Here is a 57,671-nt window from a genome sequence, read left to right as displayed (position 1 = left end):
TCCCGTGCCTGGACTCAAGGGAAACCACGTGCGGGTGCACCGGGTTCAGCTCCGAGGCGTCCTCAATCAGGACGAGCCGATCATGTGGGCTGCTCAAGCCGAGCATCGTGGACAGCAATGTGGTCTTTCCGGAACCGGTGGCACCACTGATCAGGAAGCTCAGCCTGCGATCAACCATTGCCTGCAGCACCTGCTGGACCGGTGCCCCGAACATGCCTCCCGCACGCAACTCGTCGATCGAGAAAACCTCCTCGCGCCGAATCCGAACGGACAACAAAGTTCCGGCAGTGGAAATCGGAGGCAACACTGCGTGCACCCGGTATCCGCCGTCCAGGCGGACATCGACGCACGGCGAGCTGTCGTCCAAACGGCGTCCACCGGCCGCCACGAGCCGGGAGGCCAAGGCACGGATTTGAGGTTCGCCGTCGAAGTGCACCTGCGCCCGCTCCAGCCCCTTGCCGCGGTCGAACCACACCGAGTCCGGGCCATTCACGAAGATGTCCGTCACTGAGGCATCGCGGGCGAGCTGTTGGAGAGGTCCAAGTCCGCTCAGTTCGGCGCTGATGGATTCGACGGCGGCGAGCGCCCCCGCGGTCCCGAGTAGCCTGCCCGTGGCATGGACGGCCGCTGCCACGCGTGACGGAGTCACTGGACCGGCGTCGGCCATGACGGTTTCCCGGACGCTTTCAAGGAGTGCGGCGTCGAGGAGACGCGTGTTGCGACGGCGCTCGCCGTTTGGAAACCCAGGGGCACTCATACTGCGCCGTCGTCGAGTAGTTGAAGTACGGATTCCGCAAAGCGACGCACGGCCTTGCGCTTGCCGAATTCCAGAAGGCGTCCGAGCTCAGCGGCCGCGGCGGTGCCGCGGAGCTCGGGGAGCAAGCCATGAAGGGGCAGTCCCAGTGACTCGGCTATGAGCGGTCCGTCCAGGGCAGCACCGGCATTTCCACGGACCACCAAGGCTGTGTCCACCGGCGGCAGCTCCTGGAGAAGCCTGGCCGCGGCGACGGCTGCGCGGAGTTGGGCCGGTGCCAGGAGAAGAATCCTGTCGCAGTCCCAGGCAAAGCTGCCAAGCGATTCCGTTCCGCGGCCGATGTCGACAATGATCAGCTCATATCCCCGCCTCGCCGCATCAAGGACGGCCGCGACGGCCCCGGGCTCCACGTCCAGAGGGCGGTCGCGGCTGCCCGGCCAGGACAGGAAGGAGAATCCTCCGGCGATCGGCAATGAGTCGCTTAGCTGCCCGGTACCGATGCTGCCGCTGGCATCGGCGAGATCGGGCCAGCGCAGTCCTGGCGCATCTTCAGCTGCCAGGCAAAGCTCAAGGCCTCCTCCGCGCGAATCGCCATCAACCAGCAGCGTCCGGATTCCGTGGACGGCCGCTTCCTGCACCAGCCAGACCGCAGCCGTGGACGCACCCGCACCGCCGCATCCTCCTGTCACGCCGAGCACCAGCCCTCCGGGGTCTGGATCATCCGAGCTACCGAGGTGCTCCGCCAGCCAGGCTGCGGCTTCCGGCAACACGGCCACACGTTCGGCCCCCAGGGCCGCTCCCAAATGCCACAACGAGTCCCCTTCACCGTTGAGGCCCAGCAAGACGGAAGGTGCACGACGACGGGGCGGAAGGTCGCGGATATCGCTGCCAAGAAGCACCATCCTCGCCGTATCCCACATGGGGAAGGCTGCCGATAGATCCATCGTTGTCCGGAGACTGGCACCGACAGCGGCCGCGATCCTTTCGGTTTCGGCTTGTAGCCGGACGTTCCCCGTCACCAGAAGGACATCGCCGGAACTGGCGGGAAGCCACGGCTCCCCGGAGTCCCGATCTGGCTTCGTCCCGGACCGTGGACCGGATCTTCCGGGAAGGGGGTGGCCACGTTGAAGTACCGTCGAACCGCGCGCGCCGTCAGCGGCAGCCCGGCTTCCGCCGGGTCTGTGGTTCCGCTCAAGATGTTGCCCGCTCATGAAGCCACTCTTTCCGTTTCACCGCGGGCATTGAAGGCCCGTATCGGCGTATGTGGACAAAGCAGCCACAACGACCCCTGTGGGGGACGGGTCCGCGTGCGGACTGCATCGCCCCGGACCCGGCGCCCGCGGACTGCATCGCCCCGGACGCTGCACCCCGGACAGCATCGCCCCCAAACACTGCACCAGGCCACAAGCTTGCGGACGGCAACTGTCCGCAAAGTGCAAGGTTCCACGGAATCACAGGGCAGAATTGTCAGCATGTACCTGCTGCTCGCCGCCCATCCAGACGGCGCAGCCATTCAGGAAATCAACGCTGCCGGAGTAGCCGTGGCGGAGCCGCGCGCGGTCCGAAAGGCGGATCTCGCCGTCGTCGTCAGCGGGTTGGAGAAGAGCCGTCCGCGCTGGGTCTGGAACCGGACGCAGGATTGGTACCCGGCGATGCTCCAGGCCGGGGTGGAACTGGAGCGTTGCCACGACCTCACACTCTGCCGCGCCATTCTGGTGCATTCTGAGTTCACGGCCCACACGGACTATGCCCGCAGCGCGGAGAAGCTCACGCAAGACGACGACGTGCCGGGTCCGCCGCGGGTCCTCCAGCCTCCCCCGCCGCCCGCCGAGCAGGACGCCCTGTTCGAGGACTTGGTCCCGCGCAGCACCCAGCCAACCCTGGACGAGATCCGGGCCGAATTCGCGGCCCAGCAACATGCGCTCGGCCAGGCTTCCAAGGAAGAAGGCCGGCAGCACCGACTGAAACTGCTGCTGGCTGCGGAATCCGCCGGTGCCATGATCGCCGCCGAAATGCAGTTCACAGGTGTGCCGTGGCAGGAGGCGCTGCACGAAGAAATCCTGGAAGGCCACTTGGGTCCCCGCCCACCCGCCGGCCATCGGCCGGCCAGGCTCGAAGCTCTCTGCAACGAGCTTCGCGGGATTCTCCACTCTCCGAAGCTGAATCCGGATTCACCCCAGGACCTCATGCGTGCACTCCATCGGAACGGGATCGAAGTAAAAACCACCCGCCAGTGGGAACTCAAGGAATCAAAGCATCCTGCCATCGAGCCACTGCTGGAGTACAAGAAGCTCTCCCGTTTGTTCGCTGCCAACGGCTGGTCGTGGCTGGACGCGTGGGTGAGCGACGGGCGGTTCCGCCCCGAGTACGTGGTGGGAGGCGTGGTTTCCGGTCGTTGGGCGTCCAGGGGAGGCGGGGCGTTGCAGATCCCCCGCCAGATCCGGGGCGCGGTGCATGCCGACCCGGGGCACAAATTGATCGTCGCGGACGCCTCCCAGCTCGAACCCCGGGTTCTGGTGGCGCTCGCGCAGGACTCGAAGATGGCCGAGGCTGCCCGGGACAAGGACTTGTACGCCGGTATCGCCGCGCAGGGTTTCGGCGGCGACCGTTCGAAGGCCAAGATCGCCCTGCTGGGCGCAATTTACGGTGCCACCACGGGCGAATCCGGGCGCCTCATGCCACAGTTGACCCGGACCTATCCCCGGGCAGTCGGCTTCGTGGAACAGGCAGCCCGCGACGGCGAAGGCGGCCGCACCGTGACCTCAAGGTTGGGGCGCAGCAGCCCGCCGCCGTCGGAACGCTGGATCCGCAGCCAACAATCCACGACGGCGGAAGAGCAGCGGCGTGCGGACAGCATCGCCCGCTCGCGGGGCCGTTTCACGCGGAACTTCGTGGTGCAGGGTTCCGCGGCGGACTGGGCGTCGTGCTGGCTTGCCGAACTTCGACGGCGGTTGCGCACCGCGCGTGCCGACGGCCTGCCTGCCGGGGAACTCGTGTTCTTCCTGCACGACGAAGTCATGGTCCACGCGCCTGCAGAGTCGGTGGAAGCGTGCATCAAGGCCATCGAAGAGGCCGCAGCCGCAGCGAAGGAACTGCTGTTCGGGCGGGTTCCGGTGGAATTTCCGGTGAGCGTCGCCGTCGTCGATTCCTACGACAAAGCGAAGTAATCGGCGCTATTGCCCCGCGCCCGACAGCAGAGGACGATTGCCCCGTGGGACACAAAGGCCACGCACCGCTGGCTGCATACATCGCCTTCCAACTGACCGCTCTGGAAGGACAATTGCCGCTGGTTGCAGCGGCCGATCCGGAAGCCGTACACAACGCCAGGCTCGCCCTTCGCCGGCTCCGTTCAGTGCTTAGCTGTTATCGCGGCATGATTCCCAAACTCCCCCGGACCGCCCGCGAGGAAGTCAGTTGGCTCGCAACTTCGCTCGGCGAGTCCAGGGACGCTTATGTCCTGGCGCAAAGGATACGGCTGTCCCTGGACACCAAGGACTCGTGGAAAAACCCCGGGACCGTGCGCCAGGCCGTGGAGGAACTGGAAGCGTCCAGCGCCCGGCTGGCCGCTGCCCTGGGTGGGCACAAGCGCAGCAAACGCACGGTGCGGGCCGCAAGGGCAGCCCTGTTGGAAGTGCCCACCGCAAGGGAATACAAGCACCCGACGGCGGACCTCGCGGAGCGCCTCCAAGGCCGGTGGGAGCGGTTGCAGCACAGCCTCGCGGAGCAGGCAGGCAGCAACGACCCGGAGGTCCGTAACGCCGCACTCCACCAGGCGCGCAAAGACGTCAAGTGCCTCCGTTACTCAGTGGAGGCAGTTGCGGACGCCTTCAGCCATCACGCTTCGGGCGTGATCCAACCGGCGATCGCCCTGCAGCGGTTGTTGGGTGAGCAACATGACGCTGTCGTGGCCGGCGAATGGATCAGGGAACTGGCGAAAAACCCCGGCGTCGACGCGGAAGATGCCCAGAGGCTGGAATCGATGGAGGTCCGGCGGCGACTCAGCGCGGAGGAAGAGTTCCGGATGGCAATCGCCGAATATCCGGTGCCGGCACCACGGCGCGCACTGATCTTTTGAAGCCCGGAACCATAACCGCCGGCGGCCCCGAAAGCGAGTCATATGGCGGAAACGAACCCGGCATGACCCGGGCAAGTAATGTACCCCAAAGTAACTTCAGCACGCCCCTTCCTTCTCGATAGTCTCGTCTTGTGGCGTTCGACGTGAGGGGCGCCACAGTGCAAAGACGCACTCACTGCGCAAGTCACTGTGCGGGCAGTATCCAAGGGGGAACAGCAAAATGGCTGGACGATTCGAAATTCTCAAAGACGGCGAAGACGGCTACCGGTTTCGGTTGACGGCCGCCGATGGAACCTTGGTGGCGGAATCGCCACGGTTCAAACACCTGAAAGCCGTAGTGGACGGCATCAACGCCGTGCGCGAAAATGCCGCCACGGGCATCGTCGTGGATCGCTCAAAAACCGTCCGGCGCGCGGCATAGCCGGAGCCAGTGGCGGGCGAGCGGTCTGCCTGCGCAAGGCACATTGCTAGAGGCTAGATCTCGATCTCAAGCACGCGCTCCGTGTCCCACGGAACCGTCCAGCCCAAAGCGTCGAACAAACCGCTGAGCACCATCCCGGTGAAACCCCAGACCACGAGCCCGTTGACTTGGAAGACCGGGCTCGAGAAAGTCCGGCCGAGCCTCGTGAGCGTCCCGGTGTATCGATTGTCGGGATCCAGGAGATCACGCACCGGTACGCGAAACACCTGGGCGGATTCGGCGTAGTCCACCACCCTCACGGGCGACGGCGACGCCCACCACGCCAAGACCGGCGTGACCACAAAATTGCTGCGGATCAGGCCGAGTTCCGGCATGACACCCAGCACCTGGACGCCACCGCTGTCCAGGCCTGTCTCCTCCACCGCTTCCCGGAGGGCTGCCGCGACGGCTGACTCATCCCCGGGATCGATGCTGCCGCCTGGGAACGCCACCTGCCCGGGATGGTCGTCCAGGGTGTGGGCGCGCTCCAGCAGCAAGACGTCCAAGTCCGCGGGGGCCACTGGTTTCCCGGATTGGGCGGGGACGTCGTCCAAGACGCCGAAGAGCATGAGCACGGCCGCTTTCCGTGCCTTGTCCGGATCGACGGTTGCAGCGGCAATCCGTGGATCAGGGCCGGGATGGAGGCCCGAATCGATCCTGGTGATGAGGCTGACGAGATCCTCGAGCGCCGTCATGCCGGCCTCCTTTGCGATTCCATGCGAATCTCCGCCGCGCGGTGGGTCTCGGCAAGCAACTGTGCGAGAAGCGCTTCGTTGCCGGGCGCCAGTTCGTATTTGAGCAACTTGGCTGCTTTGACGGGATCCTTTTCGCCTTCACCGTAACTCGGGCACCAGTTGGCCACTGCACACGCTCCGCACGCCGGCCTGCGCGCGTGGCAAACCCTGCGGCCGTGGAAAACAACGCGGTGGGACAGCATGGTCCAGTCCTTGGGCTCGAACAGCTCGGCGACATCGAACTCGATCTTCACCGGGTCCTCGGACGTCGTCCAGCCAAACCTGCGCGCGAGCCTGCCAAAATGCGTGTCCACGGTGATTCCCGGGACACCGAACGCGTTGCCAAGTACCACATTCGCCGTTTTGCGCCCGACGCCGGGCAGTGTCACCAGGTCTTCCAGCCGGCCGGGAACCTCGCCGTCGAACTCGTCCACCAAACGCGTGCTGAGCGCCAGGACGTTCTTTGCCTTGGCACGGAAGAAGCCGGTGGGCTGCAGGATCGCCTCCAGCTCGGCAAGCTCGGCCTCGGCCATGCTCCGGGCATCCGGATAGCGTGCGAACAGGATCTTGGTGACCTGGTTGACCAGCACATCGGTGGTCTGGGCTGACAGCACCGTGGCCACGACCAACTCGAACGGGTTCCGGAAATCAAGCTCAGCGTGGGCGTAGGGATAGAGCTCAGCAAGCGCCTTGTTGATTTTGCGCGCACGCCGCTTCAAAGCCAGCGGGGTTTCGACGACGGTGTCCACGGCGGGCCGGGCTAGCCGCGTTCGATGTGGCTGAGATCGCGCAGGACGCCCACACTGCCGTCAGTATCCTGCACGAGGAATTCCGCGCCGCGGTCTTCGAGGGCCAGGACCCACGCGCCCGGTTCGATGGTGAAGGCGGGAGCCCCTGTGTGCTCGTCGACAACGACGCGGGGATGGGCCACGGCGAACCAGAATGCCTCGTACCCGGAGGCGTGGCCGGATTCGTCCGTTCGCGTGGCTGGATCGACGGTGGCGCCGATTGGCTCGTGAACCCGGGGCTGATCGACCGTGCCGATGTGCTGGGTGGCCGGTCCTGCGCCGGAGTCCGGACCGCCGACAATGGGCGTAGCCATGGTGGCAGTAGGCAGGTGCTTGGGCTCCTCGGGCGTCGGCGCGTGCACCTCCCGCCCGCGGTCGGCAACTGCAGCCTCGGCGGGTACGACGGCGGCCGGCCCGGCAGGCGCGACGGCTGCGGCTTCGGTGGCTGCGGGTTCAGGGACAGGTTCGTTGGTGGCCGCAGCGGCCGTTTCCGGGGCAGCGACAGGCGCGGCAGCGGCGGGTTCAGCGGGTGCCGGCGCGGCAGCGGCGGGGATCTCCTCTGCTGCCAAGCTGGCCGGTGCCGTGCTGGCAGGCTCCGGCTTGGGCTTGGCCGGCTTCGGCACCGCAGGCTTGCGGGTTGGAACGGTCGATTCCCGGGCCACAACGTGAGCTGGCTGTTCTGCACGGTCCTGGAAATCGTCGCGGAGGAACGGCAAGTGGGGAGCCAGGACCGTCGCGGCCAGAAGACCTAGAGAGCCGATAAGTCCGACGAGCACGAAGACGGTAAACGCGCCTGCTGCGGACAGGAAGAACAGGGTCAGGGCGAACGACGCCACGACGGAAGCGAACTGGTCAGTCGAAAGGGAACCGATCCTCACGATGTTCCCCGGCTGCAGGCGCCGGGCAACGAACAAGGCGGTAACGACGAGGGGAAGAATGATCCCGAGTGCCAGGAAGAAAAGGTTGTCGAGGTTCCACAAGTTATAACGCCCGCCAAACATCGGCAGGAGGGACCCCACAAACATCACCAAGGTGGAGCCGAAAACGGTCAGGTCCCGGATAGTGAACGGACCCAGCACGGCCTGGTACTTCGGGGAGGTCACGCTGCCGGGCTCTGGCGCCCCGGATCCAGCTGCTGCTTCGGGGGCCGACCCGGGCGCGAGCGCACCGTATTTCGGACCTTGGCTCGTCTGGTTCATGTGCAAATCTCCTTAGTACGGCGGTGTTCCGGACGCCGCCGCCCAAGGCTGCACCCAGTAATTTCCGGGCCGGACCGGGCGGCAAGTTCTCGCGTCTCGAGACCTCTTCAGCCTATGCCACGCATCTGACAGTCCACTAGTTGGCATCGGCGCGGAGGCAGGCACGCCACGCCGTAATATTCCCCGCCTTGGGAGCCAAGCGAAAGCCTTCAGCACCGTTCGGCGCGAATCACCGGCCGCTCACGGTCCGGATTGTGACCGCAGACACTTGTTGTCGGCTCAAAACGCTAAGGTGGGTTCCGGAAAAGCTCTTTGCGGAATCCCGTGAGGCGCCGCAGCCCAACGCCGTGCACGATTGGCGCGTGGGGCGGCCCCGACACAGGACAACCGCGCGGCAGAGATCGATGAATGATGAGGTTCACATGTCCCAGGACGCCAATGGATCGACGACCACCGCTGCACCCGGATCCGACGGGGCAGGCAACGGCGACGCCCTCGAAAACCTTCTCCATGAAAACCGGAAGTTCGCGCCCACCGCTGAGTTCGCGGCCAACGCGGTAGTCGGCGCCGAAGTCTATGCGGAAGCCAATGCGGACCGTCCCGCGTTCTGGGCCAGGCAGGCCCGGGAACTGCTGGACTGGGACACGGACTTCACCGAGGCCCTGGACTGGTCCAACCCGCCGTTCGCGAAGTGGTTCGTCGGCGGCAAGGTCAATGCCGCGTACAACGCCCTGGACCGGCACGTGGAGAACGGGCTCGGGGACCGGGTGGCCATCCATTTCGAGGGCGAACCGGGCGACACCCGCTCCTACACCTACGCGCAGCTGACCGAAGAGGTGAAGAAGGCCGCCAACGCGTTCGAGTCGCTCGGTGTGGCCAAGGGTGACCGGGTGGCCGTGTACCTGCCTATGATTCCCGAGGCCGTGATCACGATGTTGGCCTGTGCCCGGATCGGGGCCGTGCATTCGGTAGTGTTCGGCGGTTTCTCCGCGGATGCCCTGCGTTCGAGGATCGATGATGCCGAGGCCAAGCTCGTGGTCACCGCGGACGGCACGTACCGGCGCGGGAAGCCCAGCCCGCTCAAGCCGGCCGTGGACCAGGCCCTGTCCAAGGAAGGCCATTCGGTCCGGAACGTCGTGGTGGTCAAGCGCAACGGCCAGCCGGTGGACTGGCACGAGGGCAGGGACCAGTGGTGGGAGGACACCGTCGGCGCCGCGTCCGGTGAGCACACCGCCGTCGGGCACGACGCCGAACACCCGCTGTTCATCCTGTACACCTCCGGGACCACGGGCAAGCCCAAGGGCATCCTGCACACCACCGGCGGGTACCTGACCCAGACCGCGTACACGCACAAGGCGGTCTTCGACCTGCACCCCGAGACGGATGTGTTCTGGTGCACCGCCGACGTCGGATGGGTCACCGGCCACTCGTACGTCGCCTACGCCCCGCTCGTGAACGGCGCCACCCAGGTCATGTACGAGGGCACCCCGGATTCCCCGCACCAGGGCCGCTGGTGGGAAATCGTGGAGAAGTACAAAGTCTCCATCCTCTACACCGCCCCCACGGCGATCCGGACGTTCATGAAGTGGGGCCGGGACATCCCGGGCAAGTACGATCTGTCCTCGATCCGGGTCCTGGGCTCGGTGGGTGAGCCCATCAACCCCGAGGCCTGGATGTGGTACCGGGACGTCATCGGCTCCAACGCCGGGAAGAACGGGGAAAAGAAGGAACACCCCGCCCCGATCGTGGACACCTGGTGGCAGACCGAAACCGGCGCGCAGATGATCGCGCCGCTTCCGGGCGTGACCGCGACCAAGCCGGGCTCGGCCCAGGTCCCGCTGCCGGGCATCGCGATCGACGTCGTGGACGAAGCCGGCGAGTCCGTCCCGGACGGGCACGGCGGCTACCTCGTGGTCCGCGAACCCTGGCCCGCGATGCTGCGGGGCATCTGGGGGGACCCGGAACGGTTCAAGGACACCTACTGGTCCCGCTTCGAGGGCATGTACTTCGCCGGGGACGGGGCCAAGAAGGACGAAGACGGAGACGTGTGGCTCCTGGGCCGGGTGGATGACGTCATGAACGTCTCCGGGCACCGGCTCTCCACCACCGAAATCGAATCCGCGCTCGTGTCCCACCCGTGGGTGGCGGAGGCCGCCGTCGTCGGGGCTTCCGACGAAACCACCGGCCAGGCCGTGGTCGCGTTCGTCATCCTGCGCGGGGACGCCGTCAACAGCGGCGACGCCACCGTCTTCGAGCTGCGCAACCACGTGGGCAAGGAAATCGGCCCCATCGCCAAACCCAAGCACATCCTCGTGGTCCCCGAACTGCCCAAGACCCGCTCGGGCAAGATCATGCGCCGCCTCCTCAAGGACGTCGCAGAAGGCCGCGAAGTGGGCGACGCCACCACCCTGTCCGACCCCACCATCATGGCCCAGATCGCCGAGTCGCTGAAGAAGTAGGCTCTGCTCCAAGCAAACAAAAGCGCCAAGGCACCACGCAAGGTCGGCGGTTCTCTCCCGGGAGGACCGCCGTTCTTGTCTTAAAACCCGCCGTCGCAAGAATGTTATATTTAGTTCTTTCATGTTCTCTTTTGAGCGGTTATAGTCGAGTTCTACGTGAGATAACTCACAAGCACCACGCTTTCAAGGGAGAGAACATGGCAGCGAATCTTGACCCGTTCCAGTCGGCCCACAACGCCGGCCCTGGACGCCGCACCATCCTGAAAACGCTCGGTATAGGCGCTGCTGGGCTCGCCGGCATTCCGCTGCTGGCTGCTTGCACCGGCGGATCCGGACCGGCTCCCGGAGCTTCCTCGAACAGCCTGACCTTCGGTTCAGGTTCCTCGGACGACGTTCCCAAGGCCGCCTACAAAGCCGTCACCGATGCCTTCACCAAGAAGTCCGGCATCACGGTGGCCACCAACGTCGTCCCGCACAACGACTTCCAGAACAAGATCAACTCCTACCTCCAGGGCAGCCCCGACGATGCCTTCACGTGGTTCGCCGGCTACCGCATGCAGTACTACGCGGGCAAGGGCCTCCTGGCTCCCGTGGACGACGTATGGGCAACGATCGGCAGCAACTTCTCCGACGCCATGAAGAAGGCCTCCACCGGCCCGGACGGCAAGATGTACCTGGTCCCCAACTACAACTACCCGTGGGGCTTCTTCTACCGGAAGAGCTTCTGGGCCGAGAAGGGCTACGCAGTCCCCAAGACGTTCGATGAGCTGAAGACCCTGGCCACCAAGATGAAGTCCGACGGCATCATCCCCATCGGCTTCGCGGACAAGGACGGCTGGCCGGCCATGGGCACCTTCGACTACATCAACATGCGCCTCAACGGCTACCAATTCCACGTGGACCTGACCGCCCACAAGGAAAGCTGGGACCAGAAGAAGGTCAGCGACGTCTTCGACACCTGGAAGGCCCTCCTGCCGTTCCAGGACCCCAATGCCCTCGGCCAGACCTGGCAGGACGCGGCCAAGGCACTCGAAGCCAAGAAGACCGGCATGTACCTGTTGGGTTCGTTCGTGACCCAGCAATTCACGGATCCCGCCGTGCTGGCGGACATCGATTTCTTCCCGTTCCCGGAAATCGCGGTGGAAGGCACCGACGCCGTCGAGGCCCCCATCGACGGATTGCTCCTGTCCAAGAAGGGCGGCGACAACAAGGCGGCTCACGACTTCCTGGCGTTCATGGGATCCGCCGAAGGCCAGAACGCCTATTCAGCCGTGGATGGCTCCAACATCGCCACCGTCAAGGGCGCCGACACGTCAAAGTTCACCCCGCTGAACAAGAAGTGTGCAGACACCATCTCCAACGCCAAGTACATCAGCCAGTTCCTGGACCGTGACGCCCTCCCTGCCATGGCCAACAACGTGATGATCCCCGCGCTGCAGTCCTTCATCAAGGACGGCACCGTGGACGTCAAGAACCTTGAAGCGCAGGCCAAGACCCTTTACGCAGCCCAGTAGCTGAAGGAATCCCCATGAGTACTACCGCCGAGAAACCGGCAGCACCGGACAGCGAACCCGGTGCTGCCGGGCGAACCACGGCCGGCAAGAGCCAGCCCGGCACCGGCAGGCGGACCGGCAAAGCAGGCAGGGTCCGCCGCCTCACGCGCCGCGACAAATTCGTCCTCGCCATCATGGTGGGCGTGCCTACCCTGATCCAGCTCCTGCTTGTCTGGCTGCCCACGCTCTTCTCCATCGCGCTGAGCTTCACCCGCTGGAACGGCCTGGACCTGAAGGACATCAAGGCCGCAGGGACGGACAACTACCACTACGTGGTCCAGGACTATCCCCCGTTCTGGCCCGCTATTCAACACAACGTCCTCTGGCTCGTCTTCCTGGCCCTGATCGCAACACCCCTCGGCCTGCTGCTGGCAGTGCTCCTGGACCAGAAGATCCGCGGCAGCAAGATCTACCAGAGCATCTTCTTTACACCGGTCATGTTGTCGCTGGCCCTCATCGGCATCATCTGGCAGCTTTTCTACAACCGGGACAGCGGACTGCTGAACTACCTCCTGGGCACGGCGGGCACACCACAAGCCGTGGACTGGTTCGGAAATTCGAACGTGAATATCTGGGCGGCCATGGTTGCGGCAACGTGGCGCCACGCGGGCTACGTCATGATCCTGTACTTGGCCGGGCTCAAAGGCGTGGACCCCTCACTGCGAGAAGCGGCATCGATTGACGGCGCCAGCGCCGCGCAGACGTTCTTCCGCATCGTCTTCCCGGCTATGCGCCCAGTGAACATCGTGATCGTGGTGATCACGATCATCGAGTCGCTCCGTGCCTTCGACATTGTGTACGTCATCAACCGAGGGACCAACGGCCTTGAATTGATCAGCGCCCTGGTGATCCAGAACCTGATCGGCGAAGGCCAGGTGATCGGCGTCGGCTCGTCCCTCGCGGTCATTCTCCTGGTCATCTCGCTGATCCCCATCGTCTTCTACCTCATCCGTACCTTCGGCAAGGAGAGCAAGGCATGAGCACCCTCGCCAACCCCATCCCGCGTACAACAGCCACGGGCGCCAGGAACTCCGGCAAACGCCACTACGGGACCCACATCTTCCTGACCGTCATGGCCATCATGTGGCTTATTCCGCTGGGTTGGTCCTTGTTCACGGCTTTGCGTCCCAAGGCGGACACGGACAAATACGGCTACTTCAGCCTTGGCGGCACTTTCAATTTCGACAACTTCATCACGGCCTGGACCCAAGGCGGATTCTCGAAATACCTCCTGAACTCGGTGATCATCACCGTCCCCTCGGTGCTCCTGACCTTGTTCTTCGCCTCGATGATGGCATTCGCCGTCTCCAGGGTGAGCTGGAAGTTCAACGTCACGCTCCTGATCATGTTCACGGCCGGCAACCTCCTGCCGCCGCAGGTCCTGGCGGCTCCGTTGTTCGAGATGTTCAAACATGTCACGCTGCCGTACTCCTTCAGCGATTCCGGCAACCTGCTCAACACCTACATCTCGGTGATCGCCGTGGACACTGCGTTCCAGATCGGTTTTTGCACCTTCGTGCTTTCCAACTACATGAAGGCCCTCTCGTCCGACCTGACGGAAGCCGCACTGGTGGACGGGGCCGGGATCTGGCGGCAGTACTGGAACATCATCCTGCCGCTGTGCCGACCCGCCCTCGCGGCGCTCGGAACCCTGGAAGTCATCTTCATCTACAACGATTTCTTCTGGCCGCTGCTCTTCATCCAAAGCGGAAACCGGCTGCCCATCACGACGGCCATCAATAACCTGCAGGGCGAGTTCCTCAGCAACTACAACCTCCTGGCGGCCGGTGCCACCATCACCGTGATACCCACCCTGATCATCTACCTCGTGCTGCAGCGCCAATTCGTGGCCGGCCTCACGCTCGGTTCCAGCAAAGGATAAAACGCATGGCAATGGATTACATCGTCGACAAGTTGGGCGGCCGGATCGCGTTCGGCGGCGACTACAACCCGGAACAATGGCCCGAAGAGGTCTGGAAACACGACGTCGCCCTCATGAAGGAAGCCGGAGTGAACCTGGTCAGTGTCGGCATCTTCAGTTGGGCCCTTCTGGAGCCCGAAGAAGGCCGCTACGAGTTCGCCTGGCTCGACAGGATCCTGGACCTGCTCCACACCAACGGGATCAGCGTGGATCTCGCGAACGCGAGCGCTTCTCCCCCGCCGTGGTTCAGCCGCAAGTACCCCGATTCGCTCCCGGTGGATGCCGACGGCGTCCGGCAAAGCTACGGTTCGCGGCAGGCCTTCGCGGCGTGCTCGCCGGACTATCGCCGGGCCGCAGCAGCCCTGACGACGGCGATCGTCCAGCGCTACGCGGGTCACCCCGCCGTCGTGATGTGGCATGTCCACAACGAGTACGGTTGCCACAACCAACCGGACTTCGGCCCGCACGCGGAGCGTGGCTTCCAGGAATGGCTCCAGGCCAGGTACGGGAGCCTGGACGCGCTCAATGAGGCCTGGGGTACGGCCTTCTGGTCCCAGCATTACTACGACTGGGCCGAGATCCTGCCGCCGCGGCGTTCGGGAACGTGGGTTAACCCCACGCAGCAACTGGATTTCGCGCGGTTCTCCTCCGACGCACTGCTTGAGTGCTTCAACGCGGAGGCAGACATCATCAGGGCACATTCGAAGCACCCCGTCACCACCAATTTCATGGGCTTCAACATGGGCCTGAACGCCCCTGTGGACTATTGGCGCTGGTCCGGGCACATGGACGTGGTGTCCAACGACCACTATCTGATTGCCGCCGACGAACGGAACTTCCAGGACCTGGCCATGACGGCGGACCTCACCCGCGGCTGGGCACAGGGCAAACCATGGCTCCTCATGGAACACTCCACCTCGGCAGTCAACTGGCAACCCCGCAACGTGGCCAAAGTGCCGGGCGAAATGCTGCGCAATTCCCTGCAGCACGTGGCCCGCGGAACCGACGGCGTGTTGTTCTTCCAATGGCGAGCTTCCCGCGCCGGGGCCGAAAAGTACCACTCCGGACTGGTCCCCCACGCCGGCCGCGACAGCAAAGTGTGGCGCGAAGTGGTGGAGCTGGGCCGGGCGCTCGAGAGCATTTCGGAGGTGGCCGGCTCAACGGTCCAGGCCGAAGCCTGCATCATCCATGACACCGACGCCCGCTGGGGCACCGAACTGGACTCGCATCCCAGCGAAGACGCGCGGAACCTCCCGGAAACGCGGCGCTGGCACGATGCGCTCTACCGGGCCGGCATCACCACGGACATCCGGCAAAGCACCGACGACCTTTCCGGCTACAAACTGGTGATCGCGCCCATGCTGTACCTCGTCACCGATGAGGCCGCCGCGAAGCTCCACGAGTATGTCCAAGCCGGCGGAACCCTCGTGATCACGTATTTCTCCGGGATCGTTGACGAGAACGACCACATCCGGATGGATCCGGTCAACGGCGGCGGTTACCCAGGTGCATTCTCCGAACTGCTGGGCGTCAGCATGGAGGAATTCTTCCCCCTGCGCTCAGGCGATGCCGTGGGCTTGAGCCGCTTCGGCTCGGGGACGGTCTGGAGCGAGCTGGGGAAGGCAACCGCGGCGGAGGTTCTTGCCACGTTCGACGGCGGCACGGACACAAGCGGCGCACGCACCGGCGTCGACGGCTCGCCCGCGGTGACCCGCCGGGCGGGATCCGCCGGGCGCGGTGCCGCCTACTACGTCGCCACGACCTTGGGCCGCGAGGGGCTGGCCGAACTCGTCCAGCTCCTCTGCTCGGACGCCGGAGTGGCACCGGTCCTGGGCGTTCAGCCTCCGGAAGACGTGGAAATCGTCCGCAGGAGCAACGGCACCAAGGACTGGACTTTCGTCATCAACCACAGCGCGCGGGACGTGGAGGTGCCGCTCGACGGCGTCGAGCTCCTGGGCGGGACACCCACCGGAGGTACGCTAAACCTGACTGCCGGAGGCGTCGCCGTCGTCGCCACTCCGGCCTAGCCACCCGCCGTCCGTCCAGAAAGGCTCCGATGCTTCAGGCAGCCCGCCACACCGCCATAGTCGACGCCGTCCAGCGTGAACGCGTTGTCCGCGTCTCGGACCTCGCGCAACTGCTGGGCGTCTCAGCCATGACTGTTCGGCGCGACATCGAGTCGCTTGAGGAGTCCGGGCTCGTCGAGCGCATCCATGGCGGGGCCAAGATACCGGGCGATGCCCGGACCCACGAGCCCGGCTTTGAGCTGAAATCCACCCAACTGGTCGACGAAAAGCACGCGATCGCCGTCGAGGCCGCCACCCTGGTCCACGAAGGCATGGCCGTGGGCTTGAGCGCCGGAACCACCACCTACGAGCTCGCCAAGGTACTCCTGGAAGGCCCGCGGATCACGGTGGTGACGAACTCCATCAGGATTGCGGATCTCTTCCACAACGCCTCGGGTTCGCGGGAGGCTTTCCCGGTCATCGTGACGGGCGGCGAGCGCACGCCGTCGGACGCTCTGGTGGGTCCCATCGCGACGGCCGCGCTGAAGCAACTGCATTTGGACATGTTGTTCCTGGGCGTCCACGGCATGGATGCGGACGCCGGATTCACCACGCCGAACCTGCAGGAAGCCGAAACCAACCGGGCGTTCATCAGCGCGTCACGCAACGTGGTGGTCTTGGCGGACCACAGCAAGTGGGGAACGGTGGGCATTGCATCGATTGCCCAGCTGGAGGAAGCCGACGTACTCGTGACGGACTCGCACCTCGGCGAGGATGCCCGGCGCATCCTCGCCGACGGCGTCGGAAAGCTCAGGATCGCCGCTCACTAACGCGTGGGCGGGGAAGGCGTTACGGGCACCCGCACGATTGGCGGATGCGGAGCTGGGTGGGGAAGACCCTGTGCTGCGGGGGTTCGTTGCGGTTCTCGCCCACCAGCGCGGATACTGCGGCCTCTGCCATCTCCCACACCGGCTGTTCCACCGTGGTCAGGGCCGGCCAGGTGTATTCAGCCTCAACCGAGCCGTCGAAGGACGCCACGGCGATATCCTCCGGAACGGAGAGACCTGCCTCGCGGATTGCCCGCAGGACCCCGATTGCCTGCATATCGGAGCTGGCGAAGATCGCCGTCGGACGGTTGGCAGAGGCCAGGAGGCGCCGTCCGGCAGCATAGCCCCCGGGGCGGTCGAAACCGTCGCGTGCAAGGGGTCCAGGAGGCAGACCGGCGGCTTGCAGAGCACGCAGCCACCCCTCTTCCCGTCCGTCCGTCACGTTGTCCGCCGTGATGCCCATGGCGAGTCCGATGTTGGTGTGGCCGTGGCCGATCAAATGTTCCACGGCCAAGCGGGCTCCGGCCTCAAGGTCCACTCCGACGCTGTTGAAACCAGGGGCGATCGAGGCATGGTTCAGCAGGACCGAGCGGATTTCAGTGCCGAAAAGCTCCAGTAGATCAGGTTCGAACATGACGCTGGCCAGGACCACGCCATCAACCTGCCGGTCAGCGAGGTTGCGGATGTGGCGGCGTTCGGAGTCCAGCTTGTTGTCGGAATTCGTCAGCAGCAAGGCATAGCCGCGCTCGGCGGCAGCCACTTCCACAGCGTGTCCCAGCAGGGCCCAGAAGGGGTTGCTGGAGTCCGGAATCACGAGGCCGATGGTCTGGTTGGATCCCATTTTGAGCGCACGCGCCGCGGCATTCGGCCGGTATCCCAGGATCCGGATGGCCTCTTGGACCTTCGCTTCCGTTGCCGGCGCCACCTTCTTGGGGCCGCCGTTCACCACATAGCTCACGACGGCGGTGCTCACCCCGGCGTACCGGGCCACGTCTTTGCGCGTCACCGGTCCGCGCGGGGTGTGCACTGCCGAAGTAGTCATTGGATCATGCTAGCTACAAAGCCTCCGGAGCATCGCCGAAATCGCGGATGGGGAGCCGTTCCCCGCCGCGGAGCGCGGACTCGTGCGCCACGACGCCGGGGAGCGTGAAGCGCGCCGCCACCCACGCGTTGACCGGAGGAAGGCTTCCCTTGTTCACGGCCGTGACGAAGTCGTCCACCAGGAACTGGTGGCTGCCTTCGTGCCCGGTGGGGGCTCCCTCGAATTCAACGGGGAGCCGTCCGGCGTCGTGCACCGGAGCGAGGCCGGAGATGAACGCACCGCGAAGTTCGGGGGCGACGTCCACCAACGAGGGGTCATCGGCCGACATGCTCGGCTTGGTCTCCACCTGGTCCGAGACGTCCAAGACCCCCTCCTTGTCCTGCCACAGCGTGGTGGTGGCCAGCTGTTCGAAGCTTGCCTCCGTGCCGAAGAAGCGGAAGCGCGATTCGCGGATATGCGAGGGGTAGCCGACGCGGCGCATCTCGTTGGTGCGCATCGCGCCGCCGTCGTTCATTTCGAACAGAGCAGTGGCGTTGGAGAAGTCGTTGTCGAACATGCTGACTTCCTTGTCGAAGACGCCGTCGCCGCGATCGTCCTTGACGCCGATGCAGCTGACGCTCACGGCGTGGCCCGGTATCGCGCCCAGCACGCCTCCGATGGCGTGCGTCGGGTACAGCATGGGCGGGTAGCTGGCGGTTGCTTTCCAGTTTTCGCCACCGCTGTACTGGTAGGCCTCGTAGAAGCCCAGGTCCATGTCGTGGACGTAGTCGCCTTCGGTGTAGAAGATGCGGCCGAACTTTCCGGCGGCGTGCTGCTTGCGCGCATAGACGGTTGCGGGGTTGTAGAAGCTGGTCTCTCCCATGGCATAGACAAGCTTGGTTTCACGCACGGCGTCGATGATCCCGGCGATCTGTTCCTCCGAGATTGCCATCGGAACAGCCGAATAGACGTGCTTTCCGGCGCGCAGCGCCTTGATCACCAAGGGCCCGTGCGTCCAGCGTTGCGTGAAGATGGCGACGGCGTCGACGTCGGAGGCCAGCAACTCGTCGAAACTGGCCATAGTGCCGTCGAGCCCCAGCTGTTCAACAGCTTTGGACGCCCGTTCAGGGAGCTCGTCCACTGCGTAGACCGCTGAAACCCCGGGGTGGAGCTTGAAGAGGTGGGCGAATTGGCCGCCGAACTGGCCGAGGCCTACTACTCCCATTGAAAACGTCATTGTTAGCCCTTCGATTCGTGTGGGTGGCTTCAGAATGCCATCGCCGCGCCCGGAGAGGCTCGACGAGTGACTCAGGCCAGTGAATCACTGGGATCTACTCGAGTCAATAAAAAGCAATAAATCCAAAATAATCGAACAAAAGTTCACAAGACCACTTGACCCCTTCATATCTACTCGTGTAGATTTCCATCAGTTGTAACCCACATCACAGTCAGGAAAGGGTCGAAGATGACCACCCTTGCCAAACAAGCGGAGCCCGCCGCGCTTCCCCAACCGGGCAAACCAAAAAGGTTCGGCATCCGCCGGATCGGTGACTTGAAGATCGCGTTGCTCTTCATCTTCCCGGCGATGATCGGCTTTGTTCTTTTCTTCCTCGTCCCCACCATCCGGGGCATCTACCTCAGCTTCACCGAGTACAGCATCCTGGGTGATCCCACCTGGATCGGCCTGAAGAACTACACGTCGATCTTCAGCGACGACCTGTTCTGGAACGCGATGGCCGTCACCGTCCAATACGTTGCACTGAACATCGGTTTCCAGACCGTCATCGCCATCGGACTCGCGCTCCTCATGCACCGCGTGGCCAAGTCCACCTTCATCCGCGGCGTCCTGTTGCTGCCGTTCCTCGTGGCGAACGTGATCGTCGCGCTGCTCTGGTTCTGGATGCTGGACTACCAGCTGGGCATCGTGAACGAGATCATCAACTGGATGGGCCTGCCCCGCATCGCCTTCTTCGGCAGCGATCAATGGGCCATTCCGACTATCGCCTTCGTCAACGTGTGGCGGCACATGGGCTACACGGCCCTGCTGATCTTCGCCGGCCTGCAGGCCATCCCCAACCACGTCTACGAGGTAGCCAACCTTGACGGCGCCTCCCCCACCCGGACCTTCTGGAGCATCACCATGCCGCTCCTTCGCCCGGTGCTGGTCCTGGTCCTTGTGGTCACCGTCATCGGTTCATTCCAGGTCTTCGACACCGTTGCCGTGACTACCGGAGGCGGACCCGTCAATGCCTCCCGGGTCATCCAGATGTACATCTACCAAAAGGCGTTCGGCGAGTCCGATTTCGGCTACGCCTCAGCGCTGTCCGTCATTCTCTTCATCATTCTCGCCCTCGTGGCCTTCATCCAGATGAAGTTCCTCAAAGGCAACGAGACGGACCTGGACTAAGGAAGCCCCGCCATGAGTACCTCCACCAATTCCCGCCGCTCGCGCGAGTCCGCCACCGCCGTCGTCGGCTCTCCGCAATCGCGCCGCCCCCGCACGAAACCCTTCAACTGGCGCCGCGCAGGTGCCTGGGTCCTCGTAGCGATCGCCGTCGTGGTCACCCTCGCCCCGTTCCTCTGGATGCTCCGGACTGCACTGTCCAGCAACCATTCGCTCGCCTCGAACGCCGGCAACCTCCTTCCCGCGGACTTCAGCTGGGGCGCGTTCCAGCGGGTCTTCGGGCTACAGAGCCCCGAGCAGGCAATCGCCGAAGGCGGTTCCGGCGCTGACATCAACTTCTGGCTCTACCTGCGCAACTCGATCGTCTTCGCCACCATGACCACCGCAGGCCAGGTGTTCTTCAGCGCAATGGCCGCCTACGCCTTTTCCCGCCTGCGCTGGCCCGGCCGGAACAAGGTGTTCGCGATCTTCCTGGCCACCATGATGGTCCCGCCGATCTTCACCGCCCTGCCCAACTTCCTGATGATCAAGAACCTGGGCCTGCTCAACACCTTCGCCGGGCTGGCACTGCCCTTCATGTTCATGACCCCGTTCGCCATCTTCTTCCTGCGCCAGTTCTTCCTGAGCATGTCCCGCGAAGTGGAAGAGGCAGCCATGCTCGACGGCGCCAAGCACCTCCGGATCTTCTTCCAGATCGTGATCCCCAACGCCGCAGCACCCCTGGCCACCCTGGCCCTGCTGACCTTCATCGGTCAGTGGAACGAGTACTTCTGGCCGCTCCTGGTGGGCCAGGACGAAAGTGTCCGCGTCCTCACTGTGGGACTGGGCGTCTTCAAGTCCCAGTCCCCGCAAGGGGCGCCGGACTGGAGTGGGCTCATGGCCGCCACCCTCGTGGCAGCGCTGCCCGTCCTGATCCTCTTCATCGCCTTCGGCAAGAAGGTGGTCAACTCCATCGGCTTCTCCGGCATCAAGTAAGTCATCCCCAGCACCGCCCCGTTCCATCGCAACCCCCTGAAAGGTCCACCATGAAGAAATCCATTGGCACCGTCGCAGCCGCCGTCGCCGTCGCTGCCGCAGCCGCGCTGTCACTCTCCGCCTGTGGCGGTTCCACCCCCGTCTCCAGCGAAGCAAAGGGCGAGATCAACTACTGGCTGTGGGATGCCAACCAGCTCCCGGCATACCAGCAGTGCGCGAGCGACTTCACCAAGGCAAACCCGAACATCACGGTCAAAATCACCCAGCGCGGCTGGGACGACTACTGGACCACCCTGACCAACGGCTTCGTGTCCGGCACCGCCCCGGACGTCTTCACCGACCACCTGTCCAAGTACCCGGAGTTTGCTTCCAAGAAGCAGTTGCTGGCCCTCGACGATGCCGTAGCCAAAGACGGCGTCAAGCTGGACAGCTACAACAAGGGCCTGGCCGATCTCTGGGTAGGCCAGGACGGCAAGCGCTACGGCCTCCCGAAGGACTGGGACACCATCAGCCTCTTCTACAACAAGGCGATGACCGACTCCGCCGGGATCACCGCCGAGCAGATGGCCAAGCTCGATTGGAACCCCAAGGACGGCGGCAGCTACGAAAAGACCATTGCCCACCTGACCGTGGACAAGAACGGCAAGCGCGGAGACGAAGCCGGCTTCGACAAGAACAATGTGGCCGTCTACGGCTTGGGCTTGGAGTCCTCCGGTTCCGGCCAGGGCCAGACCCAATGGAGCTTCCTCGCAGCCACTACGGGCTGGACCGCTACCGACAAGAACCCGTGGGGCACCAAGTTCAACTACGACGACCCCAAGTTCCAGGAAACCATCGCCTGGTGGGCCGGACTGGCGGACAAGGGCTACATGCCCAAACTCGAAACAACGGTAGGCGCCAGCGTGTCGGACAACTTCGGCGCGGGCAAGGCCGCAATCAATACCAGCGGCTCATGGATGATCGGCCAGTACACCGCCTACAAGGGCATCCAGACCGGAATCGCCCCCACGCCGGTTGGTCCGAGCGGTAAGCGCGCGTCAATGTTCAACGGCCTCGCCGACTCCATCTGGGCAGGCACCAAGAACCCGGCAGCGGCCACCAAGTGGGTCGAGTACCTCGGCTCGTCGGCTTGCCAGGACGTCGTCGCCAACAAGGCTGTTGTGTTCCCGGCGATCAGCACGTCCTCTGACCTGGCCGCCAAGGCGTTCGCGGCCAAGGGTGTTGACGTCTCCGCTTTCACCCAGCAGGTCAAAGACGGGACCACGTTCCTCTTCCCCATCGCGGACAAGGCTGCCAAAGTTGACGGCATCATGAAGCCCGCAATGGACGCAGTACTGAGCGGCAAGAAGCCGGCCAGCTCCCTCTCCGACGCCAACAACCAGGTCAACAACCTCTTCAAGTAACACCAGTCCCCGCCAAGCCAGTCCGGGCGCCGCCGCTTTCACTCCTTTGACGGCGGCGCCCGGACTCTCCACTCCCGCATCACGCGACACACGACTCTCTGAAAGTGAACCAGCCCATGGACCCGCTCCACCTCCGTTCCGCCGGCACAAGCCTGGTGGTCAGTTTCGATAACGGAGAGGCCGAGGTCATCCACTGGGGTGCCGATCTCGGCAGCACCCTCCCGGACCTTGCCATCCTGGGCGAACCCATTCCGCACTCCGCCGTCGACGCCAACGTACCGGCCGCACTCCTCCCGCAGGGCTCCTCCGCGTGGCTGGGCCGCCCGGGCCTGCGCGGCCAGCGAATCGCCGACGGCGTTCCGGGACTGGACTTTTCGCTCCGGCTTCGCGTGGTGGATGTGCAGGCTGACCCTAGCTCCGCCGTCGCCTCCGCAGCGATTGTCCAGAAGGACCCCGACGCCGGAATCACCGTGACGTCCACACTCACCCTTCACCCCGGCGGCCTTCTGGAGCTGCGCCACACCGCGGTCAACGACGGCACGTCCCCCTTCCAGCTCGACGAGCTCGCCACCGTCCTCGCGGTGGGGCCGGACGCCGTCGAACTCCTTGACCTCACCGGGCGCTGGTGCCGCGAACGGCACCCACAGCGCCGGCCCGTGCAGCAAGGGACGTGGGTGCGCACGGGTCGCCACGGCCGCACGGGGCACGATTCCTCGCTGCTTTTCGCGGCGGGCACCGCCGGATTCGGCAACCGCCACGGAAAGGTCTGGGCCACCCACTTGGCGTGGAGCGGCAACCACGAACAATTCGCCGACACCGTGGCCGATGGCCGCACGATGATCGGCGGCTCCGAGCTCCTGGGCCCGGCCGAAGTAGTCCTCCAGCCCGGCGAGGGCTACACCACACCCGCCCTGTTTGCCGCCTACTCGGACCGTGGCCTCGACGGCATCAGCGAAGCGTTCTACAGCTGGTTCCGCTCGCGCCCGCATCACGTCCTTCCCGCGGCTTCCACGGGACTCCCCGCCGGCAAGCCCCGCCCAGTGGTCCTCAACACCTGGGAGGCCGTGTACTTCGACCACAAGCTGGACACCCTGATCGAGCTCGCCGAGTCCGCTGCGGAGCTGGGCGTTGAGCGCTTCGTGCTCGACGACGGGTGGTTCCGCGGGCGCCGCGACGATCACGCAGGCCTGGGCGATTGGTACGTCGACGAAACCCTTTGGCCCGATGGCCTGACACCGCTCATCGAAGCCGTGAACTCCCATGGCATGGAATTCGGGCTCTGGGTGGAACCGGAAATGGTCAACCTGGATTCCGATGTCGCCCGGGCGCACCCCGACTGGATCGTGGGCCCCGCGGCACTCTCCCACAAGGACGGCGGCCGCCTCCCTCTGGAATGGCGGCACCAGCACATCATCGACCTCGTCAACCCGGCGGCCTGGCAGTACGTCTTCGAACGGATCGACGCACTGCTCGGGGAAAACAACATCAAGTACCTCAAATGGGACCAGAACCGGGACCTCGCCGAGCACGGCCATGCGGGCCGTGCGTCCGTGCACGCGCAAACCCTCGCCGCGTACCGGCTCTTCGACGAGCTCCGCAAGGCCCACCCCGGCGTCGAAATCGAAAGCTGCTCCTCGGGCGGGGCCCGGGTGGATCTCGGCATCCTTGAGCGGACCGACCGGATCTGGGGATCGGACTGCAACGACGCCCTCGAGAGGCAGACCATCCAGCGCTGGACCGGCGTAGTGGTTCCGCCGGAACTGGTGGGCGGGCATATCGGCCCCACCACCTCGCACACCACGGCCCGCACGCATGATCTCTCCTTCCGCGCCATCACTGCGCTATTCGGGCATTTCGGCATGGAATGGGATGTCCGCCACGTCCAAGGCGCCGAACGCGAGGAGCTCAAGCGCTTCATCGGCCTGTACAAGGAGCACCGGGGGCTCATCCACAGCGGGCGGATGGTCCGCGCGGACGTTCCCGACGACTCACTGATGTTGCACGGTGTGGTGTCCGACGACGGCGCGTCCGCGCTGTTCGCCGTCGTCAGCACCCGGACGTCGTTCGCCGAACAACCCGGGCGTATCGCTGTTCCGGGCCTCGACCCCGAGCGCTCTTACAGGGTGCACGCCATTTTCCCGGCCCCCGGCGACGCCGACTATGCCCGCACGTTCACCCAGGTGCAACCTCCGGCATGGCTGCCATCCGGGGCTGAGGCAAGCGGGCGCTTCCTTGCGGAGGTGGGGCTTCCCTTGCCGGTCCTGAACCCTGAGCACGCGTTGCTGCTCAGCATTACTGCGGTGTAGCTGCCGTTTGGTGTTTCTTACGCTGTTCGCTGTTTCTTACGCTGTCCGGTGCCGCGGCGCAGCCGGGCAGCGTAAGAAACGCCGGACAGGCTCGGCGCACCGATAGATTGGGAGTCATGACTGAAGCTCCCACCGCCACCGAAGCCGGTCGCGGCACCATCCTCGTCCTCAACGGCCCCAACCTGAACCTGCTGGGCACGCGCGAGCCGGAAAAGTACGGCACGTCCACCTTGGCCGACGTCGAACAGCTCGCCATGGCCGCCGCCGAGGCCAACGGCTTCACGGTGGACTGTGTCCAGTCCAACCACGAGGGCGACCTCCTGGACGCCATCCATGGCGCCCGAGGGACCGCCGTCGGGATCGTCATCAACGCTGGTGCTTACACGCACACGTCCGTGGCACTGCGGGACGCGCTCGCGGCAGTGCAGCTTCCCGCCGTCGAAGTCCACATCACCAATGTGCACCAGCGCGAAGAATTCCGGCACCACTCCTACTTGTCCCCGGTGTGCTCCGCGGTGATCGTCGGCGCAGGAGTCCAGGGCTACAAGCTGGCCATCGACTACCTCGCCACCGCGGTCTAGACCCTCGGACTAAGCATGTCCCTTGGCGGGCGGCCTACTTCTTGGTGCACTGGCCCGACGAGACGGCGTCGCTGAGCGATGGTGCTTGCTGTGCCACCGGAGAGAGCTCGTCCATAGTGAGGGCGTAGCCCACCGCCACATCCGAAGTGGTCTTGGCGAAGACAACGCCGGCAACCTGTCCCTGGGTGGTCAGCAGCGGACCGCCCGAGTTGCCCGGTTGCACGTCTCCCGCCAGCTTGTAGACCTGCTCCGGGGACGGGTTGTTGCCGTAAATGTCCGGGACCAGCAGGGTCGAGATGCCCTCCACCGCGGCCGGCTTGGACTGGAACGGACCACCATGCGGGTAGCCGGCGAAAGCCGCGGGCGAACCGGCCGGAAGATCCGGGCTCAACTGCAGCGGCGCCGTCGGGAGGCCGTCGACGGCGATGACGGCCAGGTCGCGCTGGCTGTCGAAGTAGACCACGCGACCAGGCAACGCACCGCCGTCGGGGATTTCCACTACAGGTTGCGACACTCCGGCCACCACGTGGGCGTTGGTCACCACGCGGCCAGGGGAGACAACAAAGCCGGAGCCTGTCTGGTTCTGGCCGCACTGGTAGGCCGTCCCGGCAATCTTCAGCACAGAGTGGGCCGCATTGTTGAGTGCGGGAGTGTCGGTGCTCGTGTTCGGAACGGGCACCGGAGTAACGGGGCCGATGCCCTCGATGAGCTGCGGAATGCCGTTGCCCATGACCTTGGAACGCAGTTGCGCCACGCTGGCCTTGACCGGTGTGGGCGTCATGGTGTCGATGAAGCGGATCACCTTGGAATCGGCCAGCTGCTGCGAAACGAAGGGCACGCCCAAGGAACCGATGCTGAAAGCCAACATGGACATCACGAGTGCGGCAACAACCAAACTGACGAAACCACCCAGCACGCGGTCAAGTGCGTGCAAAGGCTGGATGCGCAAGGCTTTGCGGACCCTTTGTCCGATCCAGGTACCCAGACCGTGCCCCAAGACAATGAGGACCACGGCCGAGCCGATAATGGCAGTCAGCCTCCAGCCGCTGTCCTTCACCCACTCGCCGACGAGCGGGACCGCGATAAAGGCCGCGGCTGCTCCTACGGCGAAGCCCGCGATTCCTCCAAGCGTCACGAAGAAGCCGTTGCGCAGTCCGTAGATCAGGTAGGAAAGAAGCGTCAAAATCAACGCCAGGTCCAATATGGTCAAGCCGAACACCAAAGCTCCTCACAGCCGGGTAAGCCCCAATTGTAGTTGCACAGACTGACAGCTTCCCTTCGGAAGCAGGCCGTCGTCCAGATCGCGAAGCCCCTGCCGAGCAGGGCATTCCCGGCCGTTTGAGGCGCGGTTTTGGGCCTCTTCCGCGTGATTTAGGGCGTTTCGGCTGCCAAGTACGTCACAGACGCGACAAAATTCTGAAACAATGGCTGAAGCGCCCCAGCCGAACTTTTACTCAGGAGATTTCATGGATATCGAGGTATTGCGCCGCGCACCCCTCTTCGCCACCCTTGACGACGACGCTTTCCGTCTGCTGACGGACGAACTCACAGAGGTGGACCTTTCACGCGGAGCGTCTGTTTTCCGTGAGGGCGATCAGGGTGACCAGCTCTACTTCATCGTGTCCGGCAAGGTTAAGCTCGGCCGCACCTCTCCGGACGGCCGCGAATCCCTGTTGGCCATCCTCGGCCCGGGCGAGCTCTTCGGCGAAATGGCCCTGTTCGATCCCAGCCCGCGCACCGCGACGGCCACGGCCGTTTCCGAAACGCGTCTGGCGGGCCTGAAGAACGAAAGCCTCAACGCCCTGCTGCGCACCCGCCCCGAGGTGTCCGCACAATTGCTCCAAGCACTTGCCCGCCGCTTGCGCCGCACCAACGATTCCCTGTCCGACCTCGTGTTCTCGGACGTCCCGGGCCGTGTCGCCAAGGCCCTCCTGGACCTCGCGGACCGCTTCGGCCGGCCCGCGACCGACGGCGTCCTGGTGGCCCACGAACTCACGCAGGAAGAACTGGCCCAGCTGGTCGGAGCTTCCCGCGAGACGGTCAACAAGGCCCTCGCCGAGTTCGTCCAGCGCGGCTGGCTCCGCCTGGAAGCCCGCGCAGTGGTCATCCTGGACATGCAGCGCCTCCGCCAGCGCTCCCGTTAATTCCTGCGACACAGAAAATGCCTGGTGACCCCGGAATTCCGGAGTCACCAGGCATTTTTCGTGTCGCCAGCGGATTTGGGTATCGTCAGCGTTCCCGCTGCGGCTCCCCTGAAACCGTCCGGGCCGCTTCGACTTCGAGCATGAGCGCGCCATCCTCTTGAACGAGCCGCGGCTGGTACATGTGCGGCTTCCGCTTGTAGCTGAGGTACGCAATGCAACCCTGGGCAGCGGCCATCTTCTCAAGGATGATCTCCGAGCCCGGCACCAGCAATTGGCCCAGTGGCAAGCCAACGGTGTTTTCCTGGCCGATTTCATCCCCAAGCGCAGTGGTCTCGCGCTCGGCCATGAGTTTGGAAACGCACACCCAACGCCCCCAGACACCCTTGCTGGCCAGCAGCGATGGCTGCTGGTTCACGGGAAGAGTGGCGGCGAAGTAGCGGGTATTGAAGCGCCTGTGCGCGAAGTCCGGGCTGAGCCAGTTGACCAGCGGCTTGAGCAAGTCCGTCCGCAGCGACAGGCCGCGCTTGGCCAGGACGTCCGTGAACGACTTGTCCTGGGCCGCCACGGCCTCGCGGGCCTTCATCCACTCGGGAGTGGACGTCGCCTCCACTGTGGAGGACAAGTCGGGGCCGGCCAGCAGCACGCCGGTCTCCTCGAACAGTTCGCGGATGGCGCCCACCACGTGGCGGCGGGCAAGTCCGACGTCGGCGGTCCCCAGCGTCTCAGCCCAATGCTGAGGCGAGGGGCCGAGCCAGCCGAGGGCGTCGTCGTCGCTGGGTTCCAGCGAGCCGCCGGGAAACGCGACAACGCCCAAAGGCGAGGATCCGGGACGGTAACCCATCCACGTTTCCAGGCCGGTCGGCGAATCGCGGAGCAGGACAACAGATGATGCAAAACGCGCGGCGCGGGGGGCCCGTTCGCCGAGCTCAAGCCAATTCCGTGCAGCCCCTTCAAGTTCAGGGGGTAACGCAAACAAGCGTCGGGCTAGTTGTGGCAATGGAGTGAACCGGTTCCTTAGCTGAATTCAGCGATCAACTCGACCTCGACGGGAGAGTCGAGCGGAAGGACTGCAACGCCGACGGCGGAACGCGCGTGCTGCCCTTTGTCGCCGAAGACACGCCCGAGGAGCTCGGATGCACCATTGATGACACCGGGCTGGCCGGTGAAGGAGGTATCGGAGGCCACGAAGCCGACGACCTTCACGATGCGCGTGATGCGGTCGAGGTCCCCGATGACACTCTTGACGGCGGCCAAGGCATTGACGGCGCAGACAGCTGCATACCTCTGCGCGTCTTCCGGAGACACCGTGGGCTCGTCCGAAAGGCCCTCTTCACCGCTGGAGACTTTGCCCGTAGCTTCGAGTTTGCCGTTAATGAAGGGCAGCTGTCCGGAGGTGTAGACGTGGTTGCCGGAGACGATGGCCGGAACATAGGCGGCCACCGGAGCTGCGACGGCCGGAAGGGTCAGTCCCAGTTCTGCAAGGCGCTGCTCGACGGCGGATGCCGGAGCCGTGGAATCCGCGCCAAATGTGGCTTCTGCGGGGGTTGTCATTGTTACTGCTTCTCCCTCTTCAAGTATGCAACAAGTCCGTTTCCGTCGGGTCCGGGAACAACCTGGACGAGCTCCCAGCCGTCCTCTCCCCACTGGTCCAGAATCTGTTTTGTAGCGTGAATGATGAGCGGAATCGTCGCGTACTCCCATTTGGTCATGAAAGAAAGACTAGCCCTTGCCGGTAAAGTGGTGAACATGGTGACTCGTAGGAACCCTCTATTCGACACTGCCACCACTCTTGGAAAGATCCTCGGATTCCTCGGTGTGAGCGCTATTTGTGGTGTCCTGGTGGCGGGCTTGCTCGTTCCCGCGGCCGCCGTTTCGGGCAGTGCGGCGAGTGGGTCCATTCAGTTCTTCGACACGCTGCCGGCGGAGCTTCAGGTGAACCCGCCCAGCCAGGCGACCACCATCCTGGCCGCGGACGGCAGCCAGATCGCCTCGATCTACTCCGAGAACCGCACGCGGGTCTCGCTCGACCAGATGAGCCCTTTCATCAAGGATGCGATCGTCTCGGTTGAGGACAGCCGCTTCTATGAGCACGGCGGCATTGACGCCACCGGCATCATGCGCGCCATCGTGAGCACGGCGCGCGGGCAAAAACAGGGCGCTTCCACCATCACCCAGCAGTACGTGAACAACGTCATTAATGAGTCGCTCGTGTCCCAGAACAAGGGTGCCGACGTCAAGCTCAATGGCGTGAACAAAGGCGTGGGCGACAAACTTCGCGAAATGAAGCTGTCCATCGCTTTGGAGAAGAAGTTCTCCAAGCAGCAGATCCTCGAGGGTTACCTCAACATCGTCTTCTTCAACAAGGACGCCTACGGCATCGAGGCCGCCTCAAGGCTCTTCTTCAGCACCAGCGCCAAGGACCTCACCTTGCCGCAAGCCGCCTTGCTGGCCGGCGTCGTCAACAGCCCGTCCTACTACGACCCGGTGACGAACCCGGACCACGCGAAGCAGCGTCGCGACCTGGTGCTCGGCCTCATGCTGGACCAGGGAAAGATCAAGAAGGCCGACTACGACGCCGCCATCGCGACGCCGGTGACCACCAAGGTGACGCAACCTCGCCAAGGCTGCCCCTACTCCGCCACTGCCGCGTACTTCTGCGACTACGTGCTGCACCTGCTCTACAACAACCCGGCCTACGGCGCGACGATCGACGATCGCGTCAACCGCGTCTCGCGGGGTGGCCTGACCATCCAGACCACACTGGACCCGAAGGCGCAGGCCGTGGCCCAGGCCCAGGTAGATGCTTCCGCCGGCGCTAACCCGGACAAATGGGGCGCTTCCTTGGTGTCGGTCCAGCCGGGCACCGGCAAGATCATCTCGATGGCCCAAAATACCGTCTGGCTGCCAGCCGACGGGAAGTTCCAGGCCGAGCAGAACTTCAACGTAGACAAACTGGATGCCAACGGCAATGACCTCAACGGACTGGGCGGATTCCAGCCCGGTTCAACCATGAAGCCCTTCACTTTTGCCGAATGGTTGAACGAGGGCAAGTCGATGAATACGGTGCTGGATGGCACCGTCCGGCGGTATCCCCAGAATTTCCCGTGGAAGAACACTTGCCCGACTCCGACGGTCGGCTGGTATGACAGCACCAATGGCACCCATGACCTCCAGAACGCCGAGGGTGGATATTACAAGCCCATGACAGTGGTGGATGGTTTGGCCAACTCCATCAACACCATGACATTTGCCACGGCTGCAAGGGTTGACCTGTGTGGCATCCAGAAGATCGTCGATGCTGTTGGCATCCACGGCGGCCTGCCGGACGCCAGCAATCCCAACCCGAAGGTTCCCATGACAACGTTGGGCAACCTGATTGGTTCCACCCAGACCGCGCCACTGACCATGGCCAGCGCCTTCGCCACCTTTGCCAACAATGGCACGTACTGCGAGCCGATCGCCATCACCTCGGTAACCGACCAGACGGGCGCCAAGCTGCCGGCCCAGTCCACGAGCTGCAGGAGCGCGGTCACCCCCGAGGTCGCTCATGGTGTTGCCTACGCCATGCAAGAGGTTCTGAATAAGGGCTCCGGCTCGCTGATCCAGCCTCGAATCTCCACCAAGACCAACTTCCCCATCGCGGGCAAGACCGGAACCAACGACTCCAATGGTTCCACCTGGGTTGCCGGCTACACTTCCGGCCTCGCAACGGCCACGTGGTTCGGCGATCCGTTGGGCAGCCAGAACCGAGCGGGTCAGAACGTCACCATCAATGGCAAGTTCTACCAGGGCATTGACGGTTACATGATCGCTGGTCCGCAGTTCGCCAACTACATGCTCCAGGTTGCTCCCACCTATGGAACCAACCCGTTCCCGGCTCCGCCGTCGAACCTGCTCGACCCGCCCGGGTTCAAGCCTTCGACGCCTAGCACCACCACTCCGGGCAACACTTCTCCGAGCACCCAGCCGAGCAGCAACGGGAACGGCAATGGAAATGGCAACGGAAAGAACAATGGCTAGCGGCTCCAAGCCCGTCATTGAATCGCTGGCAAGCCGCGTCCGAAGCATCGGACGCGGCTTTGCCGTCGCTGCGGGTGCGGGCGCAACCGCTGGCGTGGCAGGCTTCGCTTACGGCCTCTGGGAAAAGAACCAGTTCGTACTCCGCGAGGAGACCGTGCCCATCCTCCCTGAAGGCTCGGCTCCCGTCCGGGTGCTGCACATAAGCGACATCCATTTCGTGCCAAGCCAACGCAAGAAGGCCGAATGGCTGCGTTCTCTCGCCACGCTTGAGCCGGACCTTGTGGTGAACACGGGCGACAATCTCAGCCACCCCCACGCCGTTGTTCCGCTGCTGGACGCATTGCGGCCACTGTTGAAGTTCCCGGGCGTCTTCGTCCCAGGCTCCAACGACTACTACGCCCCGCGGTTCAAGAACCCGGCCACGTATTTCCTCGGCCCGTCCCGCGTCAAGGACAATCCGGTCGAGCTCGATTGGCCGCGCCTGCGCTCGGGTTTCGGGATGTCCGGCTGGATCGACCTCACCAACAGGCACCAGTCCTTGCCCATCAACGGAATCCGCTTCGATTTCTCCGGAGTGGACGACCCCCATCTCAATCGGGAGCGCTACACCGGCTGGCCACGCGGCACCGTCGGACAGGACTCCCGCCCGCACCTGCGCGTAGCCGTTATCCACGCCCCCTACCAACGGGTCCTGGATCACTTCACGAACGACGCCGCGGACCTCATCCTCGCCGGACACACCCACGGCGGCCAGATCTGCATCCCCGGCTACGGCGCCCTGGTTGCCAATTGCGATCTCCCCACGTGGCGCGCCAAAGGCCTGCATGACTGGGAGAACAACGGACGCGCGACGCCGGTCAACGTCTCGGGCGGCATCGGCACCTCGCGCTTCGCCCCGGTCCGGATCGCGTGCAAGCCGGAAGCAGTGCTGCTGACGCTGACGCCCCGTCAATAACCAGCGCCACCAGTTCCGAATACCTCGTATCACGCAACGCAATGGTGCTGTGAATCCTGTTACGCGATGGCATAGGGTAGTTGCTATAGGAAACTACCTCCGTGCGTCGTACGAAAACCCAGGAACGCCGGGACAAAGCTGTTGAGAAGCGGGCATGGCCAAACAGACTTCATTCTTTACCTCCGTCAAACGTCTCTATCCGCACGTTAAACCGATCCTCCCCCGGCTTTTCATGGGGTTGGTCAGCGCGTTGCTGGCCAGCATCATGGCGCTTGCCATCCCCCAGGTGCTGCGGGTCCTGATCAACGGCTCCCTCCACCCTGGTGGTCCTACCGACGCTGTCTGGATTTCCGCCGTCGTGGTTCTGGCACTCGGCATCGCCGAAGCCGGGCTTGTGGCGCTGCGGCGCCAGTTCGTCATCAATCCCGCCACCACCGTGGAATCGAGGATGCGGGTTTCCCTCTACGGGCACCTGCAGGACCTCACCGTTTCCTTCCACGACCGTTGGGGATCAGGGCAACTCCTGTCCCGGGCGATGACGGACTTGAACTTCCTGCGGCGTTGGATGGCGTTCGGCGCGATCATGCTGGTGGTGACCACTTTGACCGTGGTGATCGGCGTCGCGGTGATGTTCGCGATGAGCTGGCAGCTGGCTTTGATCTTCCTGGCCGCCGCGGTGCCCATCATGGTCTATTCCTTCCGCTTCCGCCGCCGCTTCAGCCTGGTGACCCGGCTCAGCCAGGACCAGGCCGGCGACCTCGCCACCACGGTCGAAGAGTCCGTTCACGGCATCCGAGTGCTCAAGGCGTTCGGCCGCAGCCGCGAAGCACTGGAGAACTTCAATGAACAGGCCGAGGAGCTGAGGCAGACCGAGATCGCCAAGGCCAAGCACCAAGCCACCTTCACGCTGGTGGTGACACTGCTGCCCGAGCTGGCGCTCGGCGTCGGGCTGGTGGCGGGCGTCCTGCTCGTCTCCATGGGCCAACTCAGCATCGGTTCCTTGGTTGCCTTCTTCGGCACCGCAGCGGTGGTCGCGGCACCGGTGGAATTCTCGGGGACCCTCCTGGCCATGGCATTGACCGCCAAGACCGCCCTCGATCGCCACTTCGAGGTCATGGACACGCCCAACACCATCACCAGTCCGGCGAACCCCAGGACACCCAAGGAACTGCGCGGGGCCTTGAGCTTCAAGGCCGCCGGTTTCGGTTTCGACGACGGCGCCCGGCTCCTGCACGACGTGACCCTGGACATCAGGCCCGGCGAAACCATGGCGCTCGTGGGCATTACCGGTAGCGGAAAGAGCGCCTTGCTCCAGCTGGTTCCCCGGCTCTATGACGTGAGCGAAGGATCCGTGACCATTGACGGCGTGGATGTCAGAGACTTCAGCGTCGAGCAGCTGAGGACCGTGGTGGCGGTCGCCTTCGAGGACACCACCCTGTTCTCCAGCTCGGTCCGGGACAACGTGCTGCTCGGCGCGCCCGACGCTTCCGAGGAAGCTCTTGAGGAAGCGCTCGACGTCGCGCAGGCGCACTTCGCGTATTCGCTGCCCGACGGCGTCGGGACCCTTATCGGCGAGGAAGGCCTGAGCCTTTCCGGTGGCCAGCGGCAGCGGATCGCGCTCGCCCGGGCCATCGCGGCGAAGCCCAAGGTCCTCGTGCTGGATGATCCCCTGTCGGCCCTGGACGTGAACACGGAGGAACTCGTCGAAGCCAGGCTCCGCGAAGTCCTCCGGGACACCACCACGCTCATCGTCGCGCACAGGCCCTCCACCGTTGCCCTCGCCGACCGCGTGGCGCTGCTCGAAAACGGAAGCATCACCGCCGTCGGGACCCATACGGAACTGTTGGCCAACAACGCCCACTACCGCTACGTGATCGCGAGCCTCGACTCCGGGCCGAAGGACCTCGACCTCGAACTCGACGAACTAGAACACGAGCTGGATTCGGAACAGCACATGGACCAAGCCGGGGAGGGCCGCCGATGAGCACGTTCGGAACCGCCAATGAAGACAACGCCCACCTGAGCCGCAGCGACAGCAAAGCAGTACGACGGCGGTCGGTCGCCTTGCTGGGATCGCTCATCCGCCCGGTGCGGTTGCGGTTCTGGCTGACGCTGGCCATGGTGGTGCTCTCGCAGGCCACACGGGTGGCCGGGCCGGCGATCATCGCTTTCGGCATCGACCACGCACTGCCCTCGCTGCTCGCCGGAAACAACATGCCCGTGGTCCTGGCCGGCGTCCTGTACCTGACAGCGGCCGTCGCAACGGCGATTTTGACCGCCCTCTACGTCACTTCCACGGCGAAACTGAGCCAGTCAATGCTCCTCGACCTGCGGCTGAGGGTCTTCCGGCACACCCAACGGCTCAGCCTGGAGTTCCACGAGAAGTACACCTCGGGCCGGATCATCGCGCGCCAGACCTCGGACCTGGAGGCGTTGCGTGAACTGCTCGATTCGGGCGTCAGCTCGCTGGCTTCCGGGATCCTGTTCATGCTTTTCACGGCATTTACGGTGTTTGCCCTCGACTGGCGCAGCGGGCTACTCATGCTCGCCACGGGCGTGCCTGCGTACTTCCTGGCCCGCTGGTACCAGAAGCACTCGCAGATCGCCTTCCGCGAATCGCGGGTGGTGTCCGCCAGGCTGATTGTGCATTTCGTGGAGACCATGACCGGCATCCGGGCCATCAAGGCATTCCGCAAGGAGCCGGAGAACGCCCAGCGCTATGCCGAACTCTCCGAGGACTACCGCAAAGTCACGGTCCGCTCCATCAACCTCAACGGTGTCTTCCAACCGGGCCTGGTCCTCATCGGCAACGTGTGCGTCGCGGTGGTCCTGCTGTTCGGCGGCTTCCGGGTACTCTCGGGAGAGCTGGCGGTAGGCGTGCTGCTGGCACTGATCCTTTCAACGAAGCGCTTCTTCCAGCCCGTGGACCAGATGGCCATGTTCTACAACTCCTTCCAGAGCGCCCAGGCCGCGCTCGAGAAGGTGTCCGGCCTGCTCGAAGAAGTTCCTACTGTCCGGCCACCCAAGAACCCCGTGCCATTGCCCCATGCGCGCGGCGAAATCGACTTCCGCGGCGTGGAGTTCGGCTACGGCTACGGCAACGGCAAGGTAGTGGTCCCCAAGCTGGACCTTCACATTCCCGCCGGACAGACCATAGCCCTCGTTGGACAGACCGGCGCCGGCAAATCGACCTTTGCCAAGCTGATCGCCCGCTTCTACGACGTCACCGAAGGATCCTTGACCCTCGACGGCGTCGACCTCCGGGAGCTTTCGACGGCGGACCTGCGGCGCGCCGTCGTGATGGTCACCCAGGAAGCCTTCCTCTTTAGCGGCTCCGTGGCGGACAACATCGCCCTGGGGCGGCCCGAGGCTACGCGCGAGGAGATCGAAACCGCGGCGAAGGCCGTTGGCGCGCACGACTTCATCTCCGCGTTGCCTGACGGTTACGACACCGACGTCAACAAGCGTGGCGGCCGGGTCTCCGCCGGGCAACGGCAGCTGATCGGCTTTGCCCGGGCCTTCATTGCGGCCCCGGCAGTACTGATCCTGGACGAAGCGACATCTTCGCTTGATATCCCCTCGGAACGACTGGTGCAGGCCGGCCTGAGCAGCCTGTTGTCCCGTGCGGACTCCGAACGGACCGCGATCATCATCGCCCACCGGCTCTCTACTGTTGAGACAGCGGACCGGGTGCTGGTGGTGCACGAGGGACGCATCGTCGAAGACGGCACGCCGGCCGCGCTCATCGGCGGAGGAGGGCGTTTCGCCCGCTTGCACGGCGCCTGGAAGGACTCGCTGGTCTGAGCCAGTGGTTCCGCAGGCGGGCGTCCTTCGATTTCGCATCCGGGGAGGGATCGGCTATTCTTGAACAGTTGCTTTCGCAGCGGATCGGGATGTAGCGCAGCTTGGTAGCGCGCTTCGTTCGGGACGAAGAGGTCGCAGGTTCAAATCCTGTCATCCCGACCAATTGGTAGAAGACCTTCCACTCGGAAGGTCTTCTACTTTATTTAACGAGCTTTTCGGCAGCCAGGGAAAACCCGGAAACATTCCCCTGACCGGTTTTCTCGCTCGCCCCTGAGGTTTAGAGACAAGTGTTGTTAACAACCCGACACAAAGACTCGGGGCATATCACGGTCCACGCGGATCTTCGAGCAAAAGAAATCCCCGGTGTGTCGATTTCAGACTACCGGGGACTTCTTCACTTCATTTGAATTATCCAGCGGCCACCGGGATCCCGGGTGCCGCCGTCGAGCCTCAGCTACACAGGATCGGGCCAGTTACCGATTGCCTGCGACACCCTCATCGGATCGGGCCAGTTACCAATAGCCTGCGAGACCACACCCATCGGATCGGGCCAGTTGCCGATAGCCTGCGACACCCTCATCGGATCAGGCCAGTTACCAATGCTGAGCACCGTGCTGACGGTGTCTGCCACAGGGGCTGCGGAAACGACGGCTGGCGCCGCGGCGGAGAATGCAAGAGCGCCGGCCAAGGCCACTGCTGCAGCAATCTTCTTCAACATAATTTTTCCTCAATGCGAGTCGGATTCGTTACGGAAATTTCGCGGTCCCTGTTGACATTCATTGTAAAATGTTTTCCACAGCGACTGTCAAGCTTTAGGCGTAAAGACAGCGCAAAGACAAGCCTCTAGGAGGAACCTGTGGGGAACGGATTCGGAGAAAAGCTCCGTGCCGAACGGCTCGAACGTGGGCTGACCCAGGCTGAATTGGGCAGGGATCTTTACTCACCCAGCTACATTTCACTTCTTGAAACCGGCCGGCGGGAGCCCACGGCCGAAGTCATTGAAGAACTCGCCCGCCGTCTGGAGCTGGCACCGAAAGCCTTGGAAGCCTGGAGCCAACCCGTATCCGTCAGTGACGCCGAATACGTGCTCGCAGGGCTGTACGCCAGGCAAGCGTGGGACCTCAGGGACTACCCGCTTGCCGCAAGCCACGCATCAACCGCCGCCCAGATCGCGCTCGAGGCAAAGAACACCAGCGCCTGGTGGAACATGACCTACATGCAGGCCGAATGCCTCATGAAGCAGGGCCAGTTGAAGGAGTGCCAGCAGATCATCCAGCATCTCCTGGAGCATCCCATGGCTACCGAATCTGCGGGCCTGGGCGTCCGCGCCCGCCAGATGCTTGCCGCCGTCTGCCACGGACAAGGGCAGCTGTCCACCGCCGTCGAGCACGCCAAGGAAGCCGTGAGGCTTTCCGAGCAGCTGCCCAAAGGCTCAACCCTGATCATCGGGGCGCACCGCGCTCTGATCGGTGCATTGGCCGAGAGTGGCAGGTTGGACGAGGCCTGGACGTATTGCCAGGCCATGAACAACCAGATGGACGATCATTCGATGTCGCAGCTCGCAGGCGAAGTGGCCTGGGTGGTGGGAAACGTGGCTTTCATGCGCCACGACTACGTTGAAGGCATCAAGCATCACGAGCGCGCCGCCAAGCTGCTCTCCCCCGCCAACGACATTGAGCTGTGGGCCCGTTTCAACAAGGCGTCGGCGGCTGTCCGGCTCTCCTCGGGAATCGTGGAGCCGGAGACGCTCTCGGCCATCGAACGCGCTGAACTCGCCCTGTCGATTGTGGGCGGAAACAAGACGGACCAGTTGGAAGTTGCCTTTATCCGCGCCCGCTGGCTCTACCTGACGGGCGACATCCCGGCAGCCATCACCAAGTTGCGCGAAATCCACGCGGACCGCGATGTCCTCGCCCGGCACACCGCAGGCGAAGTCGCGTTCCTCCTCGGCAAGGCCCTCAAGGCAGCCGGTGAAAACACGGACGCACTGGTCCATCTCGAAGAGGCCCAACGCGATTTCACCGCCGCGGGTGCAGCCGACCGCGTCCAGCAGGCCATGGACTCCGTACTCGAGATCCGGCTGGCGGAACGGCGGGCGGCGTCGGGCCATGCCGGCGGCGCGCAGTCTTCCCGCGCAAGCTAGCGGCGCGGCGTAAGAGCCGTACGGTCGAACCCAACTGGCTCGCAGTTGTTGTCGTTTAGCGGCCGCTAAACGACAACAACTGCGAGTCAGACGAAAGTCCGGCCGGTCAGCTTCTCGTAGGCCTCCACATAGCGGGCACGAGTCTTCTCGACGACGTCGGCCGGCAGCGCGGGCGGCGGGGTGTCACTCGAGCGGTCCCAGCCCGATTCCGCAGAGGTCAGCCAGTCACGCACAAACTGCTTGTCGAACGATGGCTGAGCCTTGCCCGGCGCGTACGTCGCAGCGTCCCAGAAGCGTGAGGAATCCGGAGTCAGGACCTCATCGCCCAGGGTGATGACACCCGTATTGACGTCGATGCCGAACTCAACCTTCGTGTCGGCCAGGATGATGCCGCGGCCCCGGGCGATCTCTTCCGCACGGGTGTAGATCTTCAACGTGAGTTCGCTCAGGCGTGCGGCGATATCGTCGCCCACCATCGCGACGACGTCGTCGTATGTGATGTTCTCGTCGTGTTCGCCGACTTCAGCCTTGGCAGAAGGCGTGAAGATCGCGTGCCCCAGGCGCGAGCCGTCAACCAGGCCTGCGGGCAAGGGGATGTCGCAGACGGTGCCCGATTGGCGGTACTCGGCCAGGCCGGAACCCGTGAGATACCCGCGGGCGATGCATTCCACGGGGAACATCTCCAGCCGCTTGCAGATCATCGCGCGGCCCTCAACTTCCGCGGGCACACCCTCGGCGGCTGTGGACGCAAGGACGTGGTGCTCCACCCCAAGCTGCTCGAACCACCACAAACTTAGCTGCGTGAGGACCCGGCCCTTGTCCGGGATCTCGCTGCTCAAGACGTGGTCGTAGGCGCTGATGCGGTCGCTGGCCACCACCAGGACGCGGTCCTGGCCCGACTCGGCCCCGCTGAAATCATCCGCAGGAACGTAGAGGTCACGGACTTTGCCCGAATAGAAGTGCTTCCACCCCGGCAGGTCGAGGGTTTCGGTCTGCAGGCCGTTTGCGTTGCTTTCGGGCATGATTCAGGCCTTCACATTCGGGATGGAGCCGGTGGCCGGGGAGACCACGTGGATCTCGCCGCGGGCTGCCTTGCCGGCGATATCGGTACGGAACTGTCCGCCGTCGAGCTGGACCAGCTCCACGCCGTCGTAAGCCCGCTCGCGGGCCTCCACGAGGTCCGTTCCCAGCGCGACAACAGCCAGTACGCGGCCGCCGGCGGAGACAATCCGGCCTTCTTCGTCCAGTTTGGTACCGGCGTGGATGACGTGGACGCCTTCCAGCGCGTCCACCTTGTTCAAGCCGCGGATGCGGTCTCCCGTGCGGGGGGTGTCCGGGTAGTTTTCGGCGGCGACGACGACGGCGACGGCCGACTCCTTCGACCAGCGCAGCTCTTCGGCCTGGTCCAGTTCGCCCTTGGCGGCTGCCAACAGGAGTGCGCCGAGCGGGGTCTTGAGCCGCGCCAGGACCGCTTGCGTTTCAGGATCGCCGAAGCGGACGTTGAATTCGATGACGCGCGTCCCGCGGGAAGTCAGTGCCAGGCCGCAGTAAAGGACGCCGACGAACGGAGTACCGCGGCTGGCCATCTCGTCCACGGTGGGCTGCGCAACGCGGTCGATGACTTCCTGGACCAGGCCAACAGGTGCCCAGTCGAGGGGGGTGTAGGCGCCCATGCCGCCGGTGTTGGGACCTTCGTCATTGTCGAAAATCCGTTTGAAGTCCTGTGCCGGGGACAGCGGCACGGTGGTGCGGCCGTCGCAGAGCACGAACAGGGAGACTTCGGGTCCGTCCAGGAACTCCTCGATCACCACGGTTCCGCCAGCGTCGAAACAAGCCTGCGCGTGGGCGAGAGCTTCCTCGCGGTCATTGGTGACCACGACGCCCTTGCCGGCGGCCAGTCCGTCATCCTTGACCACATGCGGAGCGCCGAAAGTGTCCAGCGCGTCAGCAGCCTCTGCGGCGTTTGTTGCCACGCGGGCCATGGCGGTGGGCACGCCGGCCTCGGCCATGACTTCCTTGGCGAACGCTTTGGAGGCTTCGAGCTGCGCCGCGGCCTTGCTGGGGCCGAAGACCGGAATGCCGGTTTCGCGGACGGCGTCGGATACGCCCGCCGCGAGTGGGGCTTCGGGGCCGACCACAACCAGGTCAACCGCAAGCTTTGTCGCAAGCGCTGCGACGGCGCCGGGGTTGTTCCCGTCGATCGCGTACGTGGGGACCAGCTTGGCGATGCCTGCGTTTCCCGGAGCCGCGTGGACCTCGGAAACGTTGGGATCCTTGAGCAAGGAGCGGACAATTGCGTGTTCGCGGCCGCCGGGGCCAATGACGAGTACCTTCACAGTCTTCAAGGGTACTTTGTGCGGGGGCAGGACTCCTAAGCTGTCTCCACCATTGGACGTGCCCACCTTTGACAATGAGTCAGAAGGGAGCATGTCCAACCCATCTCGGGGGCCTCCGGCTACGAACAACCTGCATGAAGAAGCTCAGGAACTGGCTCAGGGGACCCGCCGCATTGGCTGCACTGGCCGGGGTGGCCGCTGCCGCCGTCGTACTTTCCGTTGCGGAACTGATCGGCGCCTTCTTTACGGCCCGGGCTACTCCTGTCATCGCGCTGGGGTCAACCTTCATCGACTTCACGCCGCCGTGGATGAAGGACTTTGCCGTCACCACGTTCGGCACCAATGACAAAGCCGCGCTGTTTGTGGGAATGGGCCTGACCATCTTCGCGCTGGCTTGCGTGCTGGGTATCGTGGCCTTCCGCAATTGGGCGCTCGGCGTGTTGGGCGTGCTCGGCATGGGTGCGGTGATTGTGGCTGCCGTGGTGACCCGGGCCGGCGTGAAGCCCGCGGATTCCATTCCAAGCCTGATCGGCACCGTGGCTGGACTCATTGTCCTTCGGTTCTTGGTGGCCCGGCTTTGGCGGCTGAAGTCCTTCCCGGACGCCCCTGCCGACACCGCTGCCAAAGGAATCGAACGTCCCGCCACGACGCGCCGGACGTTCTTCGCCGCTACCGGTGTCACCGTTGCCGCAGCAGCCATCGCAGCCGGCGGCGGCAGGTTCCTGAGTGCCGCTCGCAGCAATGTGGCCAAGGCGCGGGATTCTTTGAAGCTCCCTGCTCCCGCAAGGGCTGCTGCCCCCGTTCCCGCGGGCGTCCAGTCCCCGACGCCGGGAGTCACCCCCTGGCTCACCCCGTCCAGGGACTTCTACAGGATCGACACCGCCTTGAGTGTGCCGGAGATCAATGCCCAGGAGTGGGAGCTGCGGATCCACGGGCTGGTGGAACAAGAGGTGCGGCTGACCTTTCAAGACCTGCTCGACGCCCAACTGATCGAAACCCACGTGTCGCTCACGTGCGTGTCCAATCCCGTGGGCGGAAACCTGGCCGGCAACGCCAAGTGGTTGGGCATGCCCATCCGTGACGCGCTGAAACAAGCCCGGCCCAAACCCGGAGCGGACATGGTCCTCTCCACCTCGATCGACGGCTTCAGCGCCTCCACTCCGCTGGAGGTGCTTCAGGACGGCAGGGATGCCATCCTGGCCATCGGCATGAACGGCGAACCCCTCCCGCTGGAACACGGCTACCCCGTGCGCATGGTGGTTCCCGGTCTTTATGGTTTCGTCTCGGCCACCAAATGGGTGGTGGACCTGGAAGTGACCCGATTCGCGGACAGCAAGGCCTATTGGACTACCCGGGGCTGGTCCGAGCGGGGTCCCATCAAGACCATGGCCCGGCTGGAAGTTCCCAAGTCCTTCGCCAAAGTCCTGGCTGGCAAAGTTGCCTTGGGTGGTACCGCCTGGGCCCAGACCCGCGGCATCAAGAAGGTGGAGGTCCAGATAGACAACGGTCCTTGGTCCGAAGCCACCCTTGCCGCGGAGGCATCTGTTGTCACGTGGAGGCAGTGGTCCTTCACGTGGGACGCCACTCCGGGACCCCACTACATCAAGGTCCGTGCCACGGATGGAACGGGCGAACTGCAGACCGAAAAGCGGGCGGATCCCGTGCCTGACGGCGCCTCGGGATGGCAGTCCGTTATGGTGACCGTGGAGTAGCCGGGGAAGACCGTTCCTTCACCCTAGACTTGCATCATGCCCTTGAGTTCGCATGAAACCTTTAGCGTTGAGTCCGCCGTCGAACTGGCAGTGATCGAACGCAGCGGCTTCATCGAATCGCGCCATATCGGTTCCGCAGTGGTGCTTTCCGGTGACGGATCCGTGGTGACCCAGCTCGGCGACATCAGCACGCCTATCTATGCCCGCTCCGCGCTCAAGCCTTTCCAAGCCCTGGCGTCGATGCAGTCGGGGGTTCCGCTCCGCGGCGCCCAGGTGGCTTTGGCCTGCGCCAGCCATGTGGGCTCGCTGGATCACATGGACGTGGTGGAAGGCATGCTCAAAGCGGCAGGCGTCCGTGAAGAACAACTGCAGTGCCCGTCGGTATGGCCACAGGACGAAGTCGCGCGCAACTGGTTGATCCGTTCCGAGCACGGCAAGTCCAGGTTGGCTTCCAATTGTTCAGGCAAGCACGCGGCTTTCCTCTGGGCCTGCACCGAGAACGGCTGGGACACGCACAGTTACCTGGAGCCCAACCATCCCTTGCAGCACCGTGTGCGGACCGTTATCGAGGAATACAGCGGCGAGAAAATCGCCCACCTCGGCATCGATGGCTGCGGGGCACCGGTGGCCGCGCTCTCCCTGACCGGGCTGGCACGGGCCTACTCGCGCCTGGCCCAAGCCCCGCGGGACCAGAGCTCCAACGCCCGCGCGGCAACCATCGCCACGTCCATGTTGGACTACCCGTGGGCAGTGCAGGGCCGCGGCGAGGCGAACACTATCGTCATGGACGAACTCGAAGTGCTTGCCAAGGGCGGTGCGGAAGGTGTCCTGGTCCTGGCAACCCCCACAGGTGCCTCTGTCGCAGTGAAGATCCTGGACGGGAATCCCCGCGCGGCCACCCTGGTTGGACTCACGCTTCTCGCGGTTGCCGGCGCCGTCGACATTCCAGGCGTCTCAAGCGTCCTCGAAAAGGTCGTTGAGCCCGTCCTCGGCGGTGGCCACTCTGTGGGCAGGATCCGCCTGGGCCACGCCGTTTCGGCGCTTCTGGACTGATTGGAACTGCGAACAATGGCAATTGCACGACGCCGGATCGGCCTCGAGGAAGGCCGCGCGGCACTGGCCGCATGGCAGGCCGCCGTCGGGCAGGGCACTGCCGGACCAGAAACGGGTCCGGGGACGCCGCCGTCGCGCACAGTGCTGGCCACTGCGGTGCGTTACTCGCTGGAAGAACTCACCGCACGAGCCCCGGGCAACTCCGTGGAAGTCAGGGTGCCGCCGTTCGGTGTGACCCAGTGCGTGGAGGGCCCCCGGCACACGCGTGGCACCCCACCGAATGTCATAGAGTGCGACGCCGCCACCTGGCTCGCGATGGTCACCGGCCGCTTGGCGTGGTCCGCCGCCGTCGACGCCGGCCGGGTAGCCGCGTCGGGCCTGCGCGCCGATTTGTCGGAGCTGCTGCCGCTTTTCGCAAGTTCTTAAGTAACTGATCGCCCCACGGCGGGGCCGTGGGGCGATCAACTGGAATGGTGCGTGGTGCCTAGTCCGGACTGACCGAGGGGCTCCGGTGTTGGCCCGGTTTGATCATTTCGAACTGCGGTATCGAGTCGGGGTTCGGGCCGCCCCGGAACTTCGGCGAAGGCTCGCGTCCTTCGCTGAGGCGCTCGATTTCCTGTTCTTCGAAGACGTCTTCGGCTCCGAGCATGATGGCGGAATCCTCGTTGGTGATTTCACCGTTGAAGGCGCGGACCATGACCGAACGGTCGAACTGGCCCTCCCATTTCGCTACGACGAACGTAGCCACACAGTTGCCAAGCAGGTTGACGACGACGCGCATGGAGTCCATGAGCCGGTCGGCACCCAGGAGCAGCGCGACGCCGGCGACCGGGAAGATGCCCAGTGCGGCGGCTGTGGCCGAGAGTGCCAGGAAGGACGAACCGGGTACGCCGGCCATGCCCTTGGACGTCAGGAGCAGGACACCCAGGGCCGCCAACTGCTGGCCGAGGTCAAGGTGGTGGCCGAAGGCCTGGGCCAGGAACAACAGCGAGATCGAAAGGTAGATCGCGGCGCCGTCGAGGTTGAAGGAGTAGCCCGTGGGAACAACCAGGCCGGTGGTGGCCCGGGAGCAACCGGCGTTGGTCAGCTTGGTCATGATCCGGGGCATGACCGCCTCGGTGGATGCCGTGCCCAGCGCGAGGAGGAATTCCTCACGCGTGTACTTCAGGAACTGCCACAGGGGCACCCGGGCGAAGCTCCAGGCGACGAGGAACAGCAGGCCGATGAAGACGATGGCCGCCCCGTAACAGGAGGCGATGAGGAGCGCATAGGTCCCGAGGGTATCGAGTCCGTACTGGCCGATGATGAACGCCATGGCGCCGAAGGCACCGATGGGCGCCACTTTCATGATCCAGGACATGATCTTGAAGATCAGTTCCAGGACGGTTTCCATGAGGCTGATGACCGGGAGGCACCGCTCGCGGCCGATGACGACGATTGCCGCGCCGAAGAACACCGAGAAGAAGAGGACCTGGAGCAGGCTGTTGCTGGCGAACGCGCCGATCACAGACGTGGGAATGATGTCCAGGAGGAAGGAAGCCGCATCCTTGGGCGGCGCAGTCCCGGTCTTTGCGTTGAGCGCATCCTGGGAGAGAGTGCTGGGATCGATGTGGAGTCCGGCTCCGGGCTGGACGAGGTTTCCCACGATCAGGCCGAAGACCAGGGCAAAAAGCGTGGCGCCGGTGAAGTACAGGAGTGCCTTGACCCCGACCCTTCCGACCGCCTTGACGTCGCCCACTGCCGAGATACCCGTGACGATCACGAGGAAGATCAGCGGAGCGATGATCATCTTGATGAGTTGAATGAAACCATCGCCCAGTGGCCGAAGGGCGGACCCGATGTTCGGCCAGAAATGGCCGATGAGTACACCTGCGACGACGGCGATCAGAATTTGGAAGAAGAGCGACTTGTACAGTGGCTTCTTCTTCCGCGGAGCCGAACTCGCCTTCAGCGCCGCAGAGTCTGGGATCTTCATTGATCTGAACCAATCAGTTTGGGAACAGCCCCTGATTTGGGGGGTTGTTTTCAAATGTAATCCCGATCACTTCATTCCACAAGGGGAAATTCAAATTTCACAATGTGGAATCTGAGAATCAGCGCTGCACCTCCTCGCCCGCCTTGTCCGTGAAGATCCTGAACCCACGAAGTGGGTCGAAGCCGTGGACTTCCCGCGTATCGAGAGCCTCCATGAACTCCAGCGCCTGGCTGGTGATGACTTGGCCCGGGACAAGGATGGGGAAGCCCGGAGGGTAAGGCGTGACGAATCCGGCCGAAACAACTTCCTCGCCTTCCGCGACCCTGGCCTTGAGGTCTCCCGCGGACAGGTAGGTGGTTGATCCATCCTTGTAGCTCTCGAAATAGGCGGCACGGATGTCCCCATCAGGACTGAGCGGATCGCGCCGGTAGCGGTCCGCGAAGCTGCTGAAATCTGGCAACGGCGGAGTGGTTCCCGTGAGGGCCGCGGCGAGACCTTCGTCTGCCGTTTTCCGCGCCGGCCGTTCCTCTTCGAAGGACTCTGCCAGCTTGACGAGGACTTCGATCAGGTAGGCGACAGCGCTGCGGGAAGTGCCGATGTTGGTCATGAACAGCACGGTGTTACGTGACGTCTTGTTGACTTGGATGCCGTGCTTGTCGGCGAGGTACCGGTGCCGGAAAGTATCGCCGTCGATCCCTGTCCGGCTGATGTCCAGCGTGAGGCGGCTGGGGTCGACGACGAACTCGTCGTGCAGCCAGGCGTCCGCCAGTGCCGCCAGCCCATCCCGGAGCGGCATGGCACTGCCGGTTTCCCGATAGGGCGCCGCAATGAGGTCCCTCGACGTGAGGACCCGAAAGTATTTCTTCAGTAGGGGGTGGCGGGCCACTGCCTGGGCAACGATGGTTGCCAGATCCGCCTGTTTCTGCACCAGGCCGAACCCCTCAAGCTCCACCTGGCGGCGGCCGATGTCGAGCGAAGCAAGGATCTGGTAATTGGGCGACGTGGAGGTATGGGTCATATATGCTTCGCGAAATGACTCTTGGTTATGCTCGCTGAAGTCTTGGTCGAAGACATGGATCATGGATCCCTGCCGTAGCGAGGTGAGGGTCTTGTGGGTGGACTGCGTGGCGTAGACGCGCAGCCGCGCTTTCGCTGGATCCGGAATAAGCCGGGTCTTCAGCCAGAGTTCATCGTCGGCGGGCGCACCCGTCACTCGATCGTGGAGAGATGCCGCTTGTTCGGCGTGCCTGGCGGCATAGCCGGGATCACTGAATGAGGCCTCAAGCTTCCTCGCCGCGGCCATGGCCGTCCTGCGCCGAAAGACGGGGTGGGACCGGGCGAAGGCGAACCAGGCCTCGTCCCAAAGGAAGACGAGGTCCGGTTTGATGGCCAGGCATTCTTCCATCACGCGTTCTACGTCATAGACGATGCCGTCGAAGGTGCAGTTGGTCAAAGTGATCATCTTGACTTCATCCAAGCGCCCGGCACGTCGGTAGGCCAGCAACCGGGCCTTGATCGTGGCCAAGGGCACGGCACCGTAGAAGGCGAACTTGTCCAGCGGGTAGGCGTCCAAGTAGGAAACCCGGGCTCCCGCGAGGACGAAAGCGTAGTGATGGGATTTGTGGCAGTTGCGGTCGACGAGGACCACATCCCCTGGAGCAAGGATGGACTGATGGACGATCTTGTTGGCGGTGGATGTTCCATTGGTGACGAAGAAGGTTTTCTGGGAACCGAAAGCCCGCGCCGCCAAGTCTTGGGCCTCCTTGATCGATCCGTGCGGATCCAACAGCGAATCGAGGCCTCCCGACGTCGCGGACGTCTCGGCCAAGAGGAGGTTCATGCCGTAGAAATCGGCCATGTCGCGGATCCAGGGCGAATTGCCCACCGAGCCACCGCGGGAGATCGGCAAGGCGTGGAAGACGCTGGCCGGCCGCCGGCTGTATTCCTGCAGTGCGGTGAAAAACGGAGTCCGGTACCGCTCGGCAACACCCGACAACAGCGACAGGTGCAGGTCGAGATTGTCCTGCCTGCGGAAAATCCTCCGGAACCGCTTCGTCAGTGAGCCCGCGAGGCTCTCCATGGCCACACCGGCTACCAGGTACACGTCCAGTTCGGGGCGCAACTCGGAGATCTGCTCGGCAAGGCTGAGGAACCTGCCCAGCGGTGGCATGCCGGCAAGGTCAGTGCCCACGAGGCCGGCAAGGTATTTCCTCAGGTCGCGGCCAAGCGGCTGGCTGCTGGCGATGCTGAATCCCGGGCGGAGAATGCACGCTTGGATGGCTGGGTTCAGGACCAAGGCAACCAGCGCATCCTCGTAGCTGGGAACCACGATGAGTTCATAGGTGAAGGCATCGGACGGCCTCCGCTGGGCCAGCAATTCCGCTTTCAGCGCTTCGGCTTCTTGTTCAGTCATGTCGTCGACAAACAGGACATCGAACCGGGGACGCTCCCTCGCCGGCCGCCGCTCCCGGCCGTCTTCCGGGACACCCGAAATAGAGCGCTCCGCCCCGGACTGCCCTGGTTCTTGGCCGACCCGGTCCGGGCTGACCGGTCCCGGGCTGGCTGGACGCGGACCTACTGGTCCCGGACCGGCGGAAGGCATCAGGTGCGCCATTCCGCGGATCATGCCCAATCCGGCGTCGTAATCGCCCGAATCCATGCAGTTTAGTAACGGCGCCAACGCGGCGAGCCCCGGCGCCGCCCAATACAGTTCCATGGCCTGAAGAAGGCGCAGCGCCTGGACGGCTTGATCCTGCAGTCCGGAGAGCGACTGCATTCCCTGTCCTCCCTTTGCCAGCTGCTTGAACGCGTACCCGAGAAACTCCCACGCGTCAGCGCGCGAACGCCACGCGCTGCTGGGCGTCTGGATGTCCTGCCTTGGAGGTTGGCTGTTCACGTGGCTTCGCTTGCTCGGAGTGGTTTCCGGCGTCAGGGTGGCGCTGTTGTTTCGGGGCGTGATGCCGGGCAAAGTGGTTCCGCTTTCCATCAATTCGTTGTGCATCAGGAGCGTTGGCCGCCCTGGGAGAAGGAACCGGCGACGACGGGAAGGTCGCCAGTGTGGCCGCGCCGGGCCTCGGCTGCCTCCAGGATGCGTTTGCGGCAAGCGAACCAGCCGGCAATGAGGAGGGGTATCAGGAGCAGAAGGGAAGCGAGGACCCAGCGCCCCGTCTCCGAGAAGCCCATCGTGACAAGAACGAAGGCGAGGAAGGCGAGCGTGAGGTATGAAGTGAAGGGGGCTCCGAAGAGCCGGAATGACGGACGAACGGCCTTGCCGAGCCTGACCCAGGCCTGAAGCTTGATGTGGCACAGGATGATGGTTGCCCAGCCGCCGATGATCCCGATCGCAGAGACCTCGAGAACGATCTCGAACACTTGCGACGGCACGAGGGCATTCAGGCCGACGCCAAGCAGAGTGATCACGGCTGTCAGCAGGATGCCGCCATAAGGCACCCCCGATTTGCTCATCCTGGCGGTGAACTGTGGCGCGGAGCCATTGACCGCCATCGACCTCAAGATCCGGCCCGTGGAATAGAGGCCGGCGTTGAGGCTCGACAATGCCGCTGTCAGGACAACGAAGTTCATCACCGATGCCGAAACGGCCGCGGCATGGGGATCTCCGAGATGGGAAAAGAAGGTGACGAAGGGCGATTCGCCGGATTTGTACGCCGTGAACGGCAAGAGCAGGGAGAGCAGCACCACAGAACCGACATAGAAGAGCGCAATCCGGAAGACGACCGTGTTGACGGCCTTCGGCATCACCCTTTCCGGATTGGCAGTTTCGCCTGCAGCCGTACCAACAAGTTCAATCGCGGCATACGCGAACACGACGCCGCTGATCGCCAGCAAGGGCGCTACGGCACCGGTCGGGAAAGCTCCGCCGTGGTCCAGGATCACGCCCAGCCCTGGAACGCCGATGTCGGTCTTCCCACCAAAGACGATGAAGCAGACCCCGACGACGAGGAAGGCTACCAGCGCGGCCACCTTGATCAGCGCGAACCAGAATTCCATCTCGCCGAAGATCTTCACCGAGACGAGGTTCAGGGCCAGCACAATGACAAGGGCGCAAAGGGCGATAAGCCATTGCGGGATCGTTTGCAGCGGCTCCCAGAATTGTCCCCAGAACTTGACGTAAAGCGCCACGGCCGTGACATCGACAATCGACGTCATGGCCCAGTTGAGGAAGTACAGCCAGCCGGCCGCATAGGCCATCTTCTCGCCATAGAACTCCCTGGCATAGGACACGAACGAACCCGAGGATGGCCTGTGGAGAACCAGTTCGCCGAGGGCGCGCAGAATCAGGAACGCAAAGAACCCGCAAAGGGCGTAGACGAAGATCAAGGCTGGGCCGGAACCGTTCAATCGGCCACCTGCCCCCATGAAGAGGCCCGTTCCGATCGCTCCCCCGATGGCTATCATTTGGATCTGCCGTGGTTTGAGCGTCTTGTGGTACCCGGCCTCCTCGCTCGAAAAGTCCTGCGCCGAGGTTGAACGGTCGCCAAGAAGCTCCCGGTTGTTTTCCAGCGAATCAGCGCGATCAAGCCCGGCAATCCGAGCCCCGGCGATCGGGCTCGGCGCAGGCGAGTTCAGTGTGCGTTTCATTCCAGGGGTCTCCTTTGACTCCGGTTCCGCGGGTGCGGCTGCATGCTCCAGAACTTGTCCCCCGGCTTGAGTGTTGGATCACAGCTGCACTGCTGGATCGTCAGCGGGGGAACGGAAAACAACTCTAGGTTCCGGCGGAAGGGAAGGAACTGTCTGGCCAGCTAAATTCGCCGGATCTCCGTTGTGCGCGAATAACAACTCCGTTCCGCCTGAGTGCGAGTAATGTTCATGGCTGTGAGCGCGGCTAAGCCGCTTAGAGGAAGTGAATACGGGTGGCACCCCTTGAATCTGCCGAGCATGTCATTGGCGCCATGCTCAGCGACATACTTGAAGACATCGGCGTCGACAACGGGCAGCTGCTGGTTCCTCCCGGAATGGACAATGGCACGGTTCGTGAAACCGTGATCGTGGACGCCGAGGACGAGGCGGCCGTCCAACGCGGGAGCTTGGTCTTGCTGATCGGAGTCCGGGGTCGCGCGGCATTGCCGAGCATCCGGAAGCTGATTCCGGACTACCCCGCCGCCGTCGCGGTCAAAGGGAGCGAGGAGGAACTGGACGCCGTCCGGGAAATGCTGCTTCCCACCGGAATCGGCCTGATTGCCGTGTCCCCCGCAATGAGCTGGGGCACGCTGGAGAGTATCGCCAAGGACCGCATCCAAGAGCCAGCACTTTCCACGGACGCGTCCACGATCATCCACCGGGATCTTTTTGCCATCGCCCAGACCACCGCCACCCTGACCAACGGCCACGTCGTCATTGAGGATCCCGCAAACCGCGTCCTGGCGTATTCACCGGCCTCCAACGACGTCGATGAACTCCGCAGGCTCTCCATCCTGGCCCGACGTGGACCCGAACGCTACCAAAAACTGTTGAAAGAGTCCGGGGTCTATAAGCACCTGCAAGCGGCCGAAGCTCCCATCCACATGGAAGCCAACCCGACGGAAGGCCTACGGGAACGGGTGGCCATCGGGATCCACGCGGGCAACAGGATCCTGGGGTACATCTGGCTTCAAGAAGGGAAGGAACCCCTCGCTCCCAACACGGACAAGCTCATGGTCGGAGCTGCACGGCACGCGGCGATAGAACTGGTCCGGCACCGCAACGAACAGTCCCAGGCACTGCGGCGCGACAGGATCTCCAGCCTGCTCAGCGGCACTCCGCAGATCCACTCCCAGGCACAGTCCGCGGGCATCGATCCATCCAAGCCGGCGGCCCTCGTCCTGATTTCCGCCAAAGGCGACGACGAGTCCGCGGCGGGCCTGCAACTGCGGCGCGGCGAGTTGGCGAATGTGGCTTCGATCCATGCGGCGGCCTACCGACCAGGTGCTGTGGTGGGAGCCATCGGCCTGGAAATAGCCATGATTCTTCCCGATCTTGACCCAGTGAAGTCCCCGCCGGCCATCAACCGCCTCATCAACCTCATTGTCCGGGATGCAAGGGTCCACCTGCACTGCCAGGTGCAGGCTGCCGTCGGACCCGTCGTCGAACGCCTCGACGCATTGCATGGCACCCTGGAGCATGTCCGCAGTGTACTGAAAGTCCTGGAAAGCACACCCTCAATCCATGTGGCGTCCTACGCCGACGTGGAAACAACTGTTTTGACGAAGGAACTGCTGGAGCTTCTGGCGTCAAGGACCGACCTTCGGCACCAGGGCATCACCCTGTTGTGCAAGCGATACCCCGAGTTCGCCACAACGCTGTTGACCTACCTTGAATTCTTCGGCGATGTGAACCGGTGCGCAGAGGAACTGGCCGTCCACCGGAATACGGTGCATTACCGCCTGAGGCGTGCGTGCGAAGTGGCGGGCATCGACCTCCAGTCCGCAGAGCAACGGCTGCTCGCACATCTTCAGCTCAGGCTGTGGACCCACTCCGAAGGACGGAACTGAGTAGCATGGACCTCCAGAATCTCCTTGACGACATTGTCGGCACGGTCCGGCCCTTGCTCGGCCAAGGAGCACCTGCCGACTACATCCCGAGCCTGGCCGCGGTGGATGCCAAGCAATTCGGCATTTCCATGGCAACCGCCAACGGCGACGTGTTCTCCTCCGGAGACGCCGACGTGCCCTTCTCCATCCAAAGCATTTCGAAGGTCTACGCCCTCGCCCTCGTGCTCGCTGGCGATGGCGACCGGATCTGGAAGCGCGTGTTCAGGGAGCCTTCAGGCAATCCATTCAATTCCTTGGTGCAGCTGGAACATGAGGACGGAATTCCGCGGAATCCGTTCATCAACGCCGGCGCCCTTGTTGTCACGGACAGGCTGCTCAGCATCGCGGGCAGCTCGCCATCTCCCGTCCGGGAATTGCTCCGCCAAGAAAGCGGTAACGACTCCGTCGATACGGACCCCGAAGTGGCAGCGTCGGAGGCAGCCAACAGCCACCGCAATGCCTCGCTGGCACACTTCCTGGCCAGCTACGGGAACCTGGAAAACCCCGTGGAATCGGTCCTCGAGGCTTACATCAGCCAGTGCGCCCTGGAAATGAGCTGCACCGACTTGGCCCTGGCGAGCAGGTTCCTGGCCAACAACGGGCTGCTCGGGAACGGCACACCGCTGCTGTCCCCGTCCCAGACCAAGAGAATCAACGCCGTGATGCTCACGTGCGGCACCTACGACGCCGCCGGCGAATTCGCCTACCGCGTAGGACTCCCTGGAAAGAGCGGAGTGGGTGGCGGCATTGTGGCAGTGGTACCCAACAAATGCACCATCTGCGTCTGGAGCCCCGGCCTGGGACGATCCGGGAATTCACTCGCGGGCGTTGCCGCCCTCGACGAGTTCACCACCCGCACGGGCTGGTCGATTTTCTAGCCGCGGCCCACGAACGGCATCCCCGCGGCAGTCACCACCACGGAACCGACATTGGCCGACGCCGGCATGTTCGCCATCATGAGCACCGCGCGGGCAGCGTCCTCCACGGGAAACATCGGCTCCACGCGCCTGCTTCCATCGGCCTGGAGTGCCCCCGAGCCCACGCCGATGGTGTCCATGATCTCGGTGCGTGTGTTGCCGATATCGATCTGGCCGCACGTAATGCCATACGGACGCCCGTCCAGCTCGATGCTCTTGGTCAGGCCGCTCATGGCGTGCTTGCTCACGGTGTACGCGACGGACAATGGCCGCGGCGAATGGGCTGAGATGGAACCGTTGTTGATGATGCGTCCGCCTTGCGGCTCCTGCGCCTTCATCGTCCGGACGGCCTCCGCTGCGCACAGCATGGATCCGGTGACATTCACGGACAACGTGGCATTCCAATCGGCCACGCTGATCTCGTCCACACCCCCGGAAGGGCCGAAGGTGCCGGCGTTATTGAACAGGACATCAACCCTCCCCCAGCGCCGGCGGGTCGCCTCGAAAAGGCGCGCGACGTCGTCGGGCACTGTCACATCGCACGGCACCGCAAGCGCCTCGGGGTGGCCGTTGGCAGTCTCGAGAAGCTGCGCTTCCCGCCGGCCGGCGAGGGCAACGCTGTAGCCCTCCGCCAACAGAAGCCGGGCAACTGCCCGCCCGATCCCGGAGCCGGCTCCGGTGACGACGGCCACCCGGGGCCGGGTGGGGATGGTTTCGCTCACGCGGTTCTCCTGTTTGTCGGGCTAGTGCGCGGCGGGAGCATCCGCCGTCGTCGTGTCCGTTGTGGTCAGGGGCCAGCCTATGACGGTCTTGGGGCGCGGTGTGGCGTAGGTCCGGACCTTGGACGTGGACAGTCCCAGGCGGACGAGCGATTCGGCGATGGTCACGGCTGCGGCCACACCGTCCACCACCGGAACGCCGCAGCGTTGGCGGATCTGTTCGTCGAGTCCTGCCATGCCGCCGCAGCCGAGGACGATGACCTCGGCCTTGTCGTCACGCACGGCTCGTTCGGCCTGTTCCACGATGGCCTCGACTGCGCGTTCCGGGTACTCCTCGAGTTCCAGCACTGCCATGCCGCTCGCGCGGACGGATGCACAGCGGTCGTCGAGGCCGGCGAGCTTGAGGCGGTCTTCGATGAGCGGGACCGCGCGGTCCAACGTGGTAACCACAGAGTATTTGTGCCCGAGGAACATCGCGGTGCTGGCCGCGGCCTCGGTGATGTCGACCACCGGAACGTCGAGGAGCTCCTGGAGTCCTTCGCGTCCGTGCTCGCCGTAGCCGGCCTGGATGACGGCGTCGAACGGTTCGGGGTAGTTGACCACGCGGTCCATCACGGCGATCGCCGCGAGGTAGCTTTCAAAGTTCCCCTCGCACGAATCGGCGCCGAACCGCGGGGTGATGCCGATGATCTCGGTGCCGGGAGCCGCGACGCTTCGCGCCTGGGCTGCGATGGAGTCGGTCATGGATTGGGTGGTGTTGACGTTTGCGACGAGGATGCGCATGTGTTCCTCCTGGATAGCCCAACTAACTCGCAGTTGTTGTCGTTTTGACGGGCGAAAACGACAACAACTGCGAGTGAGTTGAATATTAGTGGTTGCTGACGACGGCGATCGGCTCGCCGGAGACGTCGGTGTGCTGCTGCTTCTTGTCCGCGAACAAGTAGTAGCACAACGCCCCGATGCCTGCGCCGAAGAACCAGGCGAACGGTGCCGCGGCCTCCAGTGCGGGAACGAACGCGATAAGGATAGCGACGACGGCGGCCGGAACCATGGCGGCGATCGCCCTGGGGTTGACGCCTCGCTTGTAGAAGTAGGTGCCCGAAGGGTGGTCCGTGTAGAGGTCGAGGACATTGACCCTGCCGCGGCGCAGGAGCCAGTAGTCGGCCATGACGACGCCGAACAGCGGGCCGAGCAGCGCGCCGAGTCCGCCCAGGAAGTACACGATCACGAGGGGGTTGTTGTAGAGGTTCCACGGCAGGATGATCAGGCCGATGGTACCGCTGACCCAGGCTGCCTTGCGGAAGTTCAGGTGCTTGGGGAAGAGGTTGGTCAGGGCGTAGACGGGTGCCACGAAGTTCGCCATCAAGTTGACCGCGATGGTCAGGATCAGCAAAGCGAGGCAAGCCAGGACCAGGAAGAGCGTGTTGGGGATGCTCTGCACGATGTCCGAGGGGCTTTCAATGATCTTGCCGTTGATCTTGTACTGGCCGCCGGCCATGATCACCACGATTGCGCCGAAGAGGAGCATGTTGATGGGGATGCCCCAGAAGTTGCCACGGACAATCGACTTCTTGGACACCGAGGAGCGGGTGAAGTCACAGAAGTTCAAGACGAACGTGCCGTAGATGGAGACCCAGAGCGCGCCGCCGGCAAAGATCGTGCGCCACATCTCGCCGCCTTCGAGGCCCTTGATGCCGGACCACTGGATGGCACCCCCGGCCTCCACGAAGACCCAGATGGCAATGGCCAGCATGGTGGCGAGAATGATGGGGCCTGCGAAGGCCTCGTACTTTCGGATCATTTCCATGCCGAAGCTGACAATGACCAACTGGACAATCCAGAGCGATACGAAAGCGATCCAACCAAGGGTGGACAGGCCGAGGATCGAGTTGGCGTCCATCTCCTTGAGCCCGGGGAACATGGCGACAAGCATGACGCGGAGCACCACGGAGGCAAGGTACGTCTGGATTCCGAACCAGGCGATGGCCACGGCCCCGCGGACGAGGCTTGCCAGCTGGGCGCCCCGGATACCGAAGCTGATCCGGCTCATGACCGGGAAGGGAACACCGGTCTTCTGGCCCATGAAACCGGAGAAGGTCAAGAGGGTGAACAGCAAGACGGCGCCGATGCCCAGGGCCACGAGGATTTGCCACCCGCCCAGGCCAAGGGAAAAGAGGCCGATCGCAAAAGCGTAGTTGCCAAGGCTGTGGACGTCGTTGGCCCAGAGGGTGAAGATGCTGTAGCTGGTCCAGCGCCTACCCTCCTTCTTGGTAGGGGCGAGGTCGAGGTTGTAGAGGGTGGGGCTGATGTCTCGGCCCGCTGCGACGGACGCTACATCGCACAGGGTTTCATTTCCTACTGACGGATGGACCGAACTGCCTGGCAGGATGGTCTGCTCCGGAGCCGTTGTGACGCCGACTGGGGGAGTCGATTGCATCGTGGATCTCCACTTCTTTGTGGTGCTGCAACTAGGCTTCCGAGACGCTGTGAGAGGAGTTGAAGTTTTTCGCATCGTGGAATCTAGTTATTGAATAGTGAAATAACTGTATGAGCTAGGTCACCTTTGGTCAAGGGCCAAGCTCCCGACGGCGGTCACAAACGGCAGCGTGGGCACCGCGGGACCCCATGGGCGCTAGTCTCCGCGGGACGAGATTGACGCTTGACGAACGCATGGCTAATCTCGAATTACAGAATTATATTCTCACAATACGAAATTTCTATGCACGGTTCAGCGCGCACCACAGTGCAAGCGCCCAGACATTCAATGAAGAGAGGTTGGACGTGGCTGCAGGAGAAGAGACCTCACACATCCTTAGCGGGTTGACTTCCCAGCTGCCTGATCGTGATCCGGAAGAGACTGCCGAGTGGGTTGAGTCTTTGGATGCGTTGATCAGGGAGCAGGGCACGGAGCGGGCGCAGTCCAGCATGCGCAGCCTGCTTCAGCGGGCGGGGTCCCAGTCGGTGGGGGTGCCGATGGTGACCACCACCGATTACGTGAACACGATCCCGGCGGACCAGGAAGCGGAGTTCCCGGGCAACGAGGAATTCGAGCGCCGGTACCGGGCGTACATGCGCTGGAACGCGGCCGTGATGGTGCACCGGGCGCAGCGGGCGGACATCGGGGTGGGCGGGCACATTTCCACCTATGCCGGGGCCGCGACCCTGTACGAGGTCGGCTTCAACCATTTCTTCCGCGGCAAGGACCACCCCTCGGGCGGGGACCAGGTCTTCTTCCAGGGCCACGCGTCCCCGGGCATGTACGCCAGGGCGTTCATGGAAGGCCGGCTCTCGGAGGAGGACCTGGACGGGTTCCGGCAGGAAAAGTCCAAGCAGGGCCACGCCCTTTCCTCCTACCCGCACCCGCGCCTGATGCCCGCGTTCTGGGAATTCCCGACCGTGTCCATGGGCATCGGCCCGATGAACGCGATCTACCAGGCCCAGTCCAACCGCTACCTGCACGACCGCGGCCTCAAGGACACCAGTGACCAGCAGGTCTGGGCGTTCCTGGGCGACGGGGAAATGGACGAGCCCGAGTCCCGCGGCCTGCTCCAGCTCGCCGCGAACGAGAACCTGGACAACCTGAACTTCGTGATCAACTGCAACCTCCAGCGCCTGGACGGACCGGTCCGGGGCAACGGGAAGATCATGCAGGAACTGGAGGCGTTCTTCCGCGGCGCGGGCTGGAACGTCATCAAGGTCGTCTGGGGCCGGGAATGGGACGAGCTGCTGGCCCGCGACACCGACGGGTCCCTGGTGAAAATCATGAACGAAACCGTCGACGGCGACTACCAGACCTACAAGGCCGAATCCGGCGGGTTCGTCCGCGAACACTTCTTCGGGAAAACCCCGGCCACCAAGGACATGGTCGCGGACCTGGACGACAACCAGATCTGGAACCTC

Annotated in this window: 46 protein-coding genes, 1 tRNA gene and 1 pseudogene (1 of these 48 running past the window's edge); 27 read left to right on the top strand and 21 right to left on the bottom strand. The window is 64.0% G+C overall.

Annotation, left to right across the window (positions count from 1 at the left end; genetic code table 11):
• The 3 genes in view from VLA65_RS19555 to VLA65_RS19545 are tightly spaced (each overlapping or abutting the next) and all read right to left on the bottom strand, a layout consistent with a single transcriptional unit that may run on beyond the window.
• Positions 1–757: the 5' portion of a TadA family conjugal transfer-associated ATPase gene (locus VLA65_RS19555; RefSeq protein ID WP_332603450.1), read on the bottom strand. 509 nt of this gene lie to the left of the window's left edge; only the first 757 of its 1,266 coding nucleotides appear in the window; the start codon lies at positions 755–757; the stop codon falls past the left edge of the window.
• Positions 754–1,773, bottom strand: coding sequence for a septum site-determining protein Ssd (gene ssd / locus VLA65_RS19550; protein ID WP_332603449.1), 1,020 nt, complete (start codon positions 1,771–1,773; stop codon positions 754–756). The genes VLA65_RS19555 and ssd overlap by 4 nt, the downstream gene beginning before the upstream one ends.
• Positions 1,770–1,949, bottom strand: a complete 180-nt coding sequence (locus VLA65_RS19545) for a hypothetical protein (protein WP_284990373.1) — start codon at positions 1,947–1,949, stop codon at positions 1,770–1,772. Before VLA65_RS19545 ends, ssd begins: the two co-directional genes overlap by 4 nt.
• Positions 1,950–2,226: 277 nt before the next feature.
• Between VLA65_RS19545 and VLA65_RS19540 the strand changes: the two genes are divergently transcribed.
• The 3 genes from VLA65_RS19540 to VLA65_RS19530 all read left to right on the top strand — a co-directional run bounded on the left by VLA65_RS19540 (position 2,227) and on the right by VLA65_RS19530 (position 5,250).
• Positions 2,227–3,921 carry a bifunctional 3'-5' exonuclease/DNA polymerase gene (locus VLA65_RS19540; RefSeq protein WP_332603448.1) on the top strand — a complete coding sequence of 565 codons (1,695 nt, stop codon included), beginning with the start codon at positions 2,227–2,229 and terminating at the stop codon, positions 3,919–3,921.
• 44 nt (positions 3,922–3,965) lie between these two features.
• Positions 3,966–4,829, top strand: coding sequence for a CHAD domain-containing protein (locus VLA65_RS19535; RefSeq protein WP_284990348.1), 864 nt, complete (start codon positions 3,966–3,968; stop codon positions 4,827–4,829).
• 220 nt (positions 4,830–5,049) lie between these two features.
• Positions 5,050–5,250 (top strand): YegP family protein, encoded by a 201-nt coding sequence (locus VLA65_RS19530; RefSeq protein ID WP_084784587.1) that lies wholly within the window; start codon positions 5,050–5,052, stop codon positions 5,248–5,250.
• 53 nt (positions 5,251–5,303) lie between these two features.
• Here VLA65_RS19530 and VLA65_RS19525 read toward each other — a convergent pair whose 3' ends face one another.
• From VLA65_RS19525 to VLA65_RS19515, 3 genes are read right to left on the bottom strand one after another with little or no spacing between them, the layout of a single operon-like run.
• On the bottom strand, positions 5,304–5,984 hold the full coding sequence (locus tag VLA65_RS19525; RefSeq protein ID WP_059389496.1) for an NUDIX hydrolase: 681 nt from the start codon (positions 5,982–5,984) through the stop codon (positions 5,304–5,306).
• A complete protein-coding gene (nth, locus tag VLA65_RS19520) occupies positions 5,981–6,772 on the bottom strand; it encodes an endonuclease III (RefSeq protein ID WP_284990347.1) in 792 nt (263 codons plus the stop codon). The genes VLA65_RS19525 and nth overlap by 4 nt, the downstream gene beginning before the upstream one ends.
• A gap of 11 nt (positions 6,773–6,783) precedes the next feature.
• On the bottom strand, positions 6,784–8,010 hold the full coding sequence (locus tag VLA65_RS19515) for a hypothetical protein (RefSeq protein ID WP_332603447.1): 1,227 nt from the start codon (positions 8,008–8,010) through the stop codon (positions 6,784–6,786).
• A 422-nt stretch (positions 8,011–8,432) separates the two neighbouring features.
• Between VLA65_RS19515 and acs the strand changes: the two genes are divergently transcribed.
• The 6 genes from acs to VLA65_RS19485 all read left to right on the top strand — a co-directional run bounded on the left by acs (position 8,433) and on the right by VLA65_RS19485 (position 16,779).
• Positions 8,433–10,469, top strand: coding sequence for an acetate--CoA ligase (gene acs / locus VLA65_RS19510; protein WP_332603446.1), 2,037 nt, complete (start codon positions 8,433–8,435; stop codon positions 10,467–10,469).
• Between the two features lie 197 nt (positions 10,470–10,666).
• Positions 10,667–11,983: an ABC transporter substrate-binding protein gene (locus VLA65_RS19505; protein WP_306959257.1), complete on the top strand. Its 1,317-nt coding sequence runs from the start codon at positions 10,667–10,669 to the stop codon at positions 11,981–11,983.
• 14 nt (positions 11,984–11,997) lie between these two features.
• Positions 11,998–13,002 carry a carbohydrate ABC transporter permease gene (locus tag VLA65_RS19500; protein ID WP_059389493.1) on the top strand — a complete coding sequence of 335 codons (1,005 nt, stop codon included), beginning with the start codon at positions 11,998–12,000 and terminating at the stop codon, positions 13,000–13,002.
• Complete coding sequence (locus VLA65_RS19495; protein WP_059389492.1) at positions 12,999–13,904, top strand: carbohydrate ABC transporter permease; 906 nt, start codon at positions 12,999–13,001, stop codon at positions 13,902–13,904. Before VLA65_RS19500 ends, VLA65_RS19495 begins: the two co-directional genes overlap by 4 nt.
• Before the next feature lie 5 nt (positions 13,905–13,909).
• Positions 13,910–15,970, top strand: coding sequence for a beta-galactosidase (locus tag VLA65_RS19490; RefSeq protein WP_332603445.1), 2,061 nt, complete (start codon positions 13,910–13,912; stop codon positions 15,968–15,970).
• 29 nt (positions 15,971–15,999) lie between these two features.
• Complete coding sequence (locus VLA65_RS19485) at positions 16,000–16,779, top strand: DeoR/GlpR family DNA-binding transcription regulator (RefSeq protein ID WP_284990340.1); 780 nt, start codon at positions 16,000–16,002, stop codon at positions 16,777–16,779.
• 19 nt (positions 16,780–16,798) lie between these two features.
• Here VLA65_RS19485 and VLA65_RS19480 read toward each other — a convergent pair whose 3' ends face one another.
• A complete protein-coding gene (locus VLA65_RS19480; RefSeq protein WP_059389490.1) occupies positions 16,799–17,818 on the bottom strand; it encodes a LacI family DNA-binding transcriptional regulator in 1,020 nt (339 codons plus the stop codon).
• A gap of 13 nt (positions 17,819–17,831) precedes the next feature.
• A complete protein-coding gene (locus VLA65_RS19475) occupies positions 17,832–19,034 on the bottom strand; it encodes a Gfo/Idh/MocA family protein (protein WP_332603444.1) in 1,203 nt (400 codons plus the stop codon).
• Between the two features lie 228 nt (positions 19,035–19,262).
• Here VLA65_RS19475 and VLA65_RS19470 point away from each other — a divergent pair, with 228 nt between their 5' ends.
• From VLA65_RS19470 to aroQ, 5 genes are all read left to right on the top strand, one after another.
• Positions 19,263–20,204 carry a carbohydrate ABC transporter permease gene (locus VLA65_RS19470; RefSeq protein ID WP_059389488.1) on the top strand — a complete coding sequence of 314 codons (942 nt, stop codon included), beginning with the start codon at positions 19,263–19,265 and terminating at the stop codon, positions 20,202–20,204.
• A 12-nt stretch (positions 20,205–20,216) separates the two neighbouring features.
• Positions 20,217–21,176 carry a carbohydrate ABC transporter permease gene (locus VLA65_RS19465; RefSeq protein WP_059389487.1) on the top strand — a complete coding sequence of 320 codons (960 nt, stop codon included), beginning with the start codon at positions 20,217–20,219 and terminating at the stop codon, positions 21,174–21,176.
• Between the two features lie 50 nt (positions 21,177–21,226).
• On the top strand, positions 21,227–22,579 hold the full coding sequence (locus VLA65_RS19460; RefSeq protein ID WP_059389486.1) for an ABC transporter substrate-binding protein: 1,353 nt from the start codon (positions 21,227–21,229) through the stop codon (positions 22,577–22,579).
• A gap of 116 nt (positions 22,580–22,695) precedes the next feature.
• Positions 22,696–24,885: an alpha-galactosidase gene (locus VLA65_RS19455; RefSeq protein ID WP_332603461.1), complete on the top strand. Its 2,190-nt coding sequence runs from the start codon at positions 22,696–22,698 to the stop codon at positions 24,883–24,885.
• Between the two features lie 116 nt (positions 24,886–25,001).
• Positions 25,002–25,466 carry a type II 3-dehydroquinate dehydratase gene (aroQ, locus tag VLA65_RS19450; RefSeq protein WP_059389485.1) on the top strand — a complete coding sequence of 155 codons (465 nt, stop codon included), beginning with the start codon at positions 25,002–25,004 and terminating at the stop codon, positions 25,464–25,466.
• A gap of 34 nt (positions 25,467–25,500) precedes the next feature.
• Here the strand turns inward: aroQ and VLA65_RS19445 are convergent, their stop codons facing one another.
• Positions 25,501–26,685, bottom strand: a complete 1,185-nt coding sequence (locus tag VLA65_RS19445; RefSeq protein ID WP_284990337.1) for a MarP family serine protease — start codon at positions 26,683–26,685, stop codon at positions 25,501–25,503.
• Between the two features lie 247 nt (positions 26,686–26,932).
• Between VLA65_RS19445 and VLA65_RS19440 the strand changes: the two genes are divergently transcribed.
• Positions 26,933–27,610: a Crp/Fnr family transcriptional regulator gene (locus VLA65_RS19440; protein WP_011775987.1), complete on the top strand. Its 678-nt coding sequence runs from the start codon at positions 26,933–26,935 to the stop codon at positions 27,608–27,610.
• 85 nt (positions 27,611–27,695) lie between these two features.
• On the opposite strand, the gene VLA65_RS19435 is transcribed toward VLA65_RS19440, so the two are convergent.
• Genes VLA65_RS19435 through VLA65_RS19425 form a run of 3 tightly spaced genes read right to left on the bottom strand, consistent with a single transcriptional unit; the run spans position 27,696 to position 29,319 of the window.
• Positions 27,696–28,607 carry an NUDIX hydrolase gene (locus VLA65_RS19435; protein ID WP_284990336.1) on the bottom strand — a complete coding sequence of 304 codons (912 nt, stop codon included), beginning with the start codon at positions 28,605–28,607 and terminating at the stop codon, positions 27,696–27,698.
• 17 nt (positions 28,608–28,624) lie between these two features.
• Positions 28,625–29,161, bottom strand: a complete 537-nt coding sequence (locus VLA65_RS19430; RefSeq protein ID WP_332603443.1) for a RidA family protein — start codon at positions 29,159–29,161, stop codon at positions 28,625–28,627.
• A 2-nt stretch (positions 29,162–29,163) separates the two neighbouring features.
• Positions 29,164–29,319, bottom strand: a complete 156-nt coding sequence (locus VLA65_RS19425; RefSeq protein ID WP_009359196.1) for a DUF4177 domain-containing protein — start codon at positions 29,317–29,319, stop codon at positions 29,164–29,166.
• Between the two features lie 37 nt (positions 29,320–29,356).
• Between VLA65_RS19425 and VLA65_RS19420 the strand changes: the two genes are divergently transcribed.
• From VLA65_RS19420 to VLA65_RS19400, 5 genes are all read left to right on the top strand, one after another.
• The gene (locus VLA65_RS19420; RefSeq protein WP_059389480.1) at positions 29,357–31,630 is read left to right on the top strand and encodes a transglycosylase domain-containing protein; all 2,274 of its coding nucleotides are present in this window, start codon (positions 29,357–29,359) and stop codon (positions 31,628–31,630) included.
• Positions 31,623–32,585: a metallophosphoesterase gene (locus tag VLA65_RS19415; protein WP_332603442.1), complete on the top strand. Its 963-nt coding sequence runs from the start codon at positions 31,623–31,625 to the stop codon at positions 32,583–32,585. The genes VLA65_RS19420 and VLA65_RS19415 overlap by 8 nt, the downstream gene beginning before the upstream one ends.
• Positions 32,586–32,739: 154 nt before the next feature.
• The gene (locus tag VLA65_RS19410; RefSeq protein WP_307055851.1) at positions 32,740–34,569 is read left to right on the top strand and encodes an ABC transporter ATP-binding protein; all 1,830 of its coding nucleotides are present in this window, start codon (positions 32,740–32,742) and stop codon (positions 34,567–34,569) included.
• Positions 34,566–36,389, top strand: coding sequence for an ABC transporter ATP-binding protein (locus tag VLA65_RS19405; protein WP_332603441.1), 1,824 nt, complete (start codon positions 34,566–34,568; stop codon positions 36,387–36,389). The genes VLA65_RS19410 and VLA65_RS19405 overlap by 4 nt, the downstream gene beginning before the upstream one ends.
• An 85-nt stretch (positions 36,390–36,474) precedes the next feature.
• A tRNA-Pro gene (locus VLA65_RS19400) sits at positions 36,475–36,551 on the top strand.
• 292 nt (positions 36,552–36,843) lie between these two features.
• Here VLA65_RS19400 and VLA65_RS19395 read toward each other — a convergent pair.
• A complete protein-coding gene (locus tag VLA65_RS19395) occupies positions 36,844–37,107 on the bottom strand; it encodes a hypothetical protein (RefSeq protein WP_059389476.1) in 264 nt (87 codons plus the stop codon).
• 138 nt (positions 37,108–37,245) lie between these two features.
• On the opposite strand from VLA65_RS19395, the gene VLA65_RS19390 reads away from it, so the two are divergent.
• Entirely contained in the window at positions 37,246–38,532 is a 1,287-nt protein-coding gene (locus VLA65_RS19390; protein WP_284990331.1) for a helix-turn-helix domain-containing protein, read from the top strand.
• A gap of 86 nt (positions 38,533–38,618) precedes the next feature.
• Here VLA65_RS19390 and VLA65_RS19385 read toward each other — a convergent pair whose 3' ends face one another.
• Together VLA65_RS19385 and purD are read right to left on the bottom strand one after the other, a co-directional pair.
• Entirely contained in the window at positions 38,619–39,554 is a 936-nt protein-coding gene (locus VLA65_RS19385; RefSeq protein WP_332603440.1) for a phosphoribosylaminoimidazolesuccinocarboxamide synthase, read from the bottom strand.
• A gap of 3 nt (positions 39,555–39,557) precedes the next feature.
• Entirely contained in the window at positions 39,558–40,868 is a 1,311-nt protein-coding gene (gene purD / locus VLA65_RS19380; RefSeq protein ID WP_306959347.1) for a phosphoribosylamine--glycine ligase, read from the bottom strand.
• A 134-nt stretch (positions 40,869–41,002) separates the two neighbouring features.
• Between purD and VLA65_RS19375 the strand changes: the two genes are divergently transcribed.
• The 3 genes from VLA65_RS19375 to VLA65_RS19365 are packed head-to-tail and all read left to right on the top strand — an operon-like array spanning position 41,003 to position 44,059.
• A complete protein-coding gene (locus VLA65_RS19375; RefSeq protein ID WP_332603439.1) occupies positions 41,003–42,580 on the top strand; it encodes a molybdopterin-dependent oxidoreductase in 1,578 nt (525 codons plus the stop codon).
• 36 nt (positions 42,581–42,616) lie between these two features.
• On the top strand, positions 42,617–43,633 hold the full coding sequence (locus VLA65_RS19370; RefSeq protein WP_059389475.1) for an asparaginase: 1,017 nt from the start codon (positions 42,617–42,619) through the stop codon (positions 43,631–43,633).
• Positions 43,634–43,648: 15 nt separating this feature from the next.
• A complete protein-coding gene (locus VLA65_RS19365) occupies positions 43,649–44,059 on the top strand; it encodes a sterol carrier family protein (protein WP_284990327.1) in 411 nt (136 codons plus the stop codon).
• Between the two features lie 58 nt (positions 44,060–44,117).
• Here the strand turns inward: VLA65_RS19365 and VLA65_RS19360 are convergent, their stop codons facing one another.
• From VLA65_RS19360 to VLA65_RS19350, 3 genes are all read right to left on the bottom strand, one after another.
• Positions 44,118–45,608, bottom strand: a complete 1,491-nt coding sequence (locus tag VLA65_RS19360) for a cation:dicarboxylate symporter family transporter (RefSeq protein ID WP_332603438.1) — start codon at positions 45,606–45,608, stop codon at positions 44,118–44,120.
• Positions 45,609–45,726: 118 nt separating this feature from the next.
• Positions 45,727–48,594: an aminotransferase class I/II-fold pyridoxal phosphate-dependent enzyme gene (locus VLA65_RS19355; protein ID WP_332603437.1), complete on the bottom strand. Its 2,868-nt coding sequence runs from the start codon at positions 48,592–48,594 to the stop codon at positions 45,727–45,729.
• A 14-nt stretch (positions 48,595–48,608) separates the two neighbouring features.
• On the bottom strand, positions 48,609–50,207 hold the full coding sequence (locus tag VLA65_RS19350) for an amino acid permease (RefSeq protein ID WP_332603436.1): 1,599 nt from the start codon (positions 50,205–50,207) through the stop codon (positions 48,609–48,611).
• Between the two features lie 272 nt (positions 50,208–50,479).
• Between VLA65_RS19350 and VLA65_RS19345 the strand changes: the two genes are divergently transcribed.
• Together VLA65_RS19345 and VLA65_RS19340 are read left to right on the top strand one after the other, a co-directional pair.
• Complete coding sequence (locus VLA65_RS19345) at positions 50,480–52,096, top strand: PucR family transcriptional regulator (RefSeq protein WP_332603435.1); 1,617 nt, start codon at positions 50,480–50,482, stop codon at positions 52,094–52,096.
• Positions 52,097–52,101: 5 nt separating this feature from the next.
• The gene (locus tag VLA65_RS19340; RefSeq protein WP_332603434.1) at positions 52,102–53,013 is read left to right on the top strand and encodes a glutaminase; all 912 of its coding nucleotides are present in this window, start codon (positions 52,102–52,104) and stop codon (positions 53,011–53,013) included.
• On the opposite strand, the gene VLA65_RS19335 is transcribed toward VLA65_RS19340, so the two are convergent.
• From VLA65_RS19335 to VLA65_RS19325, 3 genes are all read right to left on the bottom strand, one after another.
• On the bottom strand, positions 53,010–53,774 hold the full coding sequence (locus tag VLA65_RS19335; protein ID WP_332603433.1) for an SDR family oxidoreductase: 765 nt from the start codon (positions 53,772–53,774) through the stop codon (positions 53,010–53,012). The two genes, VLA65_RS19340 and VLA65_RS19335, sit on opposite strands and share 4 nt — an antisense overlap.
• A 21-nt stretch (positions 53,775–53,795) precedes the next feature.
• Positions 53,796–54,554, bottom strand: a complete 759-nt coding sequence (locus tag VLA65_RS19330) for an aspartate/glutamate racemase family protein (protein ID WP_284990320.1) — start codon at positions 54,552–54,554, stop codon at positions 53,796–53,798.
• An 85-nt stretch (positions 54,555–54,639) separates the two neighbouring features.
• Entirely contained in the window at positions 54,640–56,208 is a 1,569-nt protein-coding gene (locus VLA65_RS19325; protein ID WP_306959305.1) for an NCS1 family nucleobase:cation symporter-1, read from the bottom strand.
• Positions 56,209–56,552: 344 nt separating this feature from the next.
• On the opposite strand from VLA65_RS19325, the pseudogene VLA65_RS19320 reads away from it, so the two are divergent.
• Positions 56,553–57,671: pseudogene (locus VLA65_RS19320) on the top strand (pyruvate dehydrogenase (acetyl-transferring), homodimeric type); the annotation flags it as partial.

The sequence above is a fragment of the Arthrobacter sp. S2(2024) genome (genome assembly GCF_036662515.1).
Lineage (GTDB): Bacteria > Actinomycetota > Actinomycetes > Actinomycetales > Micrococcaceae > Arthrobacter.
This window is presented reverse-complemented; position numbering and strand designations above follow the sequence as displayed.

Bases quoted from the DNA above. Each gene is read 5' to 3' on its own strand.
- VLA65_RS19540 (WP_332603448.1), top strand. From the start codon at position 2,227: ATGTACCTGCTGCTCGCCGCCCATCCAGACGGCGCAGCCATTCAGGAA.
- VLA65_RS19530 (WP_084784587.1), top strand. From the start codon at position 5,050: ATGGCTGGACGATTCGAAATTCTCAAAGACGGCGAAGACGGCTACCGG.
- VLA65_RS19525 (WP_059389496.1), bottom strand. From the start codon at position 5,984: ATGACGGCGCTCGAGGATCTCGTCAGCCTCATCACCAGGATCGATTCG.
- VLA65_RS19515 (WP_332603447.1), bottom strand. From the start codon at position 8,010: ATGAACCAGACGAGCCAAGGTCCGAAATACGGTGCGCTCGCGCCCGGG.
- acs (WP_332603446.1), top strand. From the start codon at position 8,433: ATGTCCCAGGACGCCAATGGATCGACGACCACCGCTGCACCCGGATCC.
- VLA65_RS19505 (WP_306959257.1), top strand. From the start codon at position 10,667: ATGGCAGCGAATCTTGACCCGTTCCAGTCGGCCCACAACGCCGGCCCT.
- VLA65_RS19500 (WP_059389493.1), top strand. From the start codon at position 11,998: ATGAGTACTACCGCCGAGAAACCGGCAGCACCGGACAGCGAACCCGGT.
- VLA65_RS19495 (WP_059389492.1), top strand. From the start codon at position 12,999: ATGAGCACCCTCGCCAACCCCATCCCGCGTACAACAGCCACGGGCGCC.
- VLA65_RS19490 (WP_332603445.1), top strand. From the start codon at position 13,910: ATGGCAATGGATTACATCGTCGACAAGTTGGGCGGCCGGATCGCGTTC.
- VLA65_RS19485 (WP_284990340.1), top strand. From the start codon at position 16,000: ATGCTTCAGGCAGCCCGCCACACCGCCATAGTCGACGCCGTCCAGCGT.
- VLA65_RS19480 (WP_059389490.1), bottom strand. From the start codon at position 17,818: ATGACTACTTCGGCAGTGCACACCCCGCGCGGACCGGTGACGCGCAAA.
- VLA65_RS19475 (WP_332603444.1), bottom strand. From the start codon at position 19,034: ATGACGTTTTCAATGGGAGTAGTAGGCCTCGGCCAGTTCGGCGGCCAA.
- VLA65_RS19470 (WP_059389488.1), top strand. From the start codon at position 19,263: ATGACCACCCTTGCCAAACAAGCGGAGCCCGCCGCGCTTCCCCAACCG.
- VLA65_RS19465 (WP_059389487.1), top strand. From the start codon at position 20,217: ATGAGTACCTCCACCAATTCCCGCCGCTCGCGCGAGTCCGCCACCGCC.
- VLA65_RS19460 (WP_059389486.1), top strand. From the start codon at position 21,227: ATGAAGAAATCCATTGGCACCGTCGCAGCCGCCGTCGCCGTCGCTGCC.
- VLA65_RS19455 (WP_332603461.1), top strand. From the start codon at position 22,696: ATGGACCCGCTCCACCTCCGTTCCGCCGGCACAAGCCTGGTGGTCAGT.
- aroQ (WP_059389485.1), top strand. From the start codon at position 25,002: ATGACTGAAGCTCCCACCGCCACCGAAGCCGGTCGCGGCACCATCCTC.
- VLA65_RS19440 (WP_011775987.1), top strand. From the start codon at position 26,933: ATGGATATCGAGGTATTGCGCCGCGCACCCCTCTTCGCCACCCTTGAC.
- VLA65_RS19430 (WP_332603443.1), bottom strand. From the start codon at position 29,161: ATGACAACCCCCGCAGAAGCCACATTTGGCGCGGATTCCACGGCTCCG.
- VLA65_RS19425 (WP_009359196.1), bottom strand. From the start codon at position 29,319: ATGACCAAATGGGAGTACGCGACGATTCCGCTCATCATTCACGCTACA.
- VLA65_RS19420 (WP_059389480.1), top strand. From the start codon at position 29,357: ATGGTGACTCGTAGGAACCCTCTATTCGACACTGCCACCACTCTTGGA.
- VLA65_RS19415 (WP_332603442.1), top strand. From the start codon at position 31,623: ATGGCTAGCGGCTCCAAGCCCGTCATTGAATCGCTGGCAAGCCGCGTC.
- VLA65_RS19410 (WP_307055851.1), top strand. From the start codon at position 32,740: ATGGCCAAACAGACTTCATTCTTTACCTCCGTCAAACGTCTCTATCCG.
- VLA65_RS19405 (WP_332603441.1), top strand. From the start codon at position 34,566: ATGAGCACGTTCGGAACCGCCAATGAAGACAACGCCCACCTGAGCCGC.
- VLA65_RS19395 (WP_059389476.1), bottom strand. From the start codon at position 37,107: ATGTTGAAGAAGATTGCTGCAGCAGTGGCCTTGGCCGGCGCTCTTGCA.
- VLA65_RS19385 (WP_332603440.1), bottom strand. From the start codon at position 39,554: ATGCCCGAAAGCAACGCAAACGGCCTGCAGACCGAAACCCTCGACCTG.
- VLA65_RS19375 (WP_332603439.1), top strand. From the start codon at position 41,003: ATGAAGAAGCTCAGGAACTGGCTCAGGGGACCCGCCGCATTGGCTGCA.
- VLA65_RS19370 (WP_059389475.1), top strand. From the start codon at position 42,617: ATGCCCTTGAGTTCGCATGAAACCTTTAGCGTTGAGTCCGCCGTCGAA.
- VLA65_RS19365 (WP_284990327.1), top strand. From the start codon at position 43,649: ATGGCAATTGCACGACGCCGGATCGGCCTCGAGGAAGGCCGCGCGGCA.
- VLA65_RS19360 (WP_332603438.1), bottom strand. From the start codon at position 45,608: ATGAAGATCCCAGACTCTGCGGCGCTGAAGGCGAGTTCGGCTCCGCGG.
- VLA65_RS19355 (WP_332603437.1), bottom strand. From the start codon at position 48,594: ATGGAAAGCGGAACCACTTTGCCCGGCATCACGCCCCGAAACAACAGC.
- VLA65_RS19350 (WP_332603436.1), bottom strand. From the start codon at position 50,207: ATGAAACGCACACTGAACTCGCCTGCGCCGAGCCCGATCGCCGGGGCT.
- VLA65_RS19340 (WP_332603434.1), top strand. From the start codon at position 52,102: ATGGACCTCCAGAATCTCCTTGACGACATTGTCGGCACGGTCCGGCCC.
- VLA65_RS19330 (WP_284990320.1), bottom strand. From the start codon at position 54,554: ATGCGCATCCTCGTCGCAAACGTCAACACCACCCAATCCATGACCGAC.
- VLA65_RS19325 (WP_306959305.1), bottom strand. From the start codon at position 56,208: ATGCAATCGACTCCCCCAGTCGGCGTCACAACGGCTCCGGAGCAGACC.